49 protein-coding genes (2 of these 49 cut by a window edge) are annotated in these 57671 nt (G+C 57.8%); 20 read left to right on the forward strand and 29 right to left on the reverse strand.

The features are described 5' to 3' along the window. The 3 genes in view from xseA to RBB82_RS02690 are tightly spaced (at most 19 nt apart) and all read right to left on the reverse strand, a layout consistent with a single transcriptional unit that may run on beyond the window. A protein-coding gene (gene xseA, locus RBB82_RS02680; RefSeq protein ID WP_433973580.1) for an exodeoxyribonuclease VII large subunit crosses the window boundary here: on the reverse strand, window positions 1-807 show its beginning. 825 nt of this gene lie to the left of the window's left edge; only the first 807 of its 1632 coding nucleotides appear in the window; its start codon is at window positions 805-807; its stop codon lies beyond the left edge, outside the window. Window positions 808-826: 19 nt separating this feature from the next. Next, window positions 827-1051 carry a DUF2905 family protein gene (locus tag RBB82_RS02685; protein WP_433973581.1) on the reverse strand — a complete coding sequence of 75 codons (225 nt, stop codon included), beginning with the start codon at window positions 1049-1051 and terminating at the stop codon, window positions 827-829. A gap of 14 nt (window positions 1052-1065) precedes the next feature. Further along, complete coding sequence (locus tag RBB82_RS02690; protein ID WP_433973582.1) at window positions 1066-1437, reverse strand: response regulator; 372 nt, start codon at window positions 1435-1437, stop codon at window positions 1066-1068. A gap of 410 nt (window positions 1438-1847) precedes the next feature. On the opposite strand from RBB82_RS02690, the gene RBB82_RS02695 reads away from it, so the two are divergent. Further along, window positions 1848-2879 (forward strand): potassium channel family protein, encoded by a 1032-nt coding sequence (locus RBB82_RS02695; protein WP_433973584.1) that lies wholly within the window; start codon window positions 1848-1850, stop codon window positions 2877-2879. Window positions 2880-2977: 98 nt separating this feature from the next. Here RBB82_RS02695 and RBB82_RS02700 read toward each other — a convergent pair whose 3' ends face one another. Beyond that, window positions 2978-3709 carry a tetratricopeptide repeat protein gene (locus RBB82_RS02700; RefSeq protein ID WP_433973585.1) on the reverse strand — a complete coding sequence of 244 codons (732 nt, stop codon included), beginning with the start codon at window positions 3707-3709 and terminating at the stop codon, window positions 2978-2980. A gap of 179 nt (window positions 3710-3888) precedes the next feature. On the opposite strand from RBB82_RS02700, the gene RBB82_RS02705 reads away from it, so the two are divergent. From RBB82_RS02705 to RBB82_RS02720, 4 genes are all read left to right on the forward strand, one after another. Next, a complete protein-coding gene (locus tag RBB82_RS02705; RefSeq protein ID WP_433973586.1) occupies window positions 3889-5748 on the forward strand; it encodes a phosphoenolpyruvate carboxykinase (GTP) in 1860 nt (619 codons plus the stop codon). A gap of 86 nt (window positions 5749-5834) precedes the next feature. Continuing rightward, a complete protein-coding gene (locus tag RBB82_RS02710) occupies window positions 5835-6278 on the forward strand; it encodes a potassium channel family protein (protein ID WP_433973587.1) in 444 nt (147 codons plus the stop codon). 706 nt (window positions 6279-6984) lie between these two features. After that, on the forward strand, window positions 6985-7767 hold the full coding sequence (locus RBB82_RS02715) for a HugZ family protein (protein WP_433973588.1): 783 nt from the start codon (window positions 6985-6987) through the stop codon (window positions 7765-7767). A 318-nt stretch (window positions 7768-8085) separates the two neighbouring features. Continuing rightward, window positions 8086-9780 carry an MFS transporter gene (locus RBB82_RS02720; RefSeq protein ID WP_433973589.1) on the forward strand — a complete coding sequence of 565 codons (1695 nt, stop codon included), beginning with the start codon at window positions 8086-8088 and terminating at the stop codon, window positions 9778-9780. Window positions 9781-9874: 94 nt separating this feature from the next. Here RBB82_RS02720 and RBB82_RS02725 read toward each other — a convergent pair whose 3' ends face one another. Both RBB82_RS02725 and RBB82_RS02730 read right to left on the reverse strand, forming a co-directional pair. Then, window positions 9875-12139 (reverse strand): 2-oxoglutarate dehydrogenase E1 component, encoded by a 2265-nt coding sequence (locus tag RBB82_RS02725; protein ID WP_433973590.1) that lies wholly within the window; start codon window positions 12137-12139, stop codon window positions 9875-9877. A 385-nt stretch (window positions 12140-12524) separates the two neighbouring features. Further along, window positions 12525-14039, reverse strand: a complete 1515-nt coding sequence (locus tag RBB82_RS02730; RefSeq protein WP_433973591.1) for a UxaA family hydrolase — start codon at window positions 14037-14039, stop codon at window positions 12525-12527. A gap of 216 nt (window positions 14040-14255) precedes the next feature. Here RBB82_RS02730 and RBB82_RS02735 point away from each other — a divergent pair, with 216 nt between their 5' ends. Then, a complete protein-coding gene (locus RBB82_RS02735; protein ID WP_433973592.1) occupies window positions 14256-15194 on the forward strand; it encodes a hypothetical protein in 939 nt (312 codons plus the stop codon). 139 nt (window positions 15195-15333) lie between these two features. Here RBB82_RS02735 and RBB82_RS02740 read toward each other — a convergent pair whose 3' ends face one another. From RBB82_RS02740 to RBB82_RS02750, 3 genes are all read right to left on the reverse strand, one after another. Then, a complete protein-coding gene (locus RBB82_RS02740) occupies window positions 15334-15534 on the reverse strand; it encodes a cold-shock protein (protein WP_013581125.1) in 201 nt (66 codons plus the stop codon). A 263-nt stretch (window positions 15535-15797) separates the two neighbouring features. Then, window positions 15798-16595 (reverse strand): (d)CMP kinase, encoded by a 798-nt coding sequence (cmk, locus tag RBB82_RS02745; RefSeq protein ID WP_433973593.1) that lies wholly within the window; start codon window positions 16593-16595, stop codon window positions 15798-15800. After that, the gene (locus RBB82_RS02750) at window positions 16552-18939 is read right to left on the reverse strand and encodes a hypothetical protein (protein WP_433973594.1); all 2388 of its coding nucleotides are present in this window, start codon (window positions 18937-18939) and stop codon (window positions 16552-16554) included. The genes cmk and RBB82_RS02750 overlap by 44 nt, the downstream gene beginning before the upstream one ends. 292 nt (window positions 18940-19231) lie before the next feature. Here RBB82_RS02750 and RBB82_RS02755 point away from each other — a divergent pair, with 292 nt between their 5' ends. Further along, entirely contained in the window at window positions 19232-20038 is an 807-nt protein-coding gene (locus RBB82_RS02755; protein ID WP_433973595.1) for a POTRA domain-containing protein, read from the forward strand. Between the two features lie 11 nt (window positions 20039-20049). Here the strand turns inward: RBB82_RS02755 and mutL are convergent, their stop codons facing one another. Further along, complete coding sequence (mutL, locus tag RBB82_RS02760; RefSeq protein ID WP_433973596.1) at window positions 20050-22134, reverse strand: DNA mismatch repair endonuclease MutL; 2085 nt, start codon at window positions 22132-22134, stop codon at window positions 20050-20052. Window positions 22135-22374: 240 nt separating this feature from the next. Here mutL and RBB82_RS02765 point away from each other — a divergent pair, with 240 nt between their 5' ends. Continuing rightward, window positions 22375-22908, forward strand: a complete 534-nt coding sequence (locus RBB82_RS02765; protein ID WP_433973597.1) for a PEP-CTERM sorting domain-containing protein — start codon at window positions 22375-22377, stop codon at window positions 22906-22908. A 289-nt stretch (window positions 22909-23197) separates the two neighbouring features. Next, entirely contained in the window at window positions 23198-23686 is a 489-nt protein-coding gene (locus RBB82_RS02770; protein WP_433973598.1) for a PEP-CTERM sorting domain-containing protein, read from the forward strand. Between the two features lie 88 nt (window positions 23687-23774). Here RBB82_RS02770 and pyk read toward each other — a convergent pair whose 3' ends face one another. The 4 genes from pyk to RBB82_RS02790 form a co-directional block, all read right to left on the reverse strand. After that, window positions 23775-25280 (reverse strand): pyruvate kinase, encoded by a 1506-nt coding sequence (gene pyk / locus RBB82_RS02775; RefSeq protein WP_433973599.1) that lies wholly within the window; start codon window positions 25278-25280, stop codon window positions 23775-23777. 102 nt (window positions 25281-25382) lie between these two features. After that, window positions 25383-26282: a YihY/virulence factor BrkB family protein gene (locus tag RBB82_RS02780; RefSeq protein ID WP_433973600.1), complete on the reverse strand. Its 900-nt coding sequence runs from the start codon at window positions 26280-26282 to the stop codon at window positions 25383-25385. Between the two features lie 31 nt (window positions 26283-26313). Further along, on the reverse strand, window positions 26314-26820 hold the full coding sequence (locus RBB82_RS02785) for a thioredoxin family protein (protein WP_433973601.1): 507 nt from the start codon (window positions 26818-26820) through the stop codon (window positions 26314-26316). Window positions 26821-26970: 150 nt separating this feature from the next. Next, window positions 26971-28098 carry a VWA domain-containing protein gene (locus RBB82_RS02790; protein ID WP_433973602.1) on the reverse strand — a complete coding sequence of 376 codons (1128 nt, stop codon included), beginning with the start codon at window positions 28096-28098 and terminating at the stop codon, window positions 26971-26973. A 343-nt stretch (window positions 28099-28441) separates the two neighbouring features. Between RBB82_RS02790 and RBB82_RS02795 the strand changes: the two genes are divergently transcribed. The 3 genes from RBB82_RS02795 (at window position 28442) to RBB82_RS02805 (ending at window position 33614) form a co-directional block, all read left to right on the forward strand. After that, window positions 28442-29983: a diguanylate cyclase gene (locus RBB82_RS02795; RefSeq protein WP_433973603.1), complete on the forward strand. Its 1542-nt coding sequence runs from the start codon at window positions 28442-28444 to the stop codon at window positions 29981-29983. A 76-nt stretch (window positions 29984-30059) separates the two neighbouring features. Continuing rightward, entirely contained in the window at window positions 30060-31007 is a 948-nt protein-coding gene (locus RBB82_RS02800; protein ID WP_433973604.1) for an alpha/beta hydrolase, read from the forward strand. A gap of 210 nt (window positions 31008-31217) precedes the next feature. Beyond that, the gene (locus RBB82_RS02805) at window positions 31218-33614 is read left to right on the forward strand and encodes a putative bifunctional diguanylate cyclase/phosphodiesterase (RefSeq protein ID WP_433973605.1); all 2397 of its coding nucleotides are present in this window, start codon (window positions 31218-31220) and stop codon (window positions 33612-33614) included. A 168-nt stretch (window positions 33615-33782) separates the two neighbouring features. Here RBB82_RS02805 and RBB82_RS02810 read toward each other — a convergent pair whose 3' ends face one another. Continuing rightward, window positions 33783-34043 (reverse strand): GlsB/YeaQ/YmgE family stress response membrane protein, encoded by a 261-nt coding sequence (locus tag RBB82_RS02810; RefSeq protein WP_433973606.1) that lies wholly within the window; start codon window positions 34041-34043, stop codon window positions 33783-33785. A gap of 201 nt (window positions 34044-34244) precedes the next feature. On the opposite strand from RBB82_RS02810, the gene RBB82_RS02815 reads away from it, so the two are divergent. After that, window positions 34245-34730 carry a VOC family protein gene (locus RBB82_RS02815; RefSeq protein WP_433973607.1) on the forward strand — a complete coding sequence of 162 codons (486 nt, stop codon included), beginning with the start codon at window positions 34245-34247 and terminating at the stop codon, window positions 34728-34730. On the opposite strand, the gene RBB82_RS02820 is transcribed toward RBB82_RS02815, so the two are convergent. Together RBB82_RS02820 and RBB82_RS02825 are read right to left on the reverse strand one after the other, a co-directional pair. After that, window positions 34695-35084 carry a DUF6979 family protein gene (locus RBB82_RS02820; protein ID WP_433973608.1) on the reverse strand — a complete coding sequence of 130 codons (390 nt, stop codon included), beginning with the start codon at window positions 35082-35084 and terminating at the stop codon, window positions 34695-34697. The genes RBB82_RS02815 and RBB82_RS02820 overlap by 36 nt on opposite strands. Before the next feature lie 51 nt (window positions 35085-35135). Beyond that, window positions 35136-35822 (reverse strand): ROK family protein, encoded by a 687-nt coding sequence (locus RBB82_RS02825; protein WP_433973609.1) that lies wholly within the window; start codon window positions 35820-35822, stop codon window positions 35136-35138. A gap of 240 nt (window positions 35823-36062) precedes the next feature. Here RBB82_RS02825 and RBB82_RS02830 point away from each other — a divergent pair, with 240 nt between their 5' ends. After that, entirely contained in the window at window positions 36063-36518 is a 456-nt protein-coding gene (locus RBB82_RS02830; protein WP_433973610.1) for a TonB family protein, read from the forward strand. Window positions 36519-36617: 99 nt separating this feature from the next. Here RBB82_RS02830 and RBB82_RS02835 read toward each other — a convergent pair whose 3' ends face one another. Both RBB82_RS02835 and RBB82_RS02840 read right to left on the reverse strand, forming a co-directional pair. Continuing rightward, window positions 36618-36782 carry a hypothetical protein gene (locus tag RBB82_RS02835; protein ID WP_433973611.1) on the reverse strand — a complete coding sequence of 55 codons (165 nt, stop codon included), beginning with the start codon at window positions 36780-36782 and terminating at the stop codon, window positions 36618-36620. Window positions 36783-37040: 258 nt separating this feature from the next. Next, window positions 37041-38183: a hypothetical protein gene (locus RBB82_RS02840; protein WP_433973612.1), complete on the reverse strand. Its 1143-nt coding sequence runs from the start codon at window positions 38181-38183 to the stop codon at window positions 37041-37043. A gap of 298 nt (window positions 38184-38481) precedes the next feature. On the opposite strand from RBB82_RS02840, the gene RBB82_RS02845 reads away from it, so the two are divergent. Both RBB82_RS02845 and RBB82_RS02850 read left to right on the forward strand, forming a co-directional pair. Next, the gene (locus tag RBB82_RS02845; protein ID WP_433973613.1) at window positions 38482-39639 is read left to right on the forward strand and encodes a hypothetical protein; all 1158 of its coding nucleotides are present in this window, start codon (window positions 38482-38484) and stop codon (window positions 39637-39639) included. 104 nt (window positions 39640-39743) lie between these two features. After that, complete coding sequence (locus tag RBB82_RS02850; RefSeq protein ID WP_433973614.1) at window positions 39744-40847, forward strand: hypothetical protein; 1104 nt, start codon at window positions 39744-39746, stop codon at window positions 40845-40847. Window positions 40848-40889: 42 nt separating this feature from the next. Here the strand turns inward: RBB82_RS02850 and RBB82_RS02855 are convergent, their stop codons facing one another. Further along, entirely contained in the window at window positions 40890-41273 is a 384-nt protein-coding gene (locus tag RBB82_RS02855) for a RidA family protein (RefSeq protein WP_433973615.1), read from the reverse strand. Between the two features lie 32 nt (window positions 41274-41305). Then, window positions 41306-41947 (reverse strand): SRPBCC family protein, encoded by a 642-nt coding sequence (locus RBB82_RS02860; protein ID WP_433973616.1) that lies wholly within the window; start codon window positions 41945-41947, stop codon window positions 41306-41308. A 270-nt stretch (window positions 41948-42217) separates the two neighbouring features. On the opposite strand from RBB82_RS02860, the gene RBB82_RS02865 reads away from it, so the two are divergent. Then, entirely contained in the window at window positions 42218-43237 is a 1020-nt protein-coding gene (locus RBB82_RS02865; protein WP_433973617.1) for an alcohol dehydrogenase, read from the forward strand. Window positions 43238-43331: 94 nt separating this feature from the next. On the opposite strand, the gene RBB82_RS02870 is transcribed toward RBB82_RS02865, so the two are convergent. The 3 genes from RBB82_RS02870 to RBB82_RS02880 form a co-directional block, all read right to left on the reverse strand. Beyond that, window positions 43332-44285, reverse strand: a complete 954-nt coding sequence (locus tag RBB82_RS02870) for a phytanoyl-CoA dioxygenase family protein (protein ID WP_433973618.1) — start codon at window positions 44283-44285, stop codon at window positions 43332-43334. Between the two features lie 140 nt (window positions 44286-44425). Continuing rightward, the gene (locus tag RBB82_RS02875) at window positions 44426-44911 is read right to left on the reverse strand and encodes an SRPBCC domain-containing protein (RefSeq protein ID WP_433973619.1); all 486 of its coding nucleotides are present in this window, start codon (window positions 44909-44911) and stop codon (window positions 44426-44428) included. Beyond that, on the reverse strand, window positions 44908-45246 hold the full coding sequence (locus RBB82_RS02880) for an ArsR/SmtB family transcription factor (protein ID WP_433973620.1): 339 nt from the start codon (window positions 45244-45246) through the stop codon (window positions 44908-44910). Before RBB82_RS02880 ends, RBB82_RS02875 begins: the two co-directional genes overlap by 4 nt. A gap of 245 nt (window positions 45247-45491) precedes the next feature. Here RBB82_RS02880 and RBB82_RS02885 point away from each other — a divergent pair, with 245 nt between their 5' ends. Next, entirely contained in the window at window positions 45492-46058 is a 567-nt protein-coding gene (locus tag RBB82_RS02885; protein WP_433973621.1) for a DUF417 family protein, read from the forward strand. 27 nt (window positions 46059-46085) lie between these two features. Next, the gene (locus tag RBB82_RS02890; RefSeq protein WP_433973622.1) at window positions 46086-46547 is read left to right on the forward strand and encodes an anthrone oxygenase family protein; all 462 of its coding nucleotides are present in this window, start codon (window positions 46086-46088) and stop codon (window positions 46545-46547) included. Between the two features lie 125 nt (window positions 46548-46672). Here RBB82_RS02890 and RBB82_RS02895 read toward each other — a convergent pair whose 3' ends face one another. After that, entirely contained in the window at window positions 46673-46978 is a 306-nt protein-coding gene (locus RBB82_RS02895) for a hypothetical protein (protein ID WP_433973623.1), read from the reverse strand. Between the two features lie 93 nt (window positions 46979-47071). Between RBB82_RS02895 and RBB82_RS02900 the strand changes: the two genes are divergently transcribed. Continuing rightward, a complete protein-coding gene (locus RBB82_RS02900) occupies window positions 47072-47392 on the forward strand; it encodes a hypothetical protein (protein WP_433973624.1) in 321 nt (106 codons plus the stop codon). A 188-nt stretch (window positions 47393-47580) separates the two neighbouring features. Here the strand turns inward: RBB82_RS02900 and rpoC are convergent, their stop codons facing one another. The 4 genes from rpoC to rplJ form a co-directional block, all read right to left on the reverse strand. Next, on the reverse strand, window positions 47581-51771 hold the full coding sequence (gene rpoC / locus RBB82_RS02905; RefSeq protein ID WP_433973625.1) for a DNA-directed RNA polymerase subunit beta': 4191 nt from the start codon (window positions 51769-51771) through the stop codon (window positions 47581-47583). A gap of 195 nt (window positions 51772-51966) precedes the next feature. Then, window positions 51967-56454, reverse strand: a complete 4488-nt coding sequence (gene rpoB, locus RBB82_RS02910; RefSeq protein WP_433973626.1) for a DNA-directed RNA polymerase subunit beta — start codon at window positions 56452-56454, stop codon at window positions 51967-51969. Window positions 56455-57093: 639 nt separating this feature from the next. Beyond that, on the reverse strand, window positions 57094-57468 hold the full coding sequence (gene rplL, locus RBB82_RS02915; protein WP_183979100.1) for a 50S ribosomal protein L7/L12: 375 nt from the start codon (window positions 57466-57468) through the stop codon (window positions 57094-57096). A 138-nt stretch (window positions 57469-57606) separates the two neighbouring features. Continuing rightward, on the reverse strand, window positions 57607-57671 hold the 3' end of the coding sequence (rplJ, locus tag RBB82_RS02920) for a 50S ribosomal protein L10 (RefSeq protein ID WP_433973628.1). The gene runs 652 nt beyond the window's last position; 65 of the gene's 717 nt are visible here — the last part of the coding sequence; its start codon lies off the right edge, out of view; the stop codon is at window positions 57607-57609.

The following is a 57671-nucleotide window of genomic DNA, read 5'->3' on the forward strand; positions in this document are numbered from 1 at the left end:
AACGGTGGCTGAGTTGGCTGAGCCTTGCATCGTCGCTGGGTATATCAGCAGATCGAGCCGTGCATGACGACGCCGAATGATGGTAACGATGTCCCGAATCACCGCGCCAGTCGGCGAAGTGATGATACCGATGCACTTTGGAAATGCCGGGAGCGGGCGTTTGCGCGATACGTCGAAGAGACCTTCAGCGAGCAAGCGGCTCTTGAGTTGCTCGAAAGCAAGCTGGAGAGCGCCAGCACCGCGAGGCTCCATTGTCTCGCCAATAAGTTGTACCTGGCCTCGGCTCTCGTAAACCGACATGCGACCGCGAACCAAGACAGCAAGGCCATCCTTTGGGCGAAATCGCAGTAACAGCGCTTGACGACGAAACAGGACGACTGGCAACTGCGCGTCGCCATCTTTAAGCGTGAAGTAGATATGACCGGAGGGGGCCAGCCGAAAGTTAGATATCTCGCCCTCGACCCAAAGATCGATGTAGGTCGTCTCAACATACTGCCGAAGGTTGGTAATCAGTTCATGAACGCTCCAGATGCGTCGCTCCATGGAAACGCCAGTCGTCTGACTGAAAGAATCTTCGCTGGCTGATCTCGTTGATCTGCCAGGAGCAAACGGAACATCCTGTGATGAAACGTCAGGAAGATCATTCTCCACCAAGGTACGGAAAAGTTCCGCCTGGAAGATCGAATCCGAAGTAGGAGAAGAGACGGCTAAGCGCTTTCCGACACGAGGTTTGCCTCGCCGTGCACGCAGGCTCGCCAAGGTCTGCGAGTTGTCTTCCTTCTCGGACATCCTGCCTGAGTCTAGCATCGTGATGCAGCATTCCGAGCTAGTGCCGCATACGGCCGATGATCCACAACAACACGCTCAGTACCACGCTGACCAGGATTGAAGTCGCGAGCGGAAATGAGACGGACCAACCACGACCACGCCAGTTCAGGTCGCCGGGAAGACGGCCGATAGGAAGATTAAAGTGCTTGAGCCCGACAAGAACAACACCTGCCAAAACCAGCAAAATACCAAGAAAAATAAGCGTTCGGCCGAGATCGTACATTGCTAGACCATCTTCTAGGCAGTGGCCAGCAGCGCAGCAGCTTCACGGAGAAGGTCCAGCGGCTGACACGGTTTAGTGAGGATACCCACAGGCCGCGACAGCTTCCGGGACCGCTCACGGACACTCTGCAGGTTGGAATAAAAGCCGGTTAGCACCAGGATGCGGCAACCCGGCAACTCCCGTGTCACGTCGTCTACCAGGGAAAGACCATCTCGACCCGGCATACTGACGTCGCAAAGAAGCAGGTTCGGTGAAAATTCACGCGAACACTCAAGCCCCTGGTCTGCTGAATAAGCCGCTTTAGCCGCAAACCCGCTCTTCTCGAAGATCAACTTCAGCGTGTCAGCAACCAATCGGTCATCATCAACAACCAGAACTCGCTTCATGTATCCCTCACTGTCAATCGTTCAGGTGTGGCTGCGAACACTTCTCTGGTAACTTCAGCCTAGCTCTCAAAAAGCATTTTTGTCGAATCAAAAAATGATGTCTTTTCGCAGGTCAAGTTTTAGACTCACCTATTCCAATAAAAGCGCGAATGCAGAGAGGATTAAGAAGATCTGGGTCGCGTCTTCGTCCGGGAATCGCAACTGGGGCTCTGGTAAGGTTTACGAAAGAACGCTGACTCTGCTTTGACGAGGGAATCTACTTGCACGTCGCCGCTTTCATTGTCGCATTATTTTTTTGCCTTGGGGTAGCGCTCGACGCCTTTCAGACGATCATTCTACCGCGCCGTCCTACGGGTCGGTTTCAGATCACTCGCCTCTTCTTCATAACCACTTGGGCGCCATGGGTTTTGATGGCCGAGCGTGCAAGCGACAAGAAGGTGCGCGAGCAGATCTATAGCGTCTACGGCCCACTTTCGCTTCTTCTTCTTCTGTTGCTCTGGGCACTTCTTCTGATCTTCGGCTTCGGAATGTTTTATTTCTCAATGAGTTCTCCCTTTGGCGACGCCCTGATGGCACACAGCGCCAGCGCCTGGAGCCAGTTCGGCACCGACCTGTACGTCAGCGGCACTACCTTGTTTACCCTTGGTTTAGGAGACGTCGTGCCGCACAGTCGTCTGGCACGGGCGTTGATCATCTTCGAATCCGGCGTCGGACTAGGTTTCGTCGCTCTTGTAATCGGTTACCTCCCAGTGCTGTATCAGGCGTTCTCCCATCGAGAAGTCAGCGTGGCACTACTGGACGCCCGTGCCGGATCCCCACCCAACGCTGGCGAGCTTCTTCGGCGTCATGCCTTTGAAGGTGGCCAGGAAGCACTCTCGGATCTGCTCGCGGAGTGGGAACGCTGGTCAGCAGAGATTTTAGAGTCACACATCTCCTACCCGATTCTCTGCTACTACCGCTCGCAACACGACAATCAGAGTTGGCTATCGGCCCTCGTATCGATACTGGACACCTGCGCCCTGCTGATCTCGGTCGTCGAGGGCACGCCGTCACGACAAGCCCAGTTGACCTTCGTGATGGCGCGACATGCACTCATTGATCTTGGCCATGTCTTCCACATCGAAGAACAAAAGGCCTGGCAACGTCAATCACAACTGGACCGATTGCCGTCGAAAGATTTCTACCGGCTATGCGAAGCCCTTGGGGACCGTCATTTACGACTCTGCGGAGATCCCGCTGCAGCGAAGAGGTTGAACACGATTCGGGCTCTCTACGAACCGCACGCGCTCGTGCTCTCCGAATACCTCAGGATGCCTCTACCGGTCTGGGTCGCACCTCCCAAAGAAAATGATCAGTGGAGCGTTCTGACCAGACTTCGAACGGATGCGGAAGCATCACTCAAAGTTCGAAGCAATCCCTCCGACTCGTACCACGATGAGTAGTTTGTCCCAATAATTTTCGGATAAACGCAACTTCGGGATGCCAAATTAAACCTGGCATCCCGAGTTGAAACAAAATCGATTATTTTCTTACGTTGAAGTTACTGACCGCCAGGAGCGGCTGGTGTGGGGTTCAGCTTTTGTGCAGCCAAAGCGCCAGCAGGCCCCTTGGCGTCTTTGTCCTTGAGCTGAGCATAGATTTTCTTGGCCAGGTCGGGTTTCCCTTCCGTTTCATAAAGCTCAGCCAGCTGCAACTGCGCGAGACCTGCAGGCACTGTGCTGGTTGGCTTCGCCGTCAGCTGGTTATACAGATCAATCGCCTGACTATCGCGGCCCGTCTGGCGATAAAGCTGAGCCAGCGACAAGTTTGCCAACGCAGCGAGATCACCGTTCCACCCACCGGCTACCGTTTTCAGTGTGCTTTCAGCGGTGGCGTTGTTGCCCTGCTCCATGTAGGTGAGGCCACCAAAATAGCGTGCAACTCTTCCATCAGGAGTCATACCGTACTTATCGGCAACGCCCATGAACAAGTCATTAGCAGCCTTGGCGCGCTCCGTAACCGAAGCGTATGTCTTCACGCCGGGAGGCACAGGTTGCCCAGGAGCCGCAAGCGGCGTCTGGTACGCCTGCATCGCAGCACCGAAGGCGACCGACGCCTGGTTTGCCCGGCTGTTATAGAGCAGTACACCGCCAACAACAACCAGGATCGCTGCAAGCACAATCGCACTCGTGACGATTACGGAACGGCGGTTTTCGCTGGCCCACTCGAGGCCATGGTTGGTGGTATCGACGAACTGGTCGTGCTTGAGAGCTTGTTTGGTCTGCTGGTCCACTAGTGTTGTTTTTCCTTTGATCTCGCTGAGCGTTCGCCCTTTGAGAAACTGATTGCGCCGTAGTCACAACGCGGAACTTTAAGTCTATCAGGGCTGGGGAGTCCCTTGCATCTCAGCGTGGGTTGACAGCCTCCGCGTAGAGGCGAAGACTTGTACGCGAAGGAATTTAGCGCCACTTTATGAAGACAGTAACCACCGAAGCCGCAATCGCAACCCCACCAACTATCAACAAGCACCTCATCCGCTGGGTCGAAAAGATGGCAGACCTCACCCAGCCCGACCGCATTCACTGGATTGACGGCTCTCAGGCCGAGTACGACTACCTTTGCGACCAGCTCGTGAACGCTGGAACATTCACCAAACTCGACGAAAAGCTGTGGCCCGGCTGTTTTCTCGCCCGATCAGCTCCAAATGACGTTGCGCGCGTTGAGGATCGTACGTTCATCTGCTCGCTCTCCAAGGACACCGCTGGGCCTACAAACAACTGGGAAGACCCCTACGTCATGCGTAAGAAGCTCAAGCAGCTCTTTCGCGGCAGCATGCGCGGGCGCACCATGTATGTCTTGCCATACTCGATGGGCCCCATCGGCTCGCCCATGTCGCAGATCGGCGTTCAGCTTACCGACTCGGCCTACGCCGTCGTCAACATGCGCATCATGGCTCGAATCGGCGCACCAGTGTTCGCCGAAATTGATAAAGACGAAAAACGCGTCGTCCCCTGCATGCATACGGTCGGTGTTCCGCTGGCGCCCGGCGAGAAAGATGTTCCGTGGCCCTGCAACGACGAGAAGTACATCGTCCACTTCCCTGAAACCCGCGAGATATGGAGCTATGGCTCCGGCTACGGTGGCAACGCGCTCCTCGGCAAAAAATGTTTCGCCCTCCGCATCGCCTCCAACATAGCGCGTGACGAAGGCTGGATGGCCGAGCATATGTTGATCCTCGGTGTTGAGTCACCGAAGCGCACCGACGGCACCACCGAGAAAACCTACGTTGCCGCCGCATTCCCCTCAGCCTGCGGCAAGACCAACTTCGCCATGATGATTCCACCGGCAGGATTCGACGGATGGAAGGTTTGGACCGTCGGCGACGACATCGCCTGGATCAAGCCTGACGCCAGTGGACAGCTACGCGCCATCAACCCGGAGGCAGGTTTCTTCGGGGTCGCTCCTGGGACTAGTGCGAAGACAAATCCCAACGCTATGGCGACGCTGGCGAAGAACACGATATTCACCAATGTGGCGCTCACACCGGATGGTGGCGTCTGGTGGGAGGGCATGACCGACACCCCACCCGCCGAACTCATCGACTGGCGTGGCAATCGGTGGACTCCAGCGATTGCTAAAGAGACCGGCCAACCCGCTGCCCATCCCAACGGCCGCTTCACCGCGCCGGCGCGGCAGTGTCCCACGATCGACCCCGACTGGGAGAATCCGAACGGCGTCCCCATCTCTGCCTTCATCTTCGGCGGTCGCCGTCCAACCACCATGCCGCTCGTCTACCAGGCCTTCAACTGGTCTGCGGGCGTCTACATCGGCGCTACGATGGGCTCAGAGACGACTGCAGCCTCTGCCGGAGCTATCGGCAAGGTGCGGCGCGATCCGATGGCGATGCTGCCCTTCTGCGGCTACCACATGGGCGACTACTTCCGTCACTGGCTCAAGATGCAGCGCAACCTCTCCGCCACGCCCCGCGTCTTCCACGTCAACTGGTTCCGCAAAGCGCCCGACGGCAGCTTCCTCTGGCCCGGCTACAGCGAAAACATGCGCGTCCTCAAGTGGATCGTCGACCGTGTTCGCGGTCGCGCTCTGGGCAAAGAAACTCCCATAGGCTGGACCCCACACTTCGACGACATCAACTGGAAGGGTCTCGACATTCCCCGCGAACAGATGAAGGCCACCTTCGAAACCCTCCAAACCGTCGACCGCGCCCAGTGGAAGCAAGAAGTCATGGGCCACGAAGAGCTCTTCCTCGCTCTCCACGACCATCTCCCCCCCGAGATGATCTACGAGCGCGAACTCCTGATCTGCCGCCTCTAGCAACACAGAGGCGGCAAGTCCTTTACAGCAACAGTCCGAATTTGCCGATAACCCGTGCCGGCTCAGACGGGATGCCAGAGTAAGAAATGCCCTCTATCTTCTTTGCCGCGTTCCTTCTGGCAGCCAGCACTATTTGGATGCACGCTGCAGGCATCTCCTTGCTGTTGCGTTATGCGACGAGGGCGCGTTCCCAACCAACTACTCCTCTCGCCATCAGGAGGGCGCTCCTGCGCATCGTCTGGTGGCTGCTCCTGCTACACCTCGCGGAGATCTCCCTCTGGGCACTCTTCTATCTCTGGCGCGGTTCCCTTCCCGATGCCGAAGCGGCCTTCTACTCCTCCGGAGTTACCTACACGACCATCGGCTATGGCGATATCGTGCTCGCGAAGCCCTTCCGACTCCTCGCGCCGGTCGAAGGCCTCGTCGGCGTCCTCATGTGCGGCTTGTCAATGGGATATTTCTTTGTCGTCGTCAACCGCATCCTTCAGGGGCAACCGCAGGAAAGTCCTACCGCTTCCGGCAGAGATTAAAGAATGCAGTTGCCGTTGCTTCCTTTTGTTGTCATCCCCGAAGGGGATCTGCGTTTGTCGTTATTTGTCTCTTCTTTGTCGTTCACCATCGCAGGTAGGAGTCATCAAATTATGCACACGAGACAAGGCACCCGCGAAGTGGTCTCACGACCATCACTGCCGTATCCTCATCCTGCATACGCCCAAGGCTCCGCGTTCTGCTCCCCACAACTCCTGCATCTCCCGAAAAAGCATCATCTCGACCGAAGCTGTTCACGGTCTCATCGTGAACAGCGCAGTGGAGAGACCCCCGCATTTGTCTTTGCTGTTGCCACTGTCACTGCCTTTGCCTATCTTCGACTCGTCATTCCGCACCCCAATCGAAGGAGCACGAATCGCTTCACATTGCGCATGAACATCCCCACTTCAAAGCTCCCCAAACCTTGTCAAGCCCCACTGAGCACAAAACCCGCGTCAATCCTGCACAAACGCGTTGCGCATTAGTTTCCCTCTATCCTGTAAACTTAAATAATTGAAGAAGCTCCGGCCAACCGGAGCTTCTATCGGTTAACCGCACCACTAACCCCTTTGCCTGGACGAATTTAGCTGTAACCCGTTTGTTATGAAGATTTTGCAACCGGCAGTTTTGCCAAGCTATTCATTCTAGATAATTTAAGCAAGATAACCGGGGGGGCACCCCCCACGAATCGGAAGATCGAGCAGACGAATGTCGAACCAGCACGCAGCACCGTTCAATCCGAATCCGCAGCCTCCTGTTCCCGAACCGACGCACGCCGAGCGTTCGCGAACGTTGATGCACCTGTCGAGCGTTGCCACTCTTTCGACCGTCTCCCGCAAGCAGCCGGGCTTCCCCTTTGGCTCGCTGATGCCATACGCGCTTGATGCGGCAGGCAGGCCGCTGTTCCTGATCAGCACGATGGCAATGCACACCCAGAACTTGAAGGCCGATCCGCGCGCCAGTCTGTTTGTCAGCCAACCTGCAGCCGATGGCGATGTCCTTGGGGCAGCCCGGGTCACCCTGGTGGGCAACGTCACACAGCTCACTGACGAAGAGAAGACCGAAGTTCGTGAGATCTACCTCAAGGCCCATCCGAACAGCCAGTACTGGGTCGACTTCACCGACTTCGCGTTCTTTCGTCTGGAACCGGTGGATGTCTACTACGTGGGCGGCTTCGGCGTTATGGGCTGGGTAACGGCTGCCGACTACGCTGCGGCGGCCCCTGACCCCCTTGCAACGGCCGCGCAGAGCATCCTGGACCACATGAATGCCGACCATAGTGACGCGCTCGTGCTCCTGACCCGCGTCCATGCAAAACTGGAGGCTGAAACCGCCACGATGACCTCGGTTGACCGGCTGGGCTTCCATGTCCGGGTGCTCACGCCGGGAGGGGTCAAAGGGGCTCGAATTCCCTTCCTTCGCGAGGTCTCGACACCCACGGAGACCCGCACCGTTCTTGTAGAAATGGTGAAACAGGCACGGCAGGCATGAGCCGACAAATACCTTGACTCAAATCTGCTTTGACGTTACCTTAAACGAATGGCAAGACTCCCTTCGGGTTGAGTCAGTCATAACGAAGTCCACCCACTTCGTTGCTTTACAGGAATACCCACGCAACAGCCCCCACCGCGCTGCGTGGGTTTCCCTTTTAAGGGCTTAGCTAATTAGCGAGTCAACCCATCGGCATGTCAGCAGACCGCACGCCAGCGTTCCTCGAATGCGTTCGGCATAATAAATCGCGCCTCGCACTTTGCGTGCTGTCCCGGCTGCGAATACTCGCCGGTTCTGATCTGTAGACTAGTTGCAGTGATGCCTCTTGAGACTCCAGCCTCCGATCCCCTTCAGGTCCATGCGCCTGTCGATTCGAACGGCTTCGCCCCGCTTAAAATTCCTCTGTTTCGGGATCGATGGATCGCCAGCACGATCTCGTCGGTGGGGACGTGGATGCAGGATACAGCCGGCACGTGGCTGATGACGTCACTGACGAGCTCGCCGCTGCTGGTCGCGCTGATGCAGACTGCGGCGAGTTTGCCTGTGCTGCTGCTCGGGCTTTTGGCGGGTGCAACGGCGGATATCTTCGATCGCCGCAAGCTGTTGATCTTCTGGCAGACATGGATGCTGGCTTCTGTGGGTGTTCTGGCGATCCTTACCTTCGTCGGCTACCTCTCTCCGTGGGCGCTGTTGGGGTTTACGTTTCTGCTCAACGTCGGCTCGGCGATGAACAACCCGGCGTGGCAGGCGATTGTTCCAGAGCTGGTTCCGCGTGAGTTAATTCCGGATACGGTTTCGCTAAACGCGGCCAGCAACAATCTGGCGAGGGCCGTGGGGCCTGCGCTTGGCGGGTTGATGGTCGCCGGATTTCAACGCGTATACACGGGCGCGGGGTCAGTGTTCGCGCTGAATGCGCTCTCGTTTGCCGGAGTGATCTGGGTGCTGGTGAACTGGAAGCGGATTCCGCTGTTCAAGTCTGCACTGCCGTCGGAACGCGTTGCTGCGTCGATCCAATCGGGGCTGCGATATGTGCGGTATGCACCGGATCTCCAGTCGTCGCTTATCCGCGCGTTCATCTATACGTTTTTTATCTCGGCTATCTGGTCGCTGCTGGCGGTGGTGGCCAAGCGCGATTTGAAGCAGGGGCCGCTTGGATACGGCATCTTGAACGGATCGCTGGGGGTGGGGGCGGTGGCCGCGGCTATGACGCTTCATCGTATTCGGCAACGGTTCTCTGCTGATCAGATTCTTGCGGCGTCAACTCTTTATAACGTCGTTGTGCTGCTCGTGCTGGCGTTTGTGCGGAGTCCATCGATCATTATTGCCGCGTTGCTGTTTTCGGGTGCAGCGTGGACCAGCTCGATGTCGACGTTCAATGTGTCGGTGCAGCTATCGGTGCCGGCGTGGGTGCAGGCGCGTGCGCTGGGCACGTACATGATGACGTTTCAGGGAGGCATGGTGCTCGGGTCGATTCTGTGGGGCGTGATCGCTGAACGCACGTCGACTCCGATTGCGCTAGCGACGGCTGCTGGCGGACTGCTGCTGACGTTTCCGTTTGCGCGGAGGTACCACATTTTGCAGGGCCCTCTGCCGGACTATACGCCGCACCAGTTCAGACATCCGGCTCCGCAGCTTGCGTTTGAAACGGAGCCAACTGATGGGCCAGTTCGCATCTCTATCGCCTACTGCGTTCCGACGGAGAACTACGCTGAGTTTACGCTCGCTATTCATCAGCTTCGGGGTGTGCGACTGCGTGACGGTGCGATTCGATGGGGCATCTATCGCGATGCGCTTGACCCGGAACATTTGAACGAGACGTTTCTGATGGAGTCGTGGCTGGACTATCTGCGTTCGCGGGAGCGGATAACGGCTGCCGATGAGGCCATACGAGCTCGTGTGCGGGCGCTTCATCGGCATGACGATCCGCCTAAGACTACGTATCAGATCTATGCGAAGGAGATCGCTAATCCAGTGCCCTCGCATCCTCCGGTGACGTCAGAGCCTCCGGAGTAGCAGCCGGGATTAATGATTTTGGTGTTGGTTTGTTTAAAGGTATTGGCGCAGCCCTGAGTAAAGGCTGCGCCGTTATTTTTTTCGAATAGAAGAACTACTCGGGAGAGCCTAACGCGAGGTCGATGAGAGTCTTCTCTTCTATCTCGTGGGCCTTTGCGGAGCCAGTTGCTGGGGTTGCGCTGGCGCTGCGTTTGACGCTGAGGACGGCGCGGTCGCCGGCGAGGCGGCGCAGCAACGGCATGACGTAGGTAAAGGCGCCCATGTTGGCTGGCTCCTCTTGAACCCAGATGATCTCCTGGGCTTCGGGATGCTGATTGAGAGCTGTTTGGAGTTCGGCCTCGGGCCAGGGGTACATCTGTTCGAGGAAGATGATGCCGACGGAGAAGTCCTTGCGCTTTTCGCGCTCGACCCGAAGGTTGTGGCCGATCTTGCCACTGCAGACGAGCAGGCGGCGAGGGGCTTTGACGTCGTTGTCGGGGAGGACGTTTTGGAAGCGCTCGATGGCGAAGTCGGCGAGTGTGGATGAGGCGTCGGGGTGGCGGAGCATGCTCTTGGGCGTGAAGACGACGAGCGGCTTGCGCCAGAAACGGAGCGCCTGGCGACGCAGGAGGTGGAAATACTGCGCGGCGTTTGAGGGCTGGCAGATCTGGATGTTGTCGTTGGCAGCCAGCTGGAGGTAGCGCTCGATACGGGCGCTGGAGTGCTCGGGGCCCTGGCCTTCGTAGCCGTGTGGGAGAAGCATAACGAGACCGGAGAGGAGATTCCACTTGGCTTCGCTGGCGGCGATGAACTGGTCCATGATGATCTGTGCGCCGTTGGCGAAGTCGCCGAACTGGGCCTCCCAGAGCACGAGGGCTTCGGGGAAGTCGCGGGAGAAGCCGTATTCGAAACCGAGAACCGCAGCTTCGGAGAGGAGCGAGTTGTAGACCTCGAACTTGCCCTGCTTGTCGCTGAGGTGCGCGAGTGGGGTGTAGCGGACTTCGGTCTCGGTGTCGACCATAACGGCGTGGCGCTGATTGAAGGTGCCGCGCTGCGAGTCCTGTCCGGTGAGACGGACGGGCGTTCCGGCTTCGAGGAGAGAGGCGAAGGCAACGAGCTCAGCCATACCGTAGTCGAAGAGGCGTGAGCCGGCGCCCATCTCCTGGCGCTGCTCAAAGAGCTTCTTTACTTTGGCGTGGATGTGGAAGTTGGCGGGATAGGCGGTGAGCGATGTGACGAGCTCGTTGATGCGCTGCGCGGGGAGGCCGGTTGCGATGTCGTCTTCAGGTAGCAGTTCGCCGCCGCGGTAGTTGTCCCAGTAGGCGGGAAGCTGCGCGAGATGGGGCTTGTGATCGGCCTGCGTCGCGGCCTTTTGGTCGTCGAGGAGCTCTTGCTGGATCTTCTGCACTTCGGCGGATGGGTCGATGCCGATCTGCTTGGCGTAGAGCTGATAGAGCGCTGGGCGATCTTTGATGATGGCGTATCGGCGGGGCTGGGTGACGGTGGGATCGTCGACTTCGCTGTGTCCGTGCTTTCGGTAGCCGACGAGATCGACGACGATGTCGGAGTGGAAGCGGTTGCGGTACTCTGCGGCGATGGCGGCGACTCGCACGACCGCGTCGGGATCTTCTGCGTTAACGTGGAAGATCGGGATGGGAAGACGCTTTGCGATGTCGGTGGCGAAGCGTGAGGAGTTGGATTCTTCGGGCACTGCGGTGAAGCCGAGGAGATTGTTGACGATGACGTGAATGGTTCCGCCGACGTTGTAGCCGTGCAGGGTTGCCATGTTCAGCGTCTCGGCGAGAATGCCCTGACCTGCGAAGGCAGCATCGCCGTGGATGATAATTGGCAGAACCTGATCGCTTCCGCCTTTGCCGATGCGCTCCTGCTTGGCGCGCGTGCGTCCGAGGACAACGGGATCGACTGCTTCGAGGTGGCTGGGATTGGAGGCGAGGTGGACTGAGATCACTTCGCCGTTCGGGGAGCGATATTCGCCGGTCGCACCGACGTGATACTTCACGTCGCCACCACCCATGGTGCTGCGCGGATCGACGTCTTCGAACTTGGTGAATATCTCTGAGGGCAAGCGACCTACGGTGTTGGTCATTACGTTCAAGCGGCCGCGGTGGCTCATTGCGAGCATGGCCGTGGTGACGCCGCGACCTGCGCTGACTGCGAGGATGCGATCGAGGAACGGAATGAGCGCTGTGAGTCCTTCGAGCGAGAATCGCTTGGAGCCGAGGTACCGCGATTGAATGACCTGCTCGAAGAGGTCGGCGTTGATGAGTTGCGTGAGAATCTGCGCCTGATCAGGCTTTGGTGCGATCTGCTCCATGCGCTCCTGCAGCCACTGACGCTGTTCGGGGTTTGCGATGTGCATGAATTCGGCTGCGATGGTGCCGCAGTAGTAGCTGCGAGCTTCTTTCGCGATGTCGCCTTCGGGAGCCGGAGTGGGGAATGGTTCGGGGGGAGGTATTGTCCGAGCGGATCGAGAGAGGCCTGCAGATAACCCCAGCGTCTAAAGATGTCGAAGATTGTTTCGCGTTCCTGTTGTTCTACATTTGCAACTGGTGGAGTCAGAGTCCCTGCCTTTGTGGCCATTGCTTCCTCGCTTCCGATCTATTCGCGAAAGCCATTTCGCGTACCTTATTATGCTAGTCCTTTTGGAGCCAAGGCGCACGCTATCGAAAGTCGTAGATTCGTTTGAAACTGTTGATTAGGCGCATACGAAGCAGCCATGTATTTCCTACGAAAACAGTTGCAAGTTAGAGGGTTGCACCCTGCAGCCAAGGTTGAAACTCCTCTTCGCCGAAGCCGTGGATCTCACTTCGGGTGGGATGTCCGGAGGCGACGCGGAGAATCTCGTCGAATATTCGCGCTCCAGCCTCCTGAACGGTCTCTTCCCCTTCAATAATCGTTCCGCAATTGACGTCCATATCGTCCGACATGCGGTTGAAAACGGTGGTGTTTGAGGCGATTTTGAGGGATGGGGTGGGTTTGCAACCGAAGACAGAGCCTCTGCCGGTGGTAAAGCAGATCAGATTGGCGCCGCTGGCAACCTGACCAGTCGCCGAGACCGGGTCGAAGCCTGGTGAGTCCATGAAGACGAGGCCCTTTTCCGTTACCGGCTGGGCGTAGAGGTAGACCTCGTTGAGGTTGGTAGTGCCTCCCTTGGAGATGGCTCCGAGAGACTTTTCCAAGATGGTTGTCAGACCACCGGTTTTGTTCCCGGGTTGAGGGTTATTGTCGATGGAGCCTCGGTGGCGGGCGGTGTACTCCTCCCACCAGTGAATGCGGTCGATGAGCCGCTGGGCGACGTCGGGACGGGAGGAGCGGCGGGTGAGTAGGTGTTCGGCGCCGTAGATCTCGGGTGTCTCGGAGAGGATGGCGGTACCGCCGTTGCGGACGAGGACGTCAACCGCTGCACCCAGGGCAGGGTTGGCGCTGATGCCAGAGTAGGCGTCGGAGCCTCCGCACTGGAGGCCGACGATGAGGTTGGAGGCGGAGACGGTTGTTCGAGTGGCTTGGTTGGCCTGTTCCAGCATCCCGACGACGGTGGCGATTCCCTTCTGAATGGCGCTTGCGGTGCCGCCTGCCTCCTGAATGGTGCTGGTCCGGAGGCTGCCGTTGGCGCCGGTTAGGGTGATCAGAGGCTCGATCTGGTTGGTTTCGCAGCCAAGGCCAAGGAGGAGGACGGCGGCGAAGTTGGGGTGGGTCGCGTAGCCGGCGAAGACACGACGCAGCAGATCGGCAGGCTCGTCGTGCTCTGCCATTCCACAGCCGGTGCCATGGGTGATGGTGACGACGCCGTCGACGTTTGGGTACGCGTTAAGGATCTCCGGGGTGAAGCGAGCGGCAATGCGGCGGGCTACAGTTGCTGAACAGTTTACTGTGGTGAGGATGCCGACGTAGTTGCGGGTGCCGACGCGACCGTTGGAGCGGACGATGCCTTGGAAGGTGGGTGTCTGAGCTTGAGGGACGAACTCCGTTGGGTGTGCTTCCGAACCTATGGAGTAGTCGCGCTCGAAGTTACCGGTGATGAGGTTGTGGGTATGGACGTGCTCGCCTATTGATATTGCTTGAGTCGCAAAACCGATGATTTGGTTGAATTTACGAACCGGATCGCCGGGGGCGACGGGATGGACGGCAAGTTTGTGGCCCGCAGGAATGTCGGAGACGGTCGTGATGTTGAGGCCAGCGAGGCGCTGATTCGCCGCGACTGGCTTGAGGGCGACGGCGACGTCGTCTGAGATGCCGAGCATGAGTGCGTGGGGAATCAAACTGGTCTGTTTCTCTCCGAGAACGAATACAAAGCAGATTCAAATATTGGTACGACCACACTGTACTCTATCACTGCAAGTAATGGACAGAGATTGTGGTGACTCCATCACTTTTGCAGCGAATTTGTTGAGTAGATCGTCCGCAACTATAGTGGAGGGATGGTGGCTGTTGCTCGCAAAGCTCTAGTTTTGGCGATCGCGATTGGTTGGACAAGTATGTCCACGGGAAACGTGTTCGCTTTGCAGTCGACTGTGGGCGGGGTACAAGCGACTGGACCGCAGCCCGCTGAGCCTACAGCGCCACAGGAGGCAAAGCCCGAGGGCGTGAAGGTTGAGGATCGGCCGCTGCCGGATATCCCGACGCTGATGCGTGCGGTAGAGGCGAACGAGCGAACTTCGGAGGCTGTCAAGAAAGACTATATATTCCGGTCGGTGCAGACCGAGGAGCACTCAGACGGGCACGGTGGGGTGAAGAAGACCGAGACCAGGGAGTACGACGAATTTTGGGTGGAAGGTGTTCCAGTGCAGCGGATGATCAAGAAGGACGGAAAAGAGCTGAGCGAGTCCGAGAAGAAGAAAGAGGATGAAGAGATCGACAAGGAGGTAGCGAAGGCCAAGGAGAGGCGGGCAAAGGCGGACGCAAAGGGGAAGGAGTCGACTCCGCGCGGGGATGATGAGATTACGGTGTCTCGGTTGCTGGAGTTGGGGAGTTTTACGAATGCAAGGCGGCTGCAGATGAATGGGCGGGACACCATTGCTGTCGACTTTGCCGGTGATCCGAAGGCTAAGACGCGGAACCGGGGAGAGGATGTAATTCGGGACCTTGTGGGGACGGCGTGGGTGGATGAGCAAGACAAGGTGTTGGTCAAGGTGCAGGGGCACTTTGTTAATAACTTCAAGATCGGCGGCGGCCTCGTCGCGAATATTCAGAAGGGAACGAGCTTTGGGATGGAGCAGCGCAAGGTGAACGATGAGGTCTGGCTGCCTGCGCTGCTTGAGGGACGCGGTGAGGCGCGAGCGCTACTGCTCTTCAAATTCGATGGGAGCCTGCGGGCTGTCGAGTCGGACTATCGAAAGTTCAGGGCGACTTCGACGATATTGCCAGGAGTGAGCGCGGTTGAGCCGGCTGCGAGTCCTGCTTCAACTCCGCAGTGATTTGGGCGCGAGAGCAGTTGATCGACCCAACTGTGGTTGGCCGTTGGGATCGCTTTTTTCGAGGTTAAGCGCGCAGAGGGATAGCCTGAGCCATCCCTCCCGCAAAACTCGGTTGTTGCTGCAGTCTTGGTGCTAAAGACTAGAGAGGCTGAACGTCAGACGCCTGCCAACCCTTGGGTCCCTTTACCACGTTGAACTGTACAGCTTGGCCCTCTTGAAGGCTCTTGAAACCGTTCGAATTGATCGCCGAGTAGTGTACGAATACATCCTCGCCGTTCTGACGGCTGATAAAGCCAAACCCCTTGGCATCGTTAAACCACTTCACTGTTCCCTGTTCCATGTTCGCTATTTCCTTATTGCTGATGAATTTGCCGCTAGATCCAAATCGGGGTTCGTACAGTACGAGCTTTGCAGAAATCCAATCTGTTTCAAACGATGTGTGAAGGTTAGCACAACTGGCAAGTTTTTTTCTTTTAATCTCCTAAATAGTTATAGCTGCACTATTTATGGTGCAACAAATGTGGAGAAGCGAGGCAAACAGAGGATTTCAGGGAGACGAGCACTCGACAAAGATATGCCGACGATGTTAGATATCACGCACCGTTACGCTTTGAGATGGGAACGGACTATCTCTTCGGCCTTGGCGAGGACCTGATCGAGAGTCATGGACGTAGAGTCGAGGATGATTGCGTCGGGGGCAGGTTGAAGGGGCGACTCGGCACGGTGGCGATCGCGGTAGTCGCGCTCCTTGAGGTCGCGAAGGATGGCCTCTTCGGCGAGGCGTTGCTGTTCGGCGGTGACGGCGTCGGGTGCCTGACGTGCGGAGTTTTGCAGTGCGGTGGGTAGGTTGATGTGGGATCGGGGGTCGGCCTGGCGGTAGCGGCGGTTGCCGCGGACCTCAGGCGCAGCGTCCAGAAATATCTTTACTTCTGCGTCGGGGAAGACGGCGGTGCCGATGTCGCGGCCTTCCATGACGACGCCACCGGCTTCGCCGAGGGCGCGCTGTTGCTCGACCATCCAGGCGCGGAGGTGGGGGTGGACGGAGACTTGCGAGGCTGCGGAGGTGACGTCGGTCTCGCGGATGCGGCGGGAGACGTCCATGCCGTCGAGCAGGACACGGTTGCCTTCGAGTTGCGGCTCGAGGGTGATGCGGGTGTGCGCGGCAAGGTGCATGAGGGGAGCTTCTTCGTCGAAGGCGTAGTCGTTTTCGATGGCCTTGAGGGCCAGGGCTCGGTACATGGCGCCGGTCTCGAGGTTGAGAAAGCCGAAGCGGCGGGCGAGGTGGGCAGCGAGGGTGCTCTTGCCGGCGCCAGCGGGCCCGTCGATGGCGATGACGGGGCGCTGACGTTTTTTGGTTTCAGGCGGCGTTGCGGCTGCGAAGTCTTCGTTCGGCTGCGTCATCCGGCCTATTCGCCTTCCTGAGGTTTGAACTTGCGAGTTGGAGTGCGTTTGCCGAAGGGCTTCTTGTTGCCCTTGAACTTATCGAAGGTGCTGGCCGGTTTGCCGGTGCCGCCTGCTGCGGATTTGCCGTATGGCTTCTTGCCGGCGAAGCTGCCGCCTGTAGACTTGCCTGCGTAGCTGCCACCGGTCGATTTACCGGCGTAGCCTCCGCTGGATTTGCCGTAGGGTTTCTTCGCTCCGAAGCTGCCGCTGGGTTTGCCGGTGGAGCTGCTTCGGGGCCTTGGGGCGTAGTCGCCGGAGCCTTCGGGACGGGCTGGCCGGTCGGAGGAGGAGCGTGGAGTGCGTGGGGCGTCGAACTTGCGGAAGGGAGGGCCACTGGCTCGGCTGGTGCGGCCTTCGCTGCGGTCTCCGCCGAAGTTGGCGCGAGGAGCGCGTTCGCTGCGGTCTGCACGGTCGCGGGAGAAGCTGGGTTTGCCGCCGAAGCGCGATGGGCCTGCTCCTTCTTCGCGGGGGGCAAATGATTTGCGTGGAGCGAAGCCGTTGGTGCGGTCGCCGCCGTCGGCGCTGCGCTGTGGACGGGCGGAGAAGCTGCCGGGTTTGCGCGGGCCACCGAAGCTGGACTCGCCGAAGCTGGGTTTATCGCCGAAGGTGCGGCGGGGTGGACGGCTGTCGCCGGAGTCTCCGTCGGTGCGGGGGGTGAACTCGCGGCGTGGGGGGCGGGAGTCGCCGTAGTCGCGACGGGGGGACGTGTGTCGTTGCTGTCGCGGCCAAAGCTGGGCTTGCCAGCGAAGCCTTCGCGCTTGCGGCCGAAGGTGCCAGGCGTGGAGAAGGTCTTGCGGGGTCGGTCACTGTCGCCTGCCGGCGCATCGCCGTAGGGGCGTGGGGTGTATTCGCGGCGGGGTGGACGGCTGTCGCTGGAGCCTTCGTTGCGGCGATAGGTTGGGCGGTCTCCACTGAAGGAGGGGCGGTCGGATTTGAAGGAGGGGCGATCGCTGCCGAAGCGGGGTTTCTCACCGAAGCTTGACTTGCTGCCAAAGCTGGGGCGGCTGCCGAAAGAGGGTTTGGAGCCGAAGGAGGGACGCTTCCCTTCTCTGTCGAAGGCGGGCTTGCGGTCGTAGGTGCGCGGCGCTCGCGAAGTCGTAGTGCTGTCGCCGTCTTCCGATACTTCGGAGGAGGATTTTGCTGGGGCGAGGCGGTCGGCCTTCTCTTCTTCCCATGGCTTGGTGAAGCTGGGGCGGTCGGGGCGGTTGGATTCGCGGGTGAAGGGGCGGCGTTCGCGCGGTGTCAGTGCCGATTCGGAGTCGCGACCAGGTTTGGTTACAAATCCAGTGCCAACCTTACGGGGCTTGGAGATGAACTTTTTGATGCGTGGAGATTCTGCCGCTGCATCGCTGTCGCCTTCGGTGGTGACGACGATGGAGTCGATGTCGTCGGGTACCGGTGTGGCGACGGCGAGGAATGCGGGGAGCTCGCCGGCAACGTGGAGGACCGTGCGGCCTTCGACGGCGATGGTTTCAAGCTGGCGCGCGGAGATGAGCGCGTGGACGACGTCGCGAATGCGCGAACGGGCGGCTACCGGAGAGAGAAAGGTTTCGATGTCTTCCTCAGACGCTACGATGGCCTGACCGAGGTAGAGCGAGATGAGGGCCGAGAGCGCGGTGGGCTGGCCGGCGTTGGCTCCGGCTTTGATTTGTTTGGTGAAGCGGGTGGTGGTGAGCTCCCAAAGAGTTGCTGCGCCGACGGGCTGTGGGACGGGGATGACGCGGAGGTGCTGCCAGAGCTCGGTGAGCGAGCGGAGGACGGCGGATTCGGTGACCTCCTTGCCGAGCTGCGTGGTGAGGTCGTACGAGGACATGCCGGTGGCGTGGTCTTTGGCGCGCTCGGCGAGGAGGGTGTAGGTGTTGAGGGCTAGCGGGGAGACCTTGCTGGCTCCGCTAGTGGTGGGGGGCTGCTTCCATGCCTTGTCGCCACGGAGGGTGAAGATGTAGGGGAAGGCTAGCGGGGAGACGATGAAGTCCGGGGTCTCGCTGCCGGTGCCTGTCGGCGAGCCGAGGAGATTGAGCGGAATTGCGCCGCCGTCGATGATGAGGCGCGAGAGGAGAGTGCGGGACTGGTCAGTATCGGCGAGCGAGGGTGCGGCGTTCGGGGTGCCGAGGATCGCTTCGACGAAGGATGGCGCGGGGGCCGGAAGCTGCGCGGCGCGAGGCGTGAAGAAGACCAGGCCGGAGGTGTTGAGCCAGTCGCGTAGCATGTTGATGGTGAGGATGGGATCGGCGTTGTGATGCCAATGGGCGAGACGGGCGGCGGCGAGCTGGTCAGCCGTGGGAGTGCTTAGGGTACTCAAGGTGTTGCCTTCCTGCTGGGCGGAGCGATTGCTCGCGCTACAACATATCCTCAGCCTGGGCTAAAAGGATGACACTAAAGATTGGATTCGAGCGGTTGGCGTCTAGATGCGCTGAAATGCTTTTTGTATGTCTTTATAAGAATAACGCAAAGCGATGGGTCTGCCGTGGGGTAGGCGGTGGATGCTCGGTTTTTGTGATTGGAGGACAGGTTTGTTGCCGTTCGATTGGATTTGTCCTACGATGGCGGGTCGGAACTCCATCGAGGAACTTCAACTCCTCAGAGGAGGTGCTATGCGGATCCTGGTCAGACTAATCGTTGCTTCGTTCCTGTTCCAGGCAAGCCTTATACAAGCAGGCTTTGCAGAATCGGCGAATAGTGTCCGGATTGACAAGCTGGTGATCGAGTCGCCCACTCTGCCGGATGCAGATCGCGAACAGATCATTCGCATTTTTGAGCAGAATACATATCCCGAACGTGAAATTGGCGAGCGCATGCGAAATGCCTTCCGAGACATCGGGTATCTCCGGGCGGTTGTCGCTCAGCCGACGTTGTCCCTTCCTGCGCAGACAGAGGGGAACATATCTGCCGACATTACCGCTACGGTGGACCCCGGAGCGCAGTATCGTCTCGGTGAAATTCACTTCGAGAGAACGAGCTTTTTTTCCTCTGCACGGCTAGAAGACCTGTTTCCGTTGCGACGCGGAGATCTCTTCAGCGTGACCAGGATTGGGGATGGCTTAGAGAGTCTGAGAAATCTCTATGGAACAGAGGGATACATCAATACTGTTGCCACTCCTACACTATCGATTGACGAATCGCGCCGGATCATCAGCCTGCTTATTTTTGTGGATGAGGGGAGACCTTATAACTTTGGGAAGTTGTATCTGGAAGGAATAGAGCCCAACGCCGATACTGCCAAAGCACTGTTGAATTCCTGGAGGTCGCTGGAAGGAAGGCGGTACAACCCGGTTAAGTTGCAAAATTGGCTTCTTGCGAACCACATCAAATGGAAGGTTGATGGATCGGATTCAGGGTTGATGAGGATCACTCCGGATTCCGAATCGTTTGTCGTCAATGTGAGGCTCACACCGGCCTAATTGAATGCAGGTCAGATGCGCTGGAAGGCTTTGGCTATGTCTTTGTAGGAGTAACGCAGAGCGATGGGTCTGCCATGGGGACAGGCGGTTGGGTGCTCGGTTTTCCCGAGGGCGTCGAGGAGCCATTCGACTTTTGAGGGTTCGAGGGGCTGGTTTATTTTGATTGCAGCGTGGCATGCGATGCTGGCGGCGATGCGGCGGCGACGGGCTTCGGCGTTTTCGGTCTGGCGGTTGCGGTCGGGGATGGCGAGGACCTCTTCGAGCATCTGCTCGAGTTCGCGGCCTTCGAGTCCTACGGGAGCTGCTTTGACGGCCAGGGTGCGGGGGCCGAAGGGCTCGGCTTCGAAGCCGTTGCGGTCGAGTTCGTCGGCGATCTCGGCGAAGGTGATCATCTGGGCCGGGAGGAGATCGATCAACAACGGCATGAGGAGGCGCTGGCGCTGGATCTGCTCGGTGTCGCGCTCGCGGAGAACCTTTTCGAAGAGGATGCGCTCGTGGGCTACGTGCTGGTCGATGATCCAGAGGCCTTCTTCGTTGGTGGCGAGGATGAAGGAGTCGCGGAACTGGCCGATGGGCTTGAGGGTAGAGAGGGCGGTGAGGGTGTCGGCTTGTTGGGGGGCGGCTTCGTAGGTGGGCTCGGTTTGGGCAGAGTCGTAGCCGACGGGGATGGAGTGGCCAGAGAAGGCGAAGCGGCCGGGAGAGGGTGGGACGATGGGGGCGGCGAGGTTATATGTGGGGGACTTTACAGGCTCAGAGTTGAACGCTGCGGTGTCGTCCGGGTTATAGGGTTCGGAGTGAGGGAAGGTTGTACCTGCTCCGGCAAAATACGGGGGTTCTTCGCTCCGCTCAGGATAACGCGCTTCGAAAAGAGCGCTGGATACGAATGAGTTTGGGGTTGAGCTTGGTTCAAAGAACGATTGTGGGATGGCATCAGTACCATCAGGAGCGCCTGGGAGTGGGCTGACGTCGATGAGCAGGGAGCTTGATACGCCGTGAGGGCCGTTTTGCAGGGCGGTTGCGAAGCTGGCCGCGGGACGGGCTTGAATGAGCGTGGTGCGGATGGTGTCGCGGACGAAGTCGTGAACGAAGCTTGGTTGGCGGAAGCGGACTTCGGTCTTGGCGGGATGAACGTTGACGTCGACCTCTTGCGGAGGCATCTCGAGGTAGAGAAGGGTGACGGGAAAGGATGTGGGCGGAAGGATGTTGCGATATGCCTCGGAGATGGCGTGGAGGATCAGCTTGTCGCGGATGAGGCGCTGGTTGACGAAGAGGTAGATGGAGTTGCGATTGAGCTTTTGCAGTTCGGGCTTGGAGACGAAGCCGGTGAGGCGGAGGTAGCCTGGATCGGGCGGAGTGTAGTCGGCGTCGCGCTTCCACGGTGGAGGTTCGGGAAGACCGGCGCGGGTGAAATCCAGCTCGGCAGTGGTCGGGAGCATGTAGCTGCTGGTGTCTTTGCCGAAGATCTGGAAGAGACGATCTGCGGCGTTGGCGACTGCGGGCGCGACGAGAAGAGCTTGCGTGGCCGAGTGGAGTTCGAAGTGCTTGGTGGGGTGGACGAGAGCGTAGTGGGTGACGAGAGCGGCGATGTGGGATAGCTCGGTCTGCTCGGACTTGAGGAATTTGCGACGGGCAGGGGTGTTAAAGAAGAGGTCGTTGATGGTAATGGTGGTGCCGACGGGCAGACCTGCGTCTTCTACGCGGAGGATGCTACCACCGGCTATCTCTACCAGGGTGCCGGAGGGTTCTTCGGCGACGCGGGTTTCGAGGAGAAGGCGGGCGACGCTGGCAATGGATGGCAGAGCTTCGCCGCGGAAGCCGAGAGTGGCGATGGAGAGGAGCTCGTCAGCGGTGCGAAGCTTGGAGGTGGCGTGGCGCTCGAAGGCGAGAAGGGCGTCGTCGCGAACCATGCCGTGGCCGTTGTCGGAGATGCGGATAAGCTTGCGGCCCCCGGCTTCGACCTCGATGCGGATGCGGGTGGCTGCGGCGTCGAGCGAGTTTTCGAGGAGCTCTTTGACGACAGAGGCGGGGCGTTCGACAACTTCGCCAGCGGCGATCTGGTTCGCCACGAGGTCAGAGAGGATACGGATGCGGCCCATGCATCGATTGTACGGCGATCCGAAAACAGGAGAACGATGCTTACGCGGGTTGGTTCATTTGGCTGTAACCAAGTTGGCGGTTTGGTGGAGTGCGAGAGGAAAAATAATGCATAGAGGAGAGCGTGTTTTCCAGAGGCAAGGTGAGATCGCGCGTGATTTAGGGGGAATCAGAAGAAGGGCGTTGGACCTTGAAGTGCAGTAGCGGGAGAGCAACAAAACCATAGTATTAACAGGAGATTTATGACTCGGCTCTCGCTTGCACTGTGCAGTCTCGTTCTGGCTGCTCTGCCCTCCACTGCTGCCTTCGCTGACCCGATCAGCTTCAACTTCAACTTCAGCAACTCGGACTTTTCCGGGTCTGGTGTGTTGACCGCGGACTCAACAAGTACCGCTGGCGTCTACGAGATTGTTGGCGTGACCGGCGATGTTGTCATCGGAAAAACGACCAACGCGATCTCGGGCTTGTTGGCGGCGGGGTCGTTCCCGGCTGATGGACCTAACGACAACCTGCTTTTCTTTCCGGAGCTACCGGCTCCGTTTGGCGCCTTTGACGCTTCTGGTGTCTCTTTTGCGCTGGCGAACGGTGCGGGGAAGTTGAATCTGTTCCTGGGAGAGGGACAGGACCTCAAGCTGACCGGCGGCAAACAGGACGAACAGGCCGGGGCGATCACGGTGACCGAAGCGTCTCCAGTGCCTGAGCCAGGATCACTGGCGCTGTTGGGAACGGGCGTATTGGGGCTGGCTGGAATTGTCCGCCGCAGACTCGCGTCTTAGGATGTGACGGGGCAGAGGCCGCTGCATGCATCGCGGTCTCTGTTGCATCCATTGATCGATCAACAGATAGCTCGCTTTGGCCTTTAGAGCAAACGAGTTTCCACTGCCTCATGCAAAGAACTGCACAAGCCGAGTTGGATGATGGCGATGCACAGGCCGAGGGTGCCTGATTTTCGGAGTTTTAATACAGCGGCGGTTTGGCAGTCCAAATGCTTCTAGTTGCTTCAGTTGCTCGCATGAGTAACAGGAGCGTATGAAGTACAGAATATTGGGACCCTGCATTTTCACCTTGGCTTCTCTTGTATCCACCTCTGCCCGCGCCGATACGTTCAGCTTTAGCTTCTCAGGAATTTTCTTTTCCGGCTCCGGCACGTTTACCGCGACAGAGGTGGGTCACTCAAATATTTATGACGTCACTGGCGTTACAGGCAATGTGAAGTCAGGAGGATCAACCTCCGCTATCACGTCCGTTGTGAAAGTAGATGGATTTGGACACAACGACAACGAATTGATCTTTCCTTTGGTTTATCCCGGTCTGGGTTTTGGAACGAAGTTTTTCGACTCCAACGGCGTCTCTTTTTCGCTGGCCAATGGAAATGATGTCAATCTGAACGGCATTTGGGACATCGAAGGGCCTGCGAAGGGTTTCGATCTCCCACAATTTGACTCGGTCAGCGTAACCGAGAACTCTCCGGTCCCTGAACCAAGCAGCCTAGCACTGTTTGGCATAGGAATCATGGGAGTCGCCGGAGCAATTCGACGGCGTCTTGCTGTCTAATTTGAGTTACTAATTTGGTTACAGAAATGGTCGCTTCTCGGGAGGAAGCGGCCATTTCTGTGTCTGCTGCAGTTTTATTTTGAGCCTGTTACTTCGTTTTTTTCTTCTTCGGTTTTGGCTTATGGGTTTCGGTGTCGCGATCGCCGACCATGTGGAGACGCATGAAGTTGGTGGCGCCGGATTTGGTGCGAGTGCCGGCGACGATACCGACGATCTGACGCTGGTGAACGTGTCCCTCGGTCTCGAGGATCTGTTCGGCCATGCTGACGAGCTTGTCCGTGTCGCGGAAGCGAGCGCAGAGGATGGGGTAGGTGCCCCAGAGCAGCATGCTGCGGTTGATCACCTTCTCGAAGGGCGACAGAGCGAAGATAGGCGGGTCAGGGTGGTATTTGGAGAGGAGCCGGGCGGTCATGCCGGACTCGGTGAAGATGGCGATGGCGGCCACGTCCAGGTCATCGGCAGCGTGCGACATGCATTCGCAGATGGTTTCGGCGATGGAGAGGCGGACGCTGGGGTGATGGCCGAGGGCGCGTGGTGGGTCGATGCGGATCTGATGCTCGGTCTCAGTGATGATCTTAGCCATCATGGCGACGGCTTCGACGGGATACTTGCCGGCGGCGGACTCGGCTGAGAGCATGACGGAGTCGGTGCCGTCGTAGATGGCGTTGGCGACATCCGAGGCCTCGGCGCGGGTGGGGCGCGGGTTGTCAATCATCGATTCGAGCATCTGCGTCGCGGTGATGACGGGCTTGCGATACTCGGCGGCGCGGCGAATGATGTGCTTCTGGATCGCAGGGACTTTTTCGGGTGGGACTTCGACGCCCAGATCGCCACGCGCGACCATGATAGCGTCGGTGACTTCGAGGATGCTGTCCAGATGCTCGATGGCCTGGGGCTTTTCGAGCTTGGCGATGACCCAGGCGTCGGACTTGAGGGCGGCGAGGCGGTTCTTGACGTGGCGTACGTCGTCGGCTGTGCGGACGAAGGAGACGGCGACGGTATCGACACCCTGTCCGATGGCGAAGATTAGGTCTTCTTCGTCTTTTTCGGTGAGTGACGGAACGTTGACAGCGATGCCGGGGAGGTTAATGCCCTTGTTTTCGCCGAGCATGCCGCCGTTGACGATCTCGCAGGTAACGTCGATGCCTTTGACGGACTCGACGCGCAGTTCGATGAGGCCGTCGGAGAGCAGGATGCGGGAGCCGGGCTCGAGGTTTTCAGCGAGGGTCTTGAAGGTGGTGCCGACAAGGGAGGCGTTGCCCTCGATCTCGCGCGGGGTGATGGTGAGGCGCTTCCCGGCTACGAGTTGGACGGGCTTGTGTCCCTTGAGCTTGCCGGTGCGGATCTTGGGGCCCTGCAGGTCGGCGAGGATGCAGATGGGCTTGCGTTCCTCCTTCGAGATTTTGCGGACCATGCGGATGAGATCGGCCTTTTGCTCGTGGCTACCGTGGGAAAAGTTGAGGCGAGCGACATCGAGGCCGGCGCGGACGAGTTGGCGGAAGATCTCGGGTGTACTTGACGCTGGGCCGAGGGTGGCGACGATTTTGGCGCGGCGACCGCGCTCCAGTGTGGCAAAGGGGGCAACATTGGACATAGGATTCGAGGAGATCTTCATGGATCGGTTTTGGGGAACTTTCTCACCATCCGGCATTTGGATGGTATGACCAGTGAGTTGAGTATAACTGCCGTGGCAATTCTAACCGGGCGGAAGGGGGTTTGGGGTTGCCGGGTTGGAATGAGTTCGTTGATGGTGGAAAAAACGTGTACGAAACTCAGTGTTGAACTCGGCTCCGAAGAGAACGCAAAGGGAGATGATGTAGAGCCAGAAGAGTAGAGCGATTCCTGCGCCTAGCGAGCCATAGACCTGGGAGTAGTTGGCAAAACGGGTGACATACCAGCCGAAGATGAGGGTGGCGAGAAACCACATAGCGGTGGAGAGGAAGGCTCCGGGGAGAGTTCGCTTCCAGGATTGCTGCATGGGGGTACCCATGTGATAGATGAGAGCTGTGATACCGATGCTGCCAGTGAGAGCGACACTCCAGCGAATCAGGAGCGCTAAAAGGAAGACTGAGGTTCGAGCGGAAGGCGCGATATGCCCGGCGAGCCACTCGGTGATGAAGTGACCGAAGACTACTAGGATGCTGGCGAGGGCAAAAGGGATCAGCGAAAGAGGGACAAGGAGGAAGGCGCGGAGGCGACGTTGCCAGAATGTCCAGCAATTGACTGGGAGGTCATTGGCGCGTCGGAGACCCTCCATGATGGTGGCCAGGACGCTGGAGGCGCCAGTGAGGCTGACGATGAAGGCAAGGGCGAGAGCGTGGGTGGACCGGGTGGTTTGAGGCTCGGCGACGAAGTAGCTCTGCAGCAGCGGGCTAACGTCCGGGGGCAGGATGCGATCGAAGAAGATGGCAAGCTGAAAGCGGAGGGGAGTGGTATCAGGAAGCATGCTGGCGATGGCGGCAGCGACGATCAGGGCCGGAAAGAGAGAGACCATCGCGGAGTAGGCAGTGGATTGGGCGAGGTTGAGGCAGTCGTGCCGCATTGCGCGTAGCAATGTGCCGTGGAAGACCATGGGAAAGCGAAATAGCCTCCTCATGGGCGCAGGCCAGCCGACGGATAGGTCAGGGCTATGCCTTCCATCGGGTGAGGAGGGCGGTGATGGCCTCCTTGCTGGTGTGCTCGAACTCCTTTTCGTGTTCGGCGTAGAGGAGATTGCCGTGGGCGTCTATGACGGCAAGAGAAGGGATGCCGTGGGCGATGGGGACGTGATACTTCTTTGCGACGTCGACGTTGTGATCGACATGGCCTGTGTCAATGTGGACGACGATAAAGTACTTTGCCAGCAGTTCGGCGTTGGGAGACTGCTGGTAGTAGTAGTCGAGGACCTGGCAATCACCACACCAGTTGGCGCCGAAGTCGAGGAGGATGCGCTTGTGCTCACGGCGGGCCTGAACCATGGCGGCGGCGATGTCGGCGCTGGCATCTGCGGTCTCCGAGTAGAGGTTCCTATTGACGTGAAAGGTGGCTTGCGCGACTGCGCGGGGAACAGGCGTAAGAACCTGCAAGAGCAGGCCCATGCCTACGGCGGGGAGTAGCGCGTTGCGGAGGTGCGCGATCATGAGAGACCTTTTCATCTTTTCGAGCTCATTGAAGACCTGATGCATGCCGCGGCTTTCGTTAGGACCATGGTTCATTCAGGCCAAGGATTTATAGAGATGATGCATGAAGACCGTGGCCCGACGCAAAACTGTGTTGGACAAAAGTACTAGCTATTGGGGAAATAGCTATTGACCGGAGTAGTATCCGTCGCGGGTCTGGACGAGCAGGCCCTTCTGGTGGAGGGCAAGGTCGATCTGGTGGAAACCGTTGGCGGCCGCGTCCTGGCTGGGTGTGTACCCAAGGCGGTACTGGGCGCGAAGTTCTTCGGCAATCTGGTTGTAGATCTGAGCGACGTCCTGATTTTTCTTGACTTCAAAGAAGCGTCCACCGGTCTCCTGGGTCATGCGCTCGAGGATCTTCTTGCCGTCGACATGGCTCGTTGAGGGATAGTTGCTGCCACCGTTGCCGCCTCCTCCGGGATAGCCGCCGCCTGGGTAACGGCCGGGGTAACCCCCTCCCGGATAGCCGCCGCCTGGATAGCCACCGCCGGGGTACCCGCCGCGGCCATGTTGCGGATTGTTGTTCTGAGGATGCGTCTCTTCGCCCTTGAAGTAGATGGCGTAGATGATGGTGTCGGAACGCTGGGCGGCTTCAATGGATCGGACGAGGGTTTCCTTACTGTTTCTGTCGACTCCGTCGGAGAGGATGATGACGGCTTTGCGACCGGCCTGTTTGTGCATCAACTCGTCTGAGGCAAGGAAGAGGGCGTCGTAGAGGGTGGTTCCACCGACGCGGCGACTACCGGCGGTGTCGTCGGAGTTTTTACTGGGCGTATCGATCTCTTTTAATGCTTTTTGAAGAAGCGGGCGAGAGGAGGTAAGGTCTTGCAACAACTCAGTCTCGCGAGCAAATTGGGCGATGAAGGCCCGGTCTTTGGGGGTGGTGAGCATCTGGTCGAGGAAGGTGCTACTGGCGGTGCGCTCTTCGTCGATAACGTCACGCTGAGACATGCTGGTGTCGACGAGGAGACCGAGGATGAGAGGGAGATTGGTGTCCTTGTCGAAGTAGCGGATGGTCTGGGGTTTGCCGTCGACCTGGAGCATGAAGTCGTCTTTGGTGAGGTTCTGAATGAGGGCTCCCTTTTTGTCGCGGACGACGACAGGGAGATTGACGAGACGAGCATCGACCGCGATCGTCGGGGCGGCCGATGTGGGGGATGGATCGGGCGTAGAGGTCTTTTGCTGGGCAGACAGGGAGGGTACGAAGACGAGGCCGGCCAGGACGAGTGGCCGGAATGAGCGGAGGGCGTTCATGTGGGTTTAGACGTTCTTGCTCAGGTGGGGTTTCAATCGCCTGCGATGTGGCCTGACATTTTTACTGACGCGAATTCGCTTGCGCTTGCTACTATCGAATCATTCACTCCAACCAGCTTCCTGCTCACGGTTTAGCGGGTTCAACGTGAAGTGTCTGGAGATGAAAAGGGTTTTCGCGTGCGGCAGGCTCGGTATTGTGGAGTTGGGAGTGTGATAGACCGCCGTGTAACAGATTGGATTCTCTAGTTTTTTTGTTCGCGCTCCACAGAGTCATATCCGAGTATCAAATGACGTTGTGGTGCAGTATGCAGTCAACGTTAAGAGACGCCGGAACGAGATCGCAATGGCCGTAGACAAGATCAGTGGCGTGTTGTCGCTCGACGCAGGCTCGGCCGTATGTGCCGTACCTCCGACCGAGCGCGTCGCCATGCACGATGAACCTGTGCGGTGGATACACCTGATCGCAACGTTCTTTACTTTGCTGCTTTTTTCCTGGCTGGGAATCATACTTTCGCGACAGTCAGATGGAGTCGCAACGATCTGGTTTACGAACGGTCTCCTGTTTGCCGTTTTGATCAAGAGGCCACGAAATACCTGGATCTATTATTTTGTCGCGGGCTTTCTGGCCGATACGCTGGCTGATGTGGCATACGGCGATCCGGTGGGACTGGCAATCGGAGTATCGGTTGCTAACTCCGTTGAGGTCATCCTCTCGAGCCTGCTGTTGACGCGGTGGTTTGGCAGCCCGTTCCAGCTGACCAAGCGCGTACCGCTGCTTGGTTTTTTGGGCGTAGCTGTGGTTGGGGCGACGGCAGTGACGAGTGCCCTGGGCGCTTCGTGGACCATGCTGTTTGTTAACGCAGGGCCGTGGTGGATGCTGTTTCGTACCTGGTACCTCGGCGATGTGCTGGGCATGGCCATCATTGCACCGCTGGTTTTCATTCTGCAGCGGCCTGGATTTTTCAGCATGCTGGCAGGCCAGCAACTACCCCGGACGCTACTTCTGCTGATGGTCCCTGCAATCGCTACTGCTCTGGTATTCAGCCATAGCAAAGATCCCCTGATATTTTTCATCTTTCCTGCGCTTCTGCTGGTGGTATTTCGGTTGGGGTTTCCCGGGACCGTGCTTGCGGTGTTCGTGATCGCGCTGATCTCGATCTGGTTCACTGTCACGGGACACGGACCGTTGATGTTGATCACAGGAACGAATCTGCTGCACAAGATTGTGATCGAACAGATCTTTCTTGCGGTGGCATTGTTTACGTTCTTTCCGGTTGCAGCTCTGCTCGAGGAGCGCAAAGCACTGGAGCTCTCGCTGCAGAAAAGCGAACTGCGGTATCGGGAGCTGGCCAATGCGGATGCACTAACCGGCCTGGCGAACAGGAGAGCATTTGACGAACGGCTGGAGGAGGAGTGGAATCGCGCAGTACAGCAGTCGCAGTCGCTGGCTTTGCTGTTGATCGATGTGGACCTGTTCAAGTCGTACAACGATATCTATGGGCACGTCGGCGGGGATGAATGCCTGCGCTGCATCGCGAAGGTGATCGCGAACACGCTGCAAGAGAAGGCAGATATAGCTGCGCGGTTTGGAGGAGAAGAGTTTGCGGTGATTTTGCCGAATACACGATTGGACAAAGCGTTAGAGGTTGCTGAGAGCGTTCGGCAAGCGGTCGCAGGCATGAAGGTGCCACACTCAGGGAATCAGCTTGGCATTCAGACGATCAGCGTCGGTGTGGCGGCTGGCGTGCCAGACAAAAGTGCACCCTTGATTTCGCTGCTGACCGCCTCCGATCATGCTTTGTATCGGGCTAAGTATCTGGGTCGAAATCGAGTTGAGTCGACGGTGGCTGCGATGCCCCGAACCGAGATGTCGACCGCGGATTAAATCGCTTGACTATGTGGACGTTACCCCTATTTTTTACGGCCGAAGTTTACCCGGACGCGTGTATTCTGGCGGGACGATGAGACAACTGCTTTGGCTGGCGGCTGGGTGTGTCGGTGCGTGCCTGAGCGTGGGGTGTGCCTCGATCGCAGCGACTGCTGCGACAGCTCCGCCGGCTACCGATACCAAGCCTCCAGCTGGATTTGAGAAGGCTGTCGTTCTTTGGCCGAAGGGAGCGCCGGGGGCGCTGGGAACGAGTGATGGGGATGTGCCAAAGTTGTTTGTTTACCCGGCAACAGGAGCTGGGCCGCACCCAGCTGTGATCGTCATGCCGGGAGGCGGATATCTGCATCTGGCGATCGAAAAGGAAGGTGGAGAAGAAGCCCGATGGCTGAACGCGCACGGGGTGACCGCGTTCGTGCTGGAGTATCGCTTGGGGCCCCGATACCACTTCCCTTCTCCGATGCTGGATGGAGCGCGGGCGGTACGATATGTCCGCAGCCATGCGGAGGAGCTAGGAGTCGAAAAGGACAAGATTGGGCTATGGGGCTTCTCCGCGGGAGGCCATTTGGCTGGCTATCTCGCTGTGGTGAATGATGCAGGCAAATCGGGAGCGGCGGATCCGATCGATCGCGTAAGTGATCGGCCTGACTTCGCAATTGTGTCCTATGGGCGATTTACTATGGACACGACAATTCCACGCAAGACAAATATGGAAGGACTGTTGGGAGACCATCCGACCATGGCTATGATGGATGCGGTCTCGGTGGTGAAGCTGGTGACGAAGAACACTTCGCCATGCTTTATCTTTTCGACGACGGCGGATCAGACGGTGAATTCGCTAAACGCTACGGAGTTTTATGACGCGCTGAAACGGGCAGGCGTACCCGCGGAGTTGCATATCTTCGAGCGCGGACAACATGGTGTAGGAATGGCGCAGGGAATGAAAGGCTCCCCAGAGCTGGCGATCTATCCAACTCTGCTGGCGAACTGGATGGAGATGCACGGCTGGATGGCACAGGACTAGGATGGGACGGTTGGATGTCTCGACGACATCAGAGTTGAAGGCCACGAGTCATTATTCCTGAGTCACGGGAAATCATGACTCGTGGCGATTGCCTGATAAGAAGTACACGTACCAAAGCTTTCCACGACGGCTAAACTGATTTCTCGACTTTACTACCGGAGAGTTAGAGAATGATGTCGGCACTGCGTGACATGTACCTTGAGGTATTACTTGAAGGCTTCTGCGTTCGACTCCCAGCGATCCTGGGTTTGGAAGATGATCCTATCCGCCGTGCCAATCTCAGTGGCGCTAGGACAGCTCTGGCGGTTCAATCACGGCGCTAATTTGGCAGCGGTGATCACCGTCTCATTAGGTGTCGTCTGCCTGATGCTCGCCACGTACGCGCTGTGGCATGAACATGAGCGGGCAGCAAAACTGAAAGGAGCCCAGGAGGCACACTCACAGTTTCTTGCAGCAACGGAGACGAGCCTGGATGCATTTTGCATTCTTGAGTGTCTACGAAATGATGCGCGGGAGATCGTCGACTTCCGCATTGTCTATGTCAATGCGAATGCAGAACGGCTGGCGGGACGACCTCGCTCTGATTTAGTGGGGCAGATGCTCTGTACAGCTACACCAATGGAAGCTACGAGACCGATGTTCGCCAGGTTCTGCAGGGTCGTCGAGTCCGGAGAGCCGCTGAATGAAGAGTTTCCTGTCGGCCATCCGACGATCAGGGCTACGTGGTTACAAAGCCAGGTAGTGAAGCTGGGCGATGGTCTTGCCCTTACCTTCAGCGACATCAGCGAAGCGAAGGCAACGCAGGAACGATATGCGCATTTAGCGGAGTTTACCGATTCCGTGTTTCAGAATGCTCCGTTCAGCATCGTCGCGACTGATACCAACGGAATGATTACGGCGATGAACGTAGCGGCCGAGAAGCTGACGGGCTACAGCCGCGAAGAGTTGGTGGGAAAGGCCCCACTGACCAGATTGCACGATGAGCGGGAGTTACTGGGCAAGGCAGTGAGCATTGACGCCGCTGCGACGCTGGATAAGTATGGATTTCAAGTTCTGACAGCGGGCGCGACTGTGGGAGGAACCGAAGAGCAGGAGTGGACACTGATCCGGCGTGATGGGGGGCGAACCCCGATCAACCTTGCCATGAGAGCAGTGACCTCGGATACAGGCGAGGTGAGCGGGTTTGTCAGTATCGCGTTCGACGTCAGCGAGCGCAGACAGATGTTAGATTACGTGACCCATCTCGCGACGCACGATCAACTGACTGGGCTGGCGGGACGAGCTCTGCTGCAGGACAAGACGGTACAAGCCGTGGAGCTGGCGCGACGATATGGGACTAAGGTAGCGGTATTCGTAATTGACCTGGACCACTTCAAGCGTATGAACGATTCGCTGGGACATGCGGGGGGAGACCAACTTCTGATAGAGGCTGCCAGAAGGCTAAGCCGTTCTGTACGCAGTACGGATATTGTTGCGCGTGTCGGTGGCGATGAGTTTGTCGTTGTGATGCCTGACATTACCTCGGTCGCTGATGTCGAACAATGCGCGGCTAACTTGGTGGCAAAGCTGGCGCCGGAGATCTCGATCGAAGACCATCTGGTGCGTGTGACGGCAAGTGTTGGGGTGTGCATCTTCCCCGACTTTGCCAGTGACGCCAAGCACCTGTTGAAACGGGCCGATTCGGCGATGTATGCAGCAAAGGAGAACGGCCGCAATCAGCATCAGATATTCAGCGAAAGCATGTTGAAGGAGACGGCGGAACGCTTGACGATGGAGCATGCGTTGCGCCACGCGCTGGCAAATGGCGAGCTGAGCATGCACTACCAGCCTCAAATTTCCTTGACGACTGGAGCTATTACTGGAATGGAGGCGCTGTTGCGCTGGACCCATCCCAAGCTCGGAAATATCCCGCCGGCGCAGTTCGTTCCTCTGGCAGAAGAGACAGGATTGATCGTGCCGATTGGCGAATGGGCGTTCATGGCGGCGTGCTGCGAGGGCAAGGCGCTGCAGGATGAGCTGGGTGCCGACCTGACGGTGTCGGTGAATTTGTCGCCGCGGCAGTTTCAGCAGAAAAATCTAGTGCATATCGTCGAGAATTCCCTTGCTAAGAGTGGACTCCCCCCAGAGCGACTGCAGATCGAGATTACGGAGAACATGTTGATGGTCAGCTCCGAGAATATTCTGGATAAATTGCAAAAGATCCGGGAGCTGGGTGTGCGCATCTCGATTGATGACTTTGGCACTGGATTCTGCAGCTTCTCTTACCTGCTGGAGTATCAGGTAGACCGCCTGAAGATAGATCAAAGTTTTGTGAAGAAGGCAGAGACGGATGCGAACGCTGCTGCTGTGGTGCGAACGATTATTGCAATGTCGCACGGATTAAATATCAAGGTTGTGGCAGAGGGCGTCGAAACTGATGAACAGCTGCGATTTTTAATGCGAAGAAAGTGTGATGAGGCGCAGGGAAACTATATTGCGGTACCGGTCGCACGCAGTGAGTTCTGTGATGTCGTGCGAAAGTACAACAAGAATGTCCTTGTCCGTTTGGCCGAGCCGGTGAATGGATCGGGTCGAGAGATAGCCCGTGGACTGATTGCTCAGCAATAGGCTGTTTAGAAATGGTTTTGTGTCGCGAGGAAGGCCGAGATAAATTGGAACGGCTCGCAAAAATCTAAGTATCCCAAATCGTATTGTTCTCTGGAAAAAATAAAACGAAGGCGGCACAATGAGTGCCGGCCTACGTCATGTCTCTTAGGAAGAAGACTTGATCAACGTTTAGGTGGTGGCCCGACTGCGCTTGATCAAATGATAGATGCCGAGCAGAATGAGAGCCCCAACGAGGGACATAAGGAAACCTGCCGACTGATCAGGTTCGTAGTGGCCGATAGCGCGGCCAAGGAATGTTCCGAGAAAAGACCCAGCGATGCCGATGAGCATGGTGATAAAGATGCCGCCGGGCTCTTTGCCTGGGATGATGAGCTTCGCAAGCGCGCCGACGATGAGACCGATAAGAGCCGTCCACAACAGATGAAGCATATCTGTTCCTCCGTGTTGGTTTTCCGGGGTCGCCGGATTCGTCTCGATTGATGGGAGAAGAATACTACTACTTTGGAGCGTCGCAAGATTTTGCTTTTACTCATCGTCAGATTTCGCCGACAGAATGGTGCGTGGGGGTGCTAAGTTCATCCAATTGATATGAGTGATCAGGCAATCAATTCGGGTGTCAAAATAGGCCACGTGCATCTCAAAGTTTCGGATCTGGAACGGGCGCTCAGTTTTTGTTGCGGCGTGCTTGGGTTTGAGTTGATGCAGCGGTTTGGAGATTCAGCGGCGTTTATCTCTGCGGGGGGTTATCACCACCATATTGGATTGAATACATGGGAAAGCAGAGGCGGAACCGCCGCACCACCAGGACATACGGGCCTATACCATCTGGCGATTCTCTACCCGACACGGTCCTCGCTAGGAGACGCTTTGCGACGGCTGCAAGGTGCCGGCGTGCCGCTTGATGGAGCTGCTGATCATGGGGTCAGCGAGGCTCTTTATCTGCGGGACCCGGACGGAAACGGTGTCGAGCTCTACCGGGACCGCCCGCGTGCAGAGTGGCCGACCGATGGGGACGGTCTTGCGATGTATACCCGAGCCCTGAATCTGCGAGCGCTTCTGAATGCGGCGATCGAAGATGCGTCAGGCGCTGCGCACGATCAAATCGTTCTTCCATAGAGCCAGAACGACATCCATCTGACTGTTGTGGTCGATGTCTTCGCCGTCGGTTACTTCGGCCCAGAGGGTGGTGACCGTCTTGTGGGTGCCCGCATTGAGCAGGCCAATAGCGCGAAGAGCGTAGGCTTTGTGCTTGTTAGAGGGAGCGTATTGACCTGCGGGAATTCCCTTTATTAAACCTGCTTCACAGAGGCTGAGAAATGCGAATCGAGGGCCTCCCTTTCGCTGAGCGGAAGGGCTTGTGGGATAAAGTTTCGCCGTCGCGTGCTCCCAGCGGGCTGCAGGGGAGATGACTTTGCCGTGGGTGTCCATACGAGCCGCGATAAGGGCGGCCTCGCCGTATTTGTTCGCCATGATGTCTCCAGAAAGATTGTTTCAGCTTCGAGCGAACGACGTCGTAGAAGATTATTTCAGCTTAAGGGCGGTCTTATTGGGTTTCAGGGGATTATCCCAAAGCCTGAGACCGCCATCAATAGCATTGCTGTTGGCTCCAAGGATGACATGGGGGGGAAGGTCTGTCATCAGCTTCGCATTGCCTCCGCCAAGAAGGACCGAGTCGCAGACCATCGCAGCCTGAAGGCGGTTGATGATGTCGAGCACAGATTTCTGCCAACGTTTTTTGCCACGTGATTCAAGGCCGGCAAGACCAATGTACTCCTCGTAGGTGCGGCCCTTTTTGTAAGGGAGATGAGCTAGTTCGAGAGGAATGACGACTCCATCGAAGATCATGGCCGAACCAAGTCCTGTGCCGGTGCCAAGGAAGAGCATGCGACCGCCCTTGTAACCTCCAAGAGCCTGCATGGCGGCGTCATTGATGAAACGAATTGGCTTGCCCAAGGCTTTTTGATAGGGAAAATCAATCCATCCGGGAGCGAGGTTGTGTGGTTCAGCTAATGGATGGTCGTGCGCCACAGGTCCGGGATAGCCGATGGAGATGCGGTCGTAGGTCCAGCCTTCGGTAGCAACGAGGACATCCTTTGCCATCTGCTCGGCAGTCATGGTTGGCCCGGAAGGAATCTTGATTGGGACGCGCATATCGGTGGACGCGACCTTGACGTTGGTACCGCCGATGTCAATGACGAGAACTTTCATATCTGCATTGGATGTTAGCAGCGTTGGAGAAAGCGCTTGTTGACGCTCAAAGACCAGTGCTTTAGTCGGGCGCTAACGATAATTTTGCATCTTTTGTTAAATCGCCGTATTTAGAACAATTTTCTGGCGACAACTTATTGAAAAAACGATGCTATTTTACTCTAAAAAGAATTTTGTTGACAATCGTATCTTGACAAAGATATTGTGGTGTTGGGCACACTTGCCCTAGAGATGAATATTATGCGTCGAGTCATTGTGGCCACCCTCCTCCTGTCCCCCGTGTTGCTTCACGCTCAGGCCAAATCGCCTGCCCAACCCCAGACTTCAACTCTGCAAGCTAAGCTCGCTCAGCCAGCCCTCGGCTCTGAAGCGGATCACAGCACCGCTGGCACGACGAACTCGGTTCGCGTTTCAACGGGCGTGAACGCTCCGAAGCTGGTGTACACAGTCGACGTCCAGTCAGACTATGACTTTACCGCCGCAGCTCGATTTGAGAGGACTGCTGTGGTTTCTTTGACGGTTGCTCCGAACGGCAAGCCGTCTGATTTGAAGATCGTTCAGTCCGTCAATCCGATCATGGATAAGAACGTTCTCGCAGCAGTGAGCCAGTACCGCTTTACTCCGGGCACGTTGGACAACCAGCCAACTGCAATTCCGGTCAATCTGGAAGTTGTTATTCGCGGCGCAATTCAGTAGTTTCTTGGTGCGATCGTTGTTGTTGGAAGCAGTAAAAAGGCAGACTCTTTCGAGTCTGCCTTTCTTGTTTTTGCTGGGTTTTTGATGATTCGTCGATCACTACTGGGTTGCGGGTGTGTTGCTGTTTGGGGTTGTGCCGCTTGGGTTTGGGTGGAAGATCATAAATAGAGTGATCGAGGCAATGATGATGCCGGCGATGATGAAGAACATGAGGGGGCTGGAGAAAGCTGGGCGCTTTTCCGGCGGTGGGGTGGGCGACTGCATAGCTGGTTGGATGCAAAATTTGCCGTTCGCGCAGTGCTTTTTTCTGGCGTGGTGAATGGGTGTTTTTGCAGGGGTTTTTGCGAAAAAGCCGTGCGAAATTGTGGTTTTTTTATGGTGAAAACGTGGTGGAATGCGTGGTAAACGTGGTGAATAAACTACATCAAAATCACCCGCGAAAAATACGCCACGTTTTTCCGATTTATTTCATGGCCGTTTTATTTCGGGATGAGGAGAAGAATGAATGGAGCGAGTTCTCTTTTATGGCGCGGAGGGGACACGCTTCTCGAATGCCAAGACAGCATAGGCGGTTGCGGCATCGCTCATAAAGAGAGCCGCGTCGTCTGTCTTCGGATCGCGTTGCTCGTTGAGCGAAGGAGCCTGCCACCTGCCATCGTTCTCCTGATGCTGCTTGAGCCACTCCAGACCACGCTTCAGCGCCGCGTCCTGCTCGTCTGCTCCTGATTTCTGGAGAGTTAAGACAGCCAGGCTCGTTCCGAGCCCGTCGCTCGCAGTTGGCTCAGGTGTATCGTCTTCGCGTTTCCACGGGTTGATCGAGACAAGGCTCCAGCCACCGTCGGTCTGTTGCAGGCTATTCAGCGTGTTGAGCAGCTTCTCGCGATCTGCAGGAGTCAATAAGTCGGGCACTTTGGTTGAGGCCCATAGAACGTAGAGCTGGCTCATCAGAGGCTGAGCGGCATAGTCGCGTTTCAGATATTGGCGCAGCAGTTCTATGTTCTCGCGAATGTCTGGCTCGCTCGCATAGTGGTCCGGCTCATCTGCCACCGCGATCATCAGCCAGGTTGCGCCCTGGTAGGCGGACTCGACTGATTCCCATGGTGCGAGTTTGAAGTCCTGCCACTTCCATGCGCCAGCTTTTTCGCCAGACTTTTCCTGGAGAGCCCATGCGTTGTTGAATGCGGTTCTTGTGATGGGACGCAGATGGCCCTGCCGTGCGTCGTAGCTGGCGAGAACTACCGCGTTCAAAACCGCTTCGGTTGCGCGGGACTCTGCTGCTTTACCTGGGCCGACAGCATCGGAGTAGAAGGGAGCCATCTCCGACCAGTGGCTGACGCGCTTTTCTACGCCATCGAGCATGATCTTTTCTGGCGTAGGCATCACCGTCTCGTTCAACTGTTGTTGCAGCACGGGGCGCGCGAAGGCGTACGTCATCGTTGTATGGCAGGAGATGCAGACCGTTCCGTGATCTCTCTTTGCTGCCGGCCAACTTTGCCACCATACCTCACGACTATCGAGGTAGGCCGCGGCCTTCTGGTCCCAGGATGCAGAGGCGAGGACGGTAGCAGCTGTGTAATGCCGATATGCGTGCCTGGACTTCCAGAAAAAGACGCTGCCGATACCTACGGCCAGCAACAAACACGCCCACAGTACCCTACTCCGCATCGGTGTCTCCCTGTGCCATTGGACGCCACCCTGAGATATTGCCATGGTATTTCAATTCTGGTTGCCATGGATGGTCAGTAAAGAACTGGCGATAATGACAACCCTTTCTTAACTCCACAATTGAAAAGAACGGGGCGATTCTGTGCTGTGATATGATTTTCGCCTCCCAAGGGCCCCCCTCAAAAGTAATTTTCTTCCTGTTGTGCTCTGGAAAATGATGCCCGTCGGGCTGCCTTCCTGGAAACACCGACGCTACGTAGTGCACCTTTACCGTCTCCTTCATCCTTGAAAGGAATTCATGATGCAATCGCCATGCAAGTCAATTCGCAGAGCTCACTACGTTGGGCGAATCCTTCTTGCCTTAGCCCTGCTGTCCGTCGCCGCATTGCAGCCTGCCATCGGTCAAGCTCTCCAGGAGCAGCCCGACGGGCATCACTCTCCAGAGTGCACCAAGGGCTTCACCATCAAGGACCTCGGCATCCTCCCCGGGGGCAGCCTCAGCCTGGCTACCGCTATCAACAACCGCGGCCGGGTGGCCGGCGAAGCGGACGCGGCAAACGGGGCTGGTCGCGCTTTTTTGTTCGAACACGGGGTGATGAGGGACCTCGGCACTCTTCCCGGTGGCTTCTTTAGCACCGCTAACGGCATCAACGACCGCGGCCAGGTGGTTGGCATTGCAGACACCGCGAGCTTCCTTGAGCACGCTTTTTTGTTTGAACACGGGATGATGACCGACCTTGGCACCCTCGGGGGCGACTCCAGCGAGGCTTTCGGCATCAACGACCGCGGCCAGGTGGTCGGCGAAGCGGAGACCGCTGGCAGCGCTTTCCACGCTTTTTTGTTTGAACACGGGGTGATGACCGACCTCGGCACCCTCCCCAATAGCAACTTCAGCAGCGCTACCGCTATCAACAACCGCGGCCAGGTGGTCGGCTTTGATTTCCTTACAAGCGGGGCTGAGCACGCTTTTTTGTATGAACACGGGGAGATGACCGACCTTGGGACCCTCCCCGGTGACGTCGAGAGCTTTGCTTCGGGCATCAACGACCGGGGCCAGGTGATCGGCTACTCCTCCAACGGGAGCGGGAGTAGCCGCTCTTTTTTGTATGAGCACGGAGAGATGACCGACCTTGGCGCCCTCCTTGGCGGCACCTTCACCGCTATCGCTATCAATAACCGCGGCCAGGTGCTAGGCCAAGCGACCACCGCGAGCGGGGCTACGCATGTCTTTTTGTTTGAAGACGGGGTGGTCACCGACCTTGGCGCCCTCGGCACCCTCCCCGGTGGCGTCGCAAGCCAGGCTTCGGCCTTCAACGACCGCGGCCAGGTGGCCGGCATTTCTCTCTCAGCGAGCGCGACTCAGCGCGCTGTCCTCTGGGCACCTAACCACCGCCAAAATGACCACGATTATGGAGACGACGAGAGTGACCACAATGAACACGCACACCAAAAGTGACGACAAGGAAGGGGGACACCGCAGCCGTCAGAGCGATGTCGTCCTTCTCCAACCGTCTGCCACGACGACGCTCACCGTCCCTTCACCCTTGAAAGGAATTCATTATGCAATCGCCATCCAAGTCAATTAGCAGAGGTCACTACGTTGGACGAATCCTTCTTGTCTTCGCCCTGCTGTGCGTCGCCGCATTGCAGCCTGCGTTCGGTCAAGGTTTCCAGGAGCAGTCCGACTGGCATCACCGTCCACAGCACCCCAAGGGCTTCACCATCAAAGACCTCGGCACTCTCCCCGGTGGCGACTCGAGCCAGGCTACCGGCATCAACGACCGCGGCCAGGTGGTCGGCTATTCTTCCACCGCGAGCGGGAGTACCCACGCGTTTTTGTTTGAACACGGGGTGATGACCGACCTCGGCACCCTCCCCGGCGGCAACTCGAGCCAGGCTACCGGCATTAACGACCGCGGCCAGGTGGTCGGCTATTCTTCCACCGCGAGCGGGAGTCCCCACGCGTTTTTGTTTGAACACGGGGTGATGACCGATCTCGGCACCCTCCCCGGTGGCACCTTCAGCTTCGCTTTCGGCATCAACAACCGCGGCCAGGTGGTCGGCTATTCTGATGGCCCGATCGGGGCTTTTTTCGCTTTTTTGTTTAAAGACGGGGTGATGACCGACCTTGGCACCCTCGATGGCGACATCAGCAGCGCTACCGGCATCAACAACCGCGGCCAGGTGGTCGGGACCGGCCAAGCGAACGGCGTGAACAGGCCTGGTCACGCTCTTTTGTTTGAAGACGGGGTGATAACCGACCTTGGCACCCTCGGTGGCGACTCCAGCGAGGCTAACGGCATCAACAACCGCGGCCAGGTGGTCGGCTATTCTTTACCCGGGAGTGGGGCTGATCACGCTTTTTTGTTTGAAGACGGGGTGATGACCGACCTTGGCACCCTCCCCGATGGCGACTTCAGCGACGCTACCGGCATCAACAACCGCGGCCAGGTGGTCGGCTATGCGACCATCGCCAACCAGATTTCTCACGCTTTTTTCTTTGAAGACGGGGTGATGACCGACCTCGGCACCCTCGGTGGCGACTTCAGCTTCGCTACCGGCATCAATGACCGCGGCCAGGTGGTCGGCTATTCTTACACCGCGGGCGGGGCTCAGCGCGCTGTCCTCTGGATACCTGACCACGGCCAATGTGACCACGATTAAGGAGAAGACGTGCAGCGTCTACGCCACCAGTGGTTGCGGACGCTACTTAGCGGCGATGACTTCGACTTCCACCAAGAACTCGGGGCGGACGAGCTGGGGTACGACCAGCAGCATGAAGGCTGGCCTGATCTCTCCGAGGAAGCTCTTGCGCGATTTGGCGTAGGCGGGGATGTCTTCGGCTCGCGTCAGATAGGTCGTGACTTTTACGAGGTCGGCGACGGTCATCCCGGCCTGCTCCAGTATGCGGAGGATGTGCTTCCAGGCGAGTTCGGATTGACCGACGATGTCAGTGGGCAGTTCGCCACTTGTTGCGAGGCCGGGGGTGCCGGAGGTCATAAGCCAGCGCAGGTTCGGAGCGGCTTCGATGGCGTCGCTGTATGCGCCGATCTGAGAGGCGACACCGATGTCGTGAATTTTGTGAGTCATTGGGGCGAGTCCTCGTTTCAAGTCGTCGCTGGTTATGGATGTTCCGCGGCAGCTTTCAGGTTGGCCAGGCCTTTGTCGAAGTCGGGGCCGATCACCTTGTCCATCGTGGTGAAGACGCTCATCAGTTTGCCGGGAAAGAATCTGATCGGGCCGTTCATGATCCAGTTCACGCGGGTGGTGGAGCCTTGCGGTTCGAGTACGAAGTCGGCGGTATTGTGGCCTTCGAAGGGCTTGAGGAAATCGATTTTGATGGTAGTTGTGGTGGGGTCGATGGAGAGGATCTCCATGCGGCCCTTGCCTACTTTACTGTTTCCGTCCCAGTCGTAGACGGAGCCGACGCCGCTGGGTGGGCCCGAGTAGGTGGTCTTCATGGCTGGATCAAGCTTCGCCCAGGGCGACCAGGTGTCCCACTGATGAAAGTCGTTGATGATTGCGGCGATCTTTTCAGGCGGGGCGGCGATGGTGGTGGAGCGTTCGACTCGGAAGCTGTCGGGCTTGGTGAGTGCAAGGAGAAGAATTGCGGCGATTGCCAGAACAACGATGAGGCCTATCGTTTTGAACATTGTCGCTCCTGGGAGTAAGCGGCCAGTATAGGGCGGGAAGACGGTTCGCGCCAGCGCGAATACCCCACCCTTCGCAAAGGCGCGAAGGATGGGCCACCCAGCTATGTTCACCTCTCAAAATCGAGATGTGGGCACCCGTGTGTCGGATTTAAATATGAGGCACCTGTTGTCGCGCGTGTAAAGAAGAAGGACTACATTTTTAACGACTACTCATTGGGATTAGCGGGTAGGAGCAATTTGTCAGCTTTTTCTTGATCCGCAGATGTCAGTCGAAGCATCGAATTTGTTCGATGAGCTGTTCGCGCGTGGACGCGAGTGGCGAATAGATTCGGCTGCACCACCACCAAGCGTTTCAACATTGTGAGATTCACAGGAGGATTTATGGCAGCAGCAAGGATGAAGGTGGCTCAAGTTCCCTCGGCCGGCGGCGATTTCCAGATTGTGGAGCGCGAGATTCCTAACCCGGATGCGGGACATGTGCGGATCAAGGTGCTGGCCTGTGGTGTGTGCCATAGTGACGTTCTGACGAAGGAAGGCGCTTGGCCCGGGATTCAGTTTCCGCGCGTTCCTGGACATGAGGTGGCTGGTGTCGTCGATGAGGTTGGCGCGGGTGTTACAGGGTGGAAGAAGGGGCAGCGCGTCGGCGTCGGCTGGCATGGCGGCCATGACAACACGTGTCTTTCGTGCCGGCGCGGAGATTTTAATAACTGCGAGAAGATGCAGATTGCGGGCATCAGCTATGACGGCGGATATCAGCAATATATGCTGGCTCCGGTAGAGGGACTGGTGGCGCTGCCTGAGACTCTGAACGATGTTGAAGCGGCACCGTTGCTTTGCGCAGGGGTTACGACCTTCAACGCGCTTCGGCACAGCGGCGCGCTTCCCGCCGACCTCGTTGCGGTGCAGGGTGTCGGCGGTTTGGGTCACCTCGGAATTCAGTTCGCGAGTAAGTTCGGTTATAACGTCGCAGCGATCGGGCGCGGGCCGGAGAACGCGGCGCTCGCGAAGAAGCTGGGAGCAAACGTGTACATCGACAGCAAAGCGACGAATGCTGCGGAGGAGTTGCAGAAGCTTGGCGGGGCCAGGGTGATTCTAGCGACAGCTCCTAGTTCGAAGGCGATGTCCGAGTTGATCAACGGCCTGGGACCGAACGGTAAGCTCGTGGTGATTGGCGCATCGTTCGATCCCATTGAGGTCACTCCGGTGCAGCTCATCACTGGAGCTCGAACGATTCAAGGCTGGGCTTCGGGAATACCGACAGACTCGGAGGATACGCTGCGCTTCGCTGAACTGACTGGCGTGCGGCCCATGATCGAAACCTATCCGCTTGAAAAAGCGGCCGAGGCTTATGCGCGGATGCTGAGCGGGAAGGCAGAGTTCCGCGTAGTTCTTACGATGTGAGTGCACAGCGGAGAGGGTGCGCGCTTAACGCGGGTGCCCATATTTCAAATCGAGATATGGACACCCGCGCTTTCTCCCACTGCTGCAGGTCCGCTCAGTGCACCAACATGGGGATTTCTCGCTCGATCATATCAATCATCGTCGTGTAACGAAGTCGCTTTTCGGGGCTGTCCACCTGCTCAGCCTGCGCTGCCAGCTCGGCCAGTGAGGGCTTTATACGCAAAGGCAAATTGCGCCAGTAGTACTTCAACTCATCATGTTTCCAGTCCGCATAGGTGTCTTCCCAAGTCCGGCCGCCTTTAGCCTGGTTGGGAAACACGATCTCGAGCGGGGAGACGGCTTCGTCATAGCTTTGAAAGCGGCAATCCACTGAAAAACGGAGTTGGCTGGAGGTACTGAGTGTCGAGCGATGCACCGTCAGGCTGTGAAAGAAGACAGCATCTCCCGCGTTGATGTGTCCGCCTACCCAATCGCCTCCCTGGGCTGTTTCAGGGTTGATGTATCCCTCGGTATGTTGAAGCCCAAATAGATGCGACGCTTCCTTGATCTCGAGTGTCCCCTGTCCCTGCAGACAATCATGGAGCGGCATCCATACGGTGTAGCTCTCAGAGCTTCCCGCAATGCCAGAGTTGTCCTGATGCGCATGCAAAAGGGCGGCCTCACAGTTAGGGAAGATCATTCGTGCTATGGGCTTAGGATGAACGAAGAGGCGCGGCCCACCCACTAGCCGCTTCATCACATCGGTTAACACCGGATGATGGGTCAACGCGTGGAGCCGCTCCAAGCGGAACGCGCGGTTTGCGGCCTGCTTGTATTTCAGATCTGGATCGAAGCACGTGCTGGCAGGATTCGCTATTCGATCCGATGGTGCGGACCCTTCGATCGTCCAGCCCTCGTCCGATGCAATGCCGGTCATATCGCCGAGGAGTTGCTCTAAGTTCTCTTTCGGCAGCAGGTCTCGGATGAAGACGTATCCGTACGTCTCCATCTCACTCTTGAGAGATACGGAATCCAGATCTCTGGCGGAGATTGTGCGAAATGATTTCATCGTGCCTCCGAGGGAAAAACATTTTCAGCTTACTCTCCCGGAGGCTCGATATTTGTCATTGCTTTGTCACTAGATTGTCTCATCGTGCTGGCGATCGTAGACCTTGCGCTTACGCTTGGAGACTTCGCCGAAGGAGACGTTTATTTTGTCGCGTGGTGCAGACTGGACATTGATTCGAGGCGGACGTAGCTCGCTTCCATGCCGTGCTCCATGCCGGTCGCAAGCATGGTTGCTCGCGTTTTCTCATCGGGCAGAGTCATCCGCATGGTCATCAACGTTCCTTCGCCGTCCGGATCGAATCTGGTTTCGACGTGATTGTCGGGGGTTGGATCGGGAAGGTGCATCCGCTCGACGTGCACGATTCTGCTGTACGGAGTGAGCTCCAGAATTTCGCCGGTGATGTAGAACCCCTGGCCTTTGCCGTTGGTCCACTCGTAGCGGAACTTCCCTCCGGGCTTCGCGTCATGGATGCAGACAGGCATGGTCCAGCCTTCAGGGCCGAGCAGCCATCTCTGAATCACCTCGGGATCGGTGTGGGCGCGGTAGAGCGCTTCGGGCGGCGCATCGAAGCGCCTCGTGACAATCACATGCTTATCGCCTTCCGTCTTCAACGTCATCTTGCTCATCGCGTTTTTCCCTTCTTCGTTGTGTCGACGCCGGCCAGAACTTCGTCCAACCGGTCGTAGTTCTTTTCAAGTGCAGTGCGGAGCATTCCAAGCCACTGATCCATCGCTTCGATACCCGCTTTTGCGAGACGGCGTGGACGCCTTGTGCCATCCACCCGCCGCATGATCAGCCCAGCATCTTCGAGGACCTTGAGATGTTGCGAGATCGCGGGTTGCGTCATCTCGAATGGACTTGCCAGTTCATTGACTGTGGCCTCGCCCAGCGAGAGCCGCGCCAGAATTGCCCGGCGCGTTGGATCAGCTAAAGCAGAGAACTTTATATCGAGCCCATCCATAGGCTTTAACTTATATAAGTAAGTACTTATTGTCAAGAACGAAATTTACTTTTTGAATACTGAGGACTTGGCGTCAGATAGTGTTGGTTGCATGCCACATCTCAAAATCGAGATGTGGGGCACCCGGCTTACAATTTTGAGTCGGCCACTCTTCTCGGATCGTCACCGCTAAGGAGTGTTGACGGCTTTTACATCTGCCTTCAAGATTTGACGAACGATGGATCATCACATGAAGGAGTCATTTTATGACTGAACCCACATCCGCTAAGGCGTCAGGCAAGAGTGTGCGCGGATCTCAAGCGAACACAGGTAACGAACTGCAGGCGAAGAGTGTTCTAACGAAGATTGCGGCGTTCGTCGCAGATCGAAATATCCCTTTCCTTGTTTGCAGCATTGGGATGATCGTGATGCTGCTGTGGGCAGGCAAGTTCAAGATGACAGCATCGGGAGCAGAGGGCATCATCCCGCTCGTCTCTAACAGCCCGCTGACCAGTTGGCAGTTCAAGGTGTTTGGACCCTATCGTCTGGGGGATATGATCGGGATCACTGAATGGACAGCGGCAGTTCTGCTGATCATTGGCTACTTCAAACCTAAAGCGGGTATTGTGGGCGGAATCATTCTCGTCGGCATGTTCTTCACCACGAGCAGCATGTTGATCACAACTCCGGACGACACCGTTGTGGTGAACGGCATCCACTACATGAACAACACCGGCCTGTTTCTCTTCAAGGACATTATCTCGTTCGGCGTTGCGTTCTATCTGATCAGCTACTATGGCCGAAAGGCGATCGTTGCTGAGAATCAGAGATGATGGCTTGCAGGATATGAGGTATGGCTGATGTCCTCTGTTGCGCTGCGATATGGAGTTGTGGTGCTGGCGGTGGTTGCTATTGGTTTGGTCGCTGGTACTCTGCTGGGCTCGGGATTGGTTGGGCTCAGCGCGAAGGGTCTGCCGGAAGAGATGTGGACGAAGAGCTTTCAGCTTGAAGATGCGCTGTACTCCAAGGCGATGCCACCGCTCTTCGTTACGTCACTGGCTGCGTTGTTTGTTTCTTGCTTCGTGACGAGAGGAAGTGCGCGTGGTCTGTTTGTGGCTGCCACAGTTTTCATGCTCGTCGTGTTGATCGTTACTCTCTGGGGAGAGGTGCCGCTCAATCAGCAGATTCAGACGTGGGTTCCGGGTGCTGCTCCTGCGAACTGGGCTGACATTCGCGACCGGTGGCTTGCGAATCACTTGGTGCGGACAATTGCTGGTTTGTTGGGGTTTGTTTGCGCGACGGTTGGGTTGGCGAAGATGTAGCGTGCCAATAGAGGTAGTTCGCGCGTAGCGCGAATGCCCACTCATGCGATGAGACCGCATGAATGGGGCACCCAATGTGTCATAAAGTTTTGTGTATGGGCCACCCGCCACTCAGCTACTGGTATCTATTGCTTAAGTCGCGCGAGGTATTCGTCTTCTTCTAAATCTGTGACAACAATGTTTACGTTGATAGAAAGTCCGACCTCTGAACTTAGGTAGGTGAAGTGTCGTGTCAGAACTTTATATAAACGGTTTTCTTCCAGCTTTAGGCTTACGGAATCTCCAACTGCAGGAATCGGGAGTGCGGCAACAGAGTCACCATAAGGCGCCTCGAAACTCAATTCTTCTTCTTGAACGAAGTCAAAAGGACGCTTTCTGTCGTCAGGCTTGTATTGATACGTAATTGAAACCCATGTCATTTTCTCTGCCACTTGCACATTCTCCTTTTCGGGATGTAAGTGATGATTCTAGAGGATTGCTCTCGTTTTGGCTGTAGCTAAGGGCATGCTAAACTATTCAATCTTATGGGCTTCCTAAACTGGCTCAAAAATTATTCGTATCTCGCTGGATGGTTCTCTCCTGCAATTGCACTAATCGGTATGATGATTCGGGGTGGTGGCACCAAGGACAACGCTCTAGATTGGGCAAGAATGATGCTGTATATCGCCTATCTGACAAGCCTTGCTGCAGTATTTACGCCAGTACTCGATGATTCGAGTCGGATATTCGCCGGCTGTGGCCTAGCTGTACTGACTATTTATTTCATGGTGCAAAGCGACCATGATGCCACTGTTCATCGTGAAGCTCAACGGAAAGCCATCGGCATTATCTCCCCACAGCAGTGACGGTGCATCAACATACTGTTTGCTGTTTCTGATAGCTCACAACGCCATCGGTGCAAAGGCGGATAACTGGCCGGAACCCAAACAATATTCCAAGCTAAAAATCTGATGGGCGGACTCTTTCGAGTCCGCCCATTGTTGTTGGTGTAGTTTAAGGTTTCACGCGAAGCGTCGAGAACGGTACGAAGTACTTACTCGGCGGCTAGTTCTTCTTGTTCGCCTTCCATGCGCATCTGTTCTAGTTCGCGCTCTTCGGCTTCGATGGCTGCTGTCACTTCCTGCTGGACCTGGGCTGCCGCTTCTTCTAGCTCTGGGGAGAGTTGGACGTTGCGGTAGTACTCCATGCCGGTGCCGGCGGGGATGAGGCGGCCTACGATGACGTTCTCCTTGAGGCCACGGAGCGTGTCGATGGAGCCGTTGATGCTGGCTTCCGTGAGTACGCGGGTGGTCTCCTGGAAGCTGGCGGCCGAGATGAAGCTGTCGGTCGAGAGCGACGCCTTGGTGATGCCGAGGAGGAGCGAACGGCCGATTGCAGGCTTGCCGCCGGACATCAACACGCGCTGGTTCTCGGCGTTGAAGCGGAAGCGGTCGGTCTGCTGATCGATGAGGAACGAGGTGTCACCGACTTCTTCGATCTTGACCCAGCGAAGCATCTGACGAACGATGGTTTCGATGTGCTTGTCGGAGATGGTAACGCCCTGGAGCCGGTAGACTTCCTGGATTTCGTTGACGAGGTACTGCTGCAGTGCGCGCTCGCCGAGAACTTCCAGAATGTCGTGCGGGTTGCGAGGACCGTCGATGAGTGCATCACCGGCACGGAGGCGTTCGCCTTCCTGCACGTTGACGTACGTACCGCGGGGAACGCTGTACTCCTCTTCCTGACCGTTGTCGGCAGTGACGTATACCTTGCGCTGTCCCTTGGAGACTTCGCCGAAGCGAACGACACCATCGATCTTGCTGATGATTGCCGGGTCGCGTGGCTTGCGGGCCTCGAAGAGTTCGACGACGCGTGGGAGACCGCCGGTGATGTCCTTGGTACGCGTTGTTTCGCGTGGGATCTTGGCAAGGATGTCGCCGGGGAAGATCTCGTCGCCGTCGGCCACCATGAGGTGAGCGCGTGAAGGCATGAGGTAACGCTTGTTGCCGTGAGCGGACTTGATGATGATGGCGGGCTGACGCTTCTCATCGGAGGAGTCGGCAACGACGAGACGGCTGAGGCCGGTGACTTCGTCGACTTCTTCGTTGAGGGTGACGCCTTCCTGGAGGTCCTTGAACTGGACGGTTCCAGCGATCTCGGTGAGGAGGGAGAAGGTGTATGGATCCCATTCGCCGAGCGTGGTGCCCTGTTTGACCTGCGCGCCCTCTTCGACCTTGAGCTTGGCACCGTAGACGACAGCGTAACGCTCCTTCTCGCGGCCCTTCTCGTCGACGACGGCGAGTGAACCGTTACGGTTGAAGGCTACCAGGCCGCCGTCCTTGGAGCGAACGGTGACGAGGTTGATGAAGCGCACGGTGCCGGCGTTCTTGGCTTCGAGGTGCGAAGCGTCGGATACGCGTGATGCCGTACCGCCGATGTGGAAGGTACGCATGGTGAGCTGAGTACCAGGCTCGCCGATGGACTGCGCCGCGATGACGCCTACGGCTTCGCCCATCTCCACCATCTTGCCGGAGCCGAGGTTACGGCCGTAGCAGAGGATGCAGACGCCGCGCTTGGATTCGCAGGTGAGAACCGAGCGGATCTTGACGCGCTCAATACCCGCGGCCTGAACGGCGTTGGCGAGATCTTCGTCGATCTCCTGGTTGATGTCGACGATGGTCTTGCCCTCGAAGTCCTTGAGCTTCTCGAGCGAGACGCGGCCGATGATGCGGTCGCGAAGGGGCTCGATGGTCTCGCCGGCTTCGATGATCGGAGTGACGTAGATGCCTTCGACGGTGCCGCAGTCGTTGTGCGAGATGATGACATCCTGCGCAACGTCGACCAGACGGCGGGTGAGGTAACCCGAGTCGGCGGTCTTGAGTGCGGTGTCAGCGAGGCCCTTACGTGCGCCGTGCGTCGAGATGAAGTATTGCAGCACGGTGAGACCTTCGCGGAAGTTCGCCGTGATGGGGGTTTCGATGATTTCGCCGGAGGGCTTTGCCATCAAACCACGCATGCCGGAGAGCTGGCGGATCTGCTGTTTGGATCCACGAGCACCGGAGTCGGCCATGATGTAGATCGGGTTCATGGCTCCTTCCTTGTCGGCACGCTTCATGTTGTTGAACATCTCATCGGCGACGCGCTCGGTGACTCCCGACCACATCTGGATGACCTTGTTGGAGCGCTCACCATTGGTGATGGCTCCGTCGAGGTACTGCTGCTGCATAGCGAGAACCTGCTTTTCGGCATCGCCCACGACGGTGTACTTGGAGTCGGGGATGACCATGTCGTCGAGCCCGACCGAGAGGCCGGAGCGCGTGGCATAGGTGAATCCGAGATCCTTGACGCGGTCGAGAGTCTTGACGGTGACTTCGAGGCCGAGGTTCAGGTAGCAGTAGTTGATGAGCTGGCCGATGCCCTTCTTCTTGAGCAGGCCGTTGACGTAAGGCATGCCTTCGGGGAGCGCATCGTTGAGGATGGCGCGGCCGACGGTCGTGTTGATGTACTGCTTGTTGAACTCGACCGGCTCGGTGTGGGTGAGGTCCTGATCGTCGTACGCGGTGGTCATGTCGAGGACAGGACCGGTGTAGCGCAGACGGATCGGTGTGAGGGTCTCGACCTGCTTCGCTTCGAGAGCCATGAAGACCTCTTCGATGTTGGCGAAGACGCGGCCTTCACCGATGGCGTTGACCTTCGCCTTGGTGAGGTAGTAGAGGCCGAGGACGAGGTCCTGCGTTGGCACCGTGATGGGCTGACCGCTGGCGGGCGAGAGGATGTTGTGCGAAGCAAGCATGAGAACGCTGGCTTCGATCTGAGCCTCAGGCGAGAGCGGGATGTGAACGGCCATCTGGTCGCCGTCGAAGTCCGCGTTGAAGGCGGTGCAGACGAGCGGATGGATCTTGATCGCCTTACCTTCAACGAGCACGGGCTCGAAGGCCTGAATGCCGAGACGGTGAAGGGTCGGGGCGCGGTTCAGAAGAACTGGGTGATCCTTGATGACCTCTTCGAGGATGTCCCAGACGATGGGTTCCTGCATCTCGACCATCTCTTTGGCCTGCTTGATGGTGGTGCAGTGACCGGTCTGCTCGAGGCGGTGATAGATGAAGGGCTTGAAGAGCTCGAGCGCCATCTTCTTGGGAAGACCGCACTGGTGCAGCTTCAGCTCTGGACCGACGACGATGACCGAACGACCGGAGTAGTCGACGCGCTTGCCGAGAAGGTTCTGACGGAAGCGACCCTGCTTGCCCTTGAGGGTGTCGGAGAGCGACTTCAGCGGACGGTTGTTCGCGCCACGAAGGACGCGGCCACGGCGGCCGTTGTCGAAGAGAGCGTCGACGGCCTCCTGCAGCATGCGCTTTTCATTACGCACAATTACTTCGGGCGCATGCAAGTCCATCAGCTTCTTGAGGCGGTTGTTACGGTTGATCACGCGGCGATACAGATCGTTCAGGTCGGACGTGGCGAAGCGGCCGCCGTCCAGCGGAACGAGAGGACGCAACTCAGGCGGGATCACGGGGATCACGTCGAGGATCATCCACTGGGGCAGGTTGTCGGACTTGCGGAAGGCCTCGACGATCTTGAGGCGCTTGGAGTACTTCAGCTTCTTCTGCAGGGACGACTCGGACTTCATGCGCTCGCGCAGCTCGATGGAGAGCTCGTTGACTTCGACGCGCTTGAGGAGTTCCTTGATGGCTTCTGCACCCATCATGGCCTTGAAGCCGGAGGGGCGGTACTGCTGGTCGAGCTCGCGGAACTTGGTCTCGTCCTTGATGACTTCGCGCTCCTTGACGGGCGCGTCGCCTGGATCGACGACGACGTAGGACTCGAAGTAGAGAACGGCTTCGAGCTCACGCAGGCTGATGTCGAGCAGATGACCGATGCGTGAGGGCAAGCCCTTGAAGAACCAGACGTGCGAGCAGGGGCTGGCGAGCTCGATGTGTCCGAGGCGCTCGCGGCGAACCTTCGAGAGGGTGACTTCAACGCCGCACTTGTCGCAGATTACGCCGCGGTGCTTCATGCGCTTGTACTTTCCGCAGAGGCACTCCCAGTCGGTGATGGGTCCGAAGATGCGTGCGCAGAAGAGGCCGTCGCGCTCGGGCTTGAAGGTGCGGTAGTTGATGGTTTCTGGCTTGGTGACCTCGCCGTGCGACCAGCTGCGGATCTTCTCGGGGCTGGCGAGCTGGATCTTGATGGCGTCGAAGTCGGCGATAGGACCGGTCAGTTCGAAGGGGCTGGAGCGAAACATATTTGACGTCTCCGTATGCAGTGTCTGGCGTTTGTTGCGCCTTGCTGCTGGTTACTGCTGCTTTACTTCTGCTGGGCGGCGGGTGGTTAGGTCCACTGCCTGCTTCTATTTTTTGCTTCCCCTTGGCCGGCCCTTCGTGAATGTTGAGCGTGAGCCTCATTCAGAAGGACCGTGCCTGGGGTGGAGCGGTATCGACTAATCTGCTGCTGCGATGGACGGCAGTGGCTGCTTCTTCTGGTCGGCCTGTTTGATCAGCTCGACGTCGAGGCAGAGGGACTGCAGTTCGCGGATAAGAACGTTGAACGACTCGGGAACACCCGGCTCGATGGCAGCTTCGCCCTTGACGATGGCTTCGTAGATCTTGGTACGACCGAAGACGTCGTCGGACTTGGCGGTGAGCAGCTCCTGCAGGATGTAGGCGGCGCCGTAAGCTTCAAGGGCCCAGACCTCCATCTCACCGAAGCGCTGTCCGCCGAACTGCGCCTTACCGCCCAGCGGCTGCTGGGTGATGAGCGAGTACGGTCCGATGGAACGAGCGTGGATCTTGTCGTCGACAAGGTGCGACAGCTTGAGCATGTAGATGTAGCCGACGGTGGCGGGCTGCTCGAAGGGTTCTCCGATCATGCCATCGTAGAGCTGCGACTTGCCCGAGCTGGGAAGACCAGCGGACTTGAGGAGCGCCTTGATCTCGGTCTCGCGTGCGCCGTCGAAGACTGCCGTGCCGAACCAGATACCACGCTTCATGCCGGCGGCAACGCGCAGGGTCTGCTCGTCGTCGAGGTCAAGAAGCTGGTTGAGAGCGGCGGTACCGGCGAAGCGCGCCTTGAAGAGCTCGCGGACTTCGTTGGCCGACTGCATGGTTGCGGCGAGCTCGGCGACCTGCTTGCCAAGCTCGTGTGCAGCCCAGCCAAGGTGGGTCTCGAGGATCTGACCGACGTTCATACGCGAAGGCACACCGAGCGGGTTGAGGACGATCTCGACCGGGGTTCCATCGGGGAGGTACGGCATGTCTTCCTCAGGGAGGATTCGTGCGATAACACCCTTGTTACCGTGGCGGCCGGCCATCTTGTCACCGACAGAGAGCTTGCGCTTCATGGCGATGTAGACCTTGACCATCTTGATGACGCCGGGAGCAAGTTCGTCGCCCTTCTGCATCTTGCCGATCTTCTCGTTGGTGATCTTGCGGAGAACATCGATCTGACGTGAGGTCATCTCCTCGATCTCATCGATCTGCTCGTTGACGCGGGGGTCCTTGTCGGCGTAGCGGATGCGCTTGAGGTTACGAGTGCTGATGAGCTCGATGGTGTCGCGGTCGAGGATGTCGCCCTTGTTGAGCAGCTTCTTGTTGGTGCGCTCGTCGTGCAGGTCAGCGAGAACTTCCTTCGCACCGAGAATTGCCTCGAGACGCTTGAGGCGCTCGTCGGTGAGAATACGAATCTCGTCGGCGAGGTTGCGCTCGAGCTTCTCGATCATCTCCTGCTCGATCTGTTTGGCGCGCTCGTCCTTCTCCTGACCCTTGCGGGAGAAGATGCGGACGTCGACGACGGTGCCTTCGATACCCGGAGGGCACGTGAGCGAAGCATCGCGAACATCGCCGGCCTTTTCGCCGAAGATGGCGCGGAGGAGCTTCTCTTCCGGCGTCAGTTGAGTTTCACCCTTCGGCGTTACCTTGCCGACGAGGATGTCGTTGTGACCGATCTTCGCGCCGATGCGGATGATGCCCGAGTCGTCGAGATCGCGGAGTGCGTGCTCGCTGACGTTGGGGATATCGCGCGTGATCTCTTCCGGCCCAAGCTTCGTGTCGCGGGCTTCGATCTCGAACTCCTCGATGTGGATCGAGGTGTAGTAGTCCTCGCGGACCAGCTTCTCCGAGATGAGGATCGCGTCCTCGAAGTTGTAACCACGCCACGGCATGAAGGCGACCAGGACGTTACGGCCGAGGCCGAGTTCGCCCTGCTCGGTGCAAGGACCGTCAGCGATAACCTGGCCCTTGATGACGCGATCACCCTTGCGGACGATCGGCTTCTGGTTGATGCAGGTGTTCTGGTTGGAGCGCTTGAACTTCGTGAGCTGGTAGATGTCCGAACCGACCTCACGCGAGAGCTGCGTGGGGTGATGCTCGCCTTCTACGCGCACGATGATGCGCTCGGAGTCGACCGAGTCGATGATGCCGTTACGCTTGGCCAGAATGACGGCGCCGGAGTCGCGGGCGGTGACGCCCTCCATACCGGTACCGACGAACGGAGCTTCAGCGACGAGCAGAGGAACTGACTGCCGTTGCATGTTGGCGCCCATCAGCGCGCGGTTTGCGTCGTCGTGCTCGAGGAACGGAACGAGACTCGCCGCAACAGATACGAGCTGTTTGGGGGAGACGTCGACGTAGTCCACTTCGGACTTGTTGACGAGGACGAAGTTGCCCTGACGACGGGCGTCGACGACATCCTGCACGATGTTCAACTTCTCATCGAGCTCGATGTTGGCCTGCGCGATGGTGTGGCGATCTTCTTCCCAGGCCGAGAGGTAGAAGCTGAAGGGGGCAAGATCCATGGTGCGCTTCTTATCCTTCTTCAACTGCTCGTTCTGCTTGCGGGCCTCTTCGATCTCGAGGTAGTCGCCCTGACGCAGACCGGACTCGCCGGCGTTGGTGACGGAGACGTAGTCGAGCGCACGGCCTTCCTTCACGCGGCGATACGGCGACTCGATGAAGCCGTACTCGTTGATGCGCGCAAAGCAGGAGAGCGACGAGATAAGACCGATGTTCGGACCTTCCGGCGTCTCAATCGGGCAGATGCGGCCGTAGTGAGTGGGGTGTACGTCGCGGACTTCGAAACCAGCGCGCTCACGCGACAGACCACCAGGCCCAAGGGCGGAGAGGCGGCGCTTGTGCGTGATCTCCGATAGGGGGTTGGTCTGGTCCATGAACTGCGAGAGCTGCGAGGAGCCGAAGAACTCACGAATCGCAGCCATGACTGGCTTGGCGTTGATGAGGTCGTGCGGCATCGCAGTCGACATCTCCTGATAGACCGACATCTTTTCCTTGATGGCGCGCTCCATACGGACGAGGCCGATGCGGAACTGGTTCTCCATCAACTCACCGACGGCGCGGACGCGACGGTTGCCAAGGTGATCGATGTCGTCAACCGTACCGATGCTCTTACGGAGCTTGAGCAGGTAGCGGATGGTGCCGTAGAAGTCCTCGGGGGTCAACGTGCGGTGATCGAGGCCAGAGGGGTCCTGGTTCTCGTACAACTTGATGTTGAACTTGAGACGGCCGACGCGCGAGAAGTCGTACTTGCGCGGATCGAAGAACATGCCTTCGAAGAGCGCAGTTGCGGTGTCGAGGGTCGGTGGGTCGCCTGGACGCAGCTTGCGGTAGATCTCGATGAGAGCTTCCTCGGGCTTGCGTACGGAGTCGCGGCGAAGGGTGTTGGTGATGATGTTGCCCACGTCGTCGCGTTCGGGGAAGAAGACCTCGATGTTGGTGACGCCGGACTGGATGATCTTGTGCAGCTTGTCGGCGGTGAGCTCCTGGTTGGCCTCGTAGAGCAGCTCGCCGGTGGTGAGATCAACTACGTCAGCGGCAGTCATCGCGCCGTCGAACTCGCTGGTCTCAACTTCGATCGAGTCAATCTTGTGGCTGCGCAGACTCTTCAGCGTGTGCGCGGAGATCTTGCGTGTGGCAGGAGCGATCTCTTCACCCTTGACGGTGACGGCATGCGCGGGACGTGTTCCCTGCAGGTTAGAGAGCTGGCCTTCGGGAACGACCTTCCAGTGCAGCTTGCCGTCGGCTACGTTGATGGTGTCGACGGTGTAGAAGGTCTTGAGGATCTCCTCGTCGGTGCGCAGCCCGAGCGCGCGCAGGAAGATGGTGCCGAGAAACTTGCGCTTGCGGTCGATGCGGACGTAGAGGGTGTTCTTCTGGTCGTACTCGAACTCAACCCAGCTGCCGCGGTACGGAATGATCTTGCCGAGGAAGTAGGTGCGGTTGTTCGCCGTTTCGAAGAAGACGCCAGGCGAACGGTGGAGCTGCGAGACGATGACGCGCTCGGTGCCGTTGACGATGAAGGTGCCGTTCTGGCTCATCAGCGGAATGTCGCCGAAGAAGACTTCCTGCTCCTTCATGTCGCGGAGGCTCTTGACGCCGGTCTCGGGGTCCTTGTCGTAGATCTTCAGACGAATGGTGACCTTGAGAGGTGCGGAGTAGGTCATGCCACGCTCTTCGCACTCTGCCTGGTCGTACTTCAGCTGCAGACCGACTGGGTCGCCGCACTTGGTGCAGAAGTCAGGGGTGTTCTTGTTGTAGGTTCCGCAGAAGTTGCAAAGAACGTCGCCTGGGTGGAACGGGTCGGTGATGACCATGTGGCCGCAGTTGGTGCAGGCCGTGCGCAGGTGGTTGAGGCCCTTGAGGTAGCCGCACTTGCACTCCCAGTTGCCGATGGAGAAGTCGACGAACTCGAGCTCTGAGACGTTGCGGAAGTCGGTAATGGGGAAGACGGAGGTAAAGACCGACTGCAGGCCGTTGTCTTCGCGCTCCTGCGGGAGCTTGTCCATCTGCAGGAAGCGCTCATAGCTGCGGCGCTGTACTTCAATTAGGTTAGGAATCTGAATGGATGTGGGGATCTTTGAAAAATCAAGACGGCTACGGATCGCGCGCATTTCGCTGTTGTTGGACTCGCCAGACATGCTCTCTCCTGAAAACTGACCTTCGAGGCCTCCCAAGTGCGTCTGCCGGCATCGTATTTGCTGGCTTCACTCGGTTGGGGAGGGCTTCGGTCACGCCCTCCGGGTTTGGTTCTAATCGCGCAGTGTTGAAGATCTTCGGGCCTTGCTGTCCTCGATGGCAGCGAGCCCCGTGCGCAGAATGTCTTTGCCGTAATGGAACCGCGGCACGGATAAACCTTGAACTTTTACTACCTGCCGGCGTTCGAAGCTGCTATAAAGAACGCGTGCAGCGTACTTCGGCCCCTATAGGAACAGGGAAGCTTGCAAACACGGCAAAGCGCTCGAAGGGACAGCGTGTCCCATGAGCGCAAAGGTCGACTTGTGCACTGTTTCTATATGAGTGGTAGTAATGCCTGCCGCCATTGAGGTTCGCCTACCCCAAAGTTTTGTGCCGCTCGCATGAAGCTTATTGCACTATGCGCGTCCGCCGCTCGAAGCGTATAGTGGCCGGTTCCTTAGCCTGCGATAACAGGATGATCCGGATACAACGAAGTTTTTGGTGTTATGCCACTGTCCGCCAATGAGCACGCCGAGGCGGAACGAATTTTCTCTAACGTCAAGAATATCGCGTTCCGCCCTAACGTGCAAGCTGGCAGTTAACTACTTGATTTCTACGGTCGCAACGCCTTCGAACTTCTTGGCAATGGCAGCTGCGTCATCCTTCGAAATGTTCTCCTTCAAGGGCTTGGGAGCTGCGTCGACCAGATCCTTGGCTTCCTTCAGCCCAAGAGCGGTGACTTCGCGTACAGCCTTGATGGTGTTGATCTTATTCGCGCCGGCATCCTTGAGAATGACGGTGAACTCGGTCTTCTCTTCGACCGGAGCTGCCGCCGCTGCGCCGCCGCCTGCTGCCGGGGCTGCAACTGCTGCTGCTGCCGAAACGCCGAGACGCTCTTCGAGCTTCTTGACCAGAGCCGAAGCCTCGAGGAGGCTGAGGCTAACGATTGAATCTTCCAACTGCTGGATGTCTGCCATGTTATTTCTCCAATTTAGTACTGAACTTTGTGGTGCCTATTGCTTTTCCAAAGCCCGACTGCGCTCTGGTTGCCTATGCCTTTCAGGGTTTCCGTTGCGCCCAGACCAGCGCACCCGGAAAGACCAGGCGAAACTTGATTAGCCTTCGACCGGGTCCGTCGTCGCGGCTTCCCCACCCTGCGATGCGGTGGAGTTCTCTGGCT

Source organism: Tunturiibacter lichenicola (genome assembly GCF_051013355.1).
GTDB classification, from domain to species: Bacteria; Acidobacteriota; Terriglobia; order Terriglobales; family Acidobacteriaceae; genus Edaphobacter; species Edaphobacter lichenicola_F.

What these genes read in the sequence shown, in the direction of transcription:
- rplL (WP_183979100.1), bottom strand. Translation starts at nt 57,468, where the DNA reads ATGGCAGACATCCAGCAGTTGGAAGATTCAATCGTTAGCCTCAGCCTC.
- RBB82_RS02880 (WP_433973620.1), bottom strand. Translation starts at nt 45,246, where the DNA reads ATGGATGGGCTCGATATAAAGTTCTCTGCTTTAGCTGATCCAACGCGC.
- RBB82_RS02820 (WP_433973608.1), bottom strand. Translation starts at nt 35,084, where the DNA reads ATGGCGAACAAATACGGCGAGGCCGCCCTTATCGCGGCTCGTATGGAC.
- RBB82_RS02890 (WP_433973622.1), top strand. Translation starts at nt 46,086, where the DNA reads ATGTCCTCTGTTGCGCTGCGATATGGAGTTGTGGTGCTGGCGGTGGTT.
- RBB82_RS02735 (WP_433973592.1), top strand. Translation starts at nt 14,256, where the DNA reads ATGTCCACGGGAAACGTGTTCGCTTTGCAGTCGACTGTGGGCGGGGTA.
- RBB82_RS02870 (WP_433973618.1), bottom strand. Translation starts at nt 44,285, where the DNA reads ATGAAATCATTTCGCACAATCTCCGCCAGAGATCTGGATTCCGTATCT.
- RBB82_RS02875 (WP_433973619.1), bottom strand. Translation starts at nt 44,911, where the DNA reads ATGAGCAAGATGACGTTGAAGACGGAAGGCGATAAGCATGTGATTGTC.
- RBB82_RS02800 (WP_433973604.1), top strand. Translation starts at nt 30,060, where the DNA reads ATGAGACAACTGCTTTGGCTGGCGGCTGGGTGTGTCGGTGCGTGCCTG.
- RBB82_RS02865 (WP_433973617.1), top strand. Translation starts at nt 42,218, where the DNA reads ATGGCAGCAGCAAGGATGAAGGTGGCTCAAGTTCCCTCGGCCGGCGGC.
- rpoB (WP_433973626.1), bottom strand. Translation starts at nt 56,454, where the DNA reads ATGTCTGGCGAGTCCAACAACAGCGAAATGCGCGCGATCCGTAGCCGT.
- RBB82_RS02755 (WP_433973595.1), top strand. Translation starts at nt 19,232, where the DNA reads ATGCGGATCCTGGTCAGACTAATCGTTGCTTCGTTCCTGTTCCAGGCA.
- RBB82_RS02840 (WP_433973612.1), bottom strand. Translation starts at nt 38,183, where the DNA reads ATGCGGAGTAGGGTACTGTGGGCGTGTTTGTTGCTGGCCGTAGGTATC.
- RBB82_RS02835 (WP_433973611.1), bottom strand. Translation starts at nt 36,782, where the DNA reads ATGCAGTCGCCCACCCCACCGCCGGAAAAGCGCCCAGCTTTCTCCAGC.
- RBB82_RS02830 (WP_433973610.1), top strand. Translation starts at nt 36,063, where the DNA reads ATGCGTCGAGTCATTGTGGCCACCCTCCTCCTGTCCCCCGTGTTGCTT.
- RBB82_RS02780 (WP_433973600.1), bottom strand. Translation starts at nt 26,282, where the DNA reads ATGAGGAGGCTATTTCGCTTTCCCATGGTCTTCCACGGCACATTGCTA.
- RBB82_RS02695 (WP_433973584.1), top strand. Translation starts at nt 1,848, where the DNA reads ATGGCCGAGCGTGCAAGCGACAAGAAGGTGCGCGAGCAGATCTATAGC.
- RBB82_RS02710 (WP_433973587.1), top strand. Translation starts at nt 5,835, where the DNA reads ATGCCCTCTATCTTCTTTGCCGCGTTCCTTCTGGCAGCCAGCACTATT.
- RBB82_RS02725 (WP_433973590.1), bottom strand. Translation starts at nt 12,139, where the DNA reads ATGCACATCGCAAACCCCGAACAGCGTCAGTGGCTGCAGGAGCGCATG.
- RBB82_RS02850 (WP_433973614.1), top strand. Translation starts at nt 39,744, where the DNA reads ATGCAATCGCCATCCAAGTCAATTAGCAGAGGTCACTACGTTGGACGA.
- RBB82_RS02810 (WP_433973606.1), bottom strand. Translation starts at nt 34,043, where the DNA reads ATGCTTCATCTGTTGTGGACGGCTCTTATCGGTCTCATCGTCGGCGCG.
- RBB82_RS02855 (WP_433973615.1), bottom strand. Translation starts at nt 41,273, where the DNA reads ATGACTCACAAAATTCACGACATCGGTGTCGCCTCTCAGATCGGCGCA.
- RBB82_RS02900 (WP_433973624.1), top strand. Translation starts at nt 47,072, where the DNA reads ATGGGCTTCCTAAACTGGCTCAAAAATTATTCGTATCTCGCTGGATGG.
- RBB82_RS02720 (WP_433973589.1), top strand. Translation starts at nt 8,086, where the DNA reads ATGCCTCTTGAGACTCCAGCCTCCGATCCCCTTCAGGTCCATGCGCCT.
- pyk (WP_433973599.1), bottom strand. Translation starts at nt 25,280, where the DNA reads ATGTCCAATGTTGCCCCCTTTGCCACACTGGAGCGCGGTCGCCGCGCC.
- RBB82_RS02885 (WP_433973621.1), top strand. Translation starts at nt 45,492, where the DNA reads ATGACTGAACCCACATCCGCTAAGGCGTCAGGCAAGAGTGTGCGCGGA.
- RBB82_RS02785 (WP_433973601.1), bottom strand. Translation starts at nt 26,820, where the DNA reads ATGAAAAGGTCTCTCATGATCGCGCACCTCCGCAACGCGCTACTCCCC.
- RBB82_RS02795 (WP_433973603.1), top strand. Translation starts at nt 28,442, where the DNA reads ATGGCCGTAGACAAGATCAGTGGCGTGTTGTCGCTCGACGCAGGCTCG.
- RBB82_RS02685 (WP_433973581.1), bottom strand. Translation starts at nt 1,051, where the DNA reads ATGTACGATCTCGGCCGAACGCTTATTTTTCTTGGTATTTTGCTGGTT.
- RBB82_RS02845 (WP_433973613.1), top strand. Translation starts at nt 38,482, where the DNA reads ATGATGCAATCGCCATGCAAGTCAATTCGCAGAGCTCACTACGTTGGG.
- RBB82_RS02690 (WP_433973582.1), bottom strand. Translation starts at nt 1,437, where the DNA reads ATGAAGCGAGTTCTGGTTGTTGATGATGACCGATTGGTTGCTGACACG.
- RBB82_RS02825 (WP_433973609.1), bottom strand. Translation starts at nt 35,822, where the DNA reads ATGAAAGTTCTCGTCATTGACATCGGCGGTACCAACGTCAAGGTCGCG.
- cmk (WP_433973593.1), bottom strand. Translation starts at nt 16,595, where the DNA reads ATGACGCAGCCGAACGAAGACTTCGCAGCCGCAACGCCGCCTGAAACC.
- RBB82_RS02715 (WP_433973588.1), top strand. Translation starts at nt 6,985, where the DNA reads ATGTCGAACCAGCACGCAGCACCGTTCAATCCGAATCCGCAGCCTCCT.
- rpoC (WP_433973625.1), bottom strand. Translation starts at nt 51,771, where the DNA reads ATGTTTCGCTCCAGCCCCTTCGAACTGACCGGTCCTATCGCCGACTTC.
- mutL (WP_433973596.1), bottom strand. Translation starts at nt 22,134, where the DNA reads ATGGGCCGCATCCGTATCCTCTCTGACCTCGTGGCGAACCAGATCGCC.
- RBB82_RS02705 (WP_433973586.1), top strand. Translation starts at nt 3,889, where the DNA reads ATGAAGACAGTAACCACCGAAGCCGCAATCGCAACCCCACCAACTATC.
- RBB82_RS02740 (WP_013581125.1), bottom strand. Translation starts at nt 15,534, where the DNA reads ATGGAACAGGGAACAGTGAAGTGGTTTAACGATGCCAAGGGGTTTGGC.
- RBB82_RS02790 (WP_433973602.1), bottom strand. Translation starts at nt 28,098, where the DNA reads ATGAACGCCCTCCGCTCATTCCGGCCACTCGTCCTGGCCGGCCTCGTC.
- RBB82_RS02765 (WP_433973597.1), top strand. Translation starts at nt 22,375, where the DNA reads ATGACTCGGCTCTCGCTTGCACTGTGCAGTCTCGTTCTGGCTGCTCTG.